Genomic DNA, 56,709 nt, shown 5'->3' with positions numbered 1-56,709 from the left:
GGTAGGTCGGCACGCCGAGCCGCTCGAAGCGGTCGCGCGGCGCGACGCCCTCGTTCGTGAACGAGTAGTCGAAGGTCGCGTAGACGAAGTCCGGCTCCGTCTTCAGCACGCGCTCGAACGAGGGGAAGTCTCTGCTGAGGACCGGCACCTTCGCGTTCGCGGCGGCGAGGCTCGGTAGCACGGGATCGCTCCACGAGGCGCTGCCGACCATGCGGTCCTGCAAGCCGAGCGTGAGCAGGATCTCGGTCGCCGGCTGATTGATCGAGACCGCTCGCTGCGGCGGCTGCGCGACGTGAACCTCGCGGCCGCAGTTTCTGAGGATCACGGGGTACGAGGTCGCCGCTGCGGTCGTAGTGGAGTGGCCGGTGGTCGCGGTCGTCGGCGCGGCCTGCGCGGCGCCGGTCGCGGACGGGCTCTCGTCGCTGGCGCCGCAGCCGGCGAGCGCGCCGACGGCGAGCATGGCTGCAGCGGACAGCAGGGGGACGGTGCGAACGCGTATGGGCACGCGTGGCCTTTCGATCTGGGACCCGTTTCGCGGGGCCCGTTGGACGATCCGGCCACCCGCTCGCTGGCGCGCGCGAAGGGCCGCAAGCCAGCAGGTCTTCGGACTCGGGATCGTCCGGGTGGAGCGCCTTCCCAGACCTGTGTGGTCCAGTGGCCGATGCTCCGCCCGTTCCCCATACCGCTGCGCGTCAGCTCCGGCTTCTCACCGGATTCCCTGACCCATTGCGTGGGTGCGACTGGCTCGCCGCGGACCCTACACGACGATGCGAGCGAATCCCGCCGGCGCCCGCCGCCTCAGCGCGCGCCGGCCCGCTCGGCCGCCGTCCGCGCGACGACCTTCAGCTGCGTGCGCAGGACCATCCCGATGAACGGTGAGAGCGGGCGCCAGTAGCGCAGGAACGCGCGCCGCGACTGCGGGTCGGTCGCCTGCGTGCGGCACTCGTAGGTGACCAGCGTGCGGCGCTCGCCGTACGGGGTGACCGTGAAGCTCGCGCCGATCCGCGCGAAGCCGGGCTCGTCGAAGCTTGCGAACTGGCCGGCGGCGATCGTCTCCCAGACGGTCTCGCCGGCCCAGAAGCGCCCGACCACGCCGAACGCGATCTGCTGCGGCGGGCGCTCGCCGAGGATCACCCACTCGCCGTCGGCGCCGAGGTCCGACAGCCGCATCGTCGCGATCGGCGCGGGGGTGGCAAGCGGGCGCCGGCGAACGGCGCTGACGACCCGTTCGCCGAGCTCGCGCAGCATGAACAGCGCGCGCACGAGCGGCTGCTCGCCGACCCGCATGAAGTCGGCCTCCCGCACGGCGGCGTAGACCGCGTCCGGCTTCCCGTCGATCACGCGCTGCTCGACGCGGACGGCGTCGGCGTGCGGGAGCAGCGCGTCGAGCAGATGGGGCGGGGCGTCGGTGGCGGACATCGTCGAGCGAGTCTCGCGCCGCCCGCCCGCGTGCGCATCCGGCGCCGCTACGCGACCGCGGCCGTAGTTCGCCGCGGCGGCACGTCGACCCAGGCGCCGCGGCCTGGGCGTCGGCGGCCGGCGTCAGGTCGTCGGCGGCCCGTCGACCCACGCGCCGCGGACGAGCACCGCGGCGAGCGCGAGGTCGTCGTCGAGCACGACGAGGTCTGCGTCGCGGCCCGGGGCGATCAAGCCCTTGGTCGCGCCGAGGCCGAGCAGCTCGGCCGGAGTCGTGGCGGCCATGCGGGCGGCGTCGGCGACGGACGCGCCGCCGAGCTCTACGGCGTTGCGGAGCGCCGCGTCCATCGTCAGCGTCGCGCCGGCGATCGTGTCGGCGGCCGCCAGCGTCGCGCGCCCGGCGCGGACGCAGACGGCGCGGTCGCCGAGGCGGTAGTCGCCGTCCGGCAGCCCGGTCGCCTCGATCGCGTCGGTCACCAGCATCGTGCGGTTCGGTCCCTTCAGGCGCAGCAGCAATCGCGCCGCGACCGGGTCGACGTGGACGCCGTCGCAGATCAGCTCGCAGGTCAGCTCGTCGCGCTCCAGCGCGGCGCCGAGCAGGCCGGGATCGCGGTGGTGCAGCGGTCGCATCGCGTTGAACGCGTGCGTGACGGCGCGGGCGCCGGCCTCGATCGCCGCGACCGCCTCCGCGTTGTCGGCATCGGTGTGCGCGAGCGAGACGAGCACCCCCTGCGCGACCGCCCGTCGCGTCAGCTCCAACGCCCCCGGCAGCTCCGGTGCGAGCGAGATCGAGCGGACCGCGGGGTGGGCGAGCAGGCGCAGGGCGTCGGCGGAGAGCGCGTGCGTCCCGCCAGGCTCACTCGTCGTCTCACCGACGTCCGGGTCGCGGAAGTGCGCGGGGTCCATCGCGCCGGGGCGCAAGCGGCTGAGGAACGGGCCTTCGAGGTGGGCGCCGAGCACCTGCGCCGCACCGGGCTGCGGCTGGCACACCGCGGTGCCGATCGCCCGCAGAGCTGTGAGCAGCTCGTCGACCGGCGCGCCGACGGTCGTCGCGAGCAGCGCGGTCGTGCCGTGGCCGGCATGGAAGCGCGCGGCGCGCTGGACCTCATCGGGATCGGCAGTGTTGAACTGCGCCCCGCCGCCGCCGTGCACGTGCACGTCGACGAACCCCGGCAGCAGCCAGCGCCCGTCGAGCGCGACCGCGTCACCGACCGGGTCTCCTGGACCCGGTTCCTGCAGGTCCACGACCTTCCCGCCGCGCACGACCACGTCGACCGATCGCACGCCGTCGGGGGTGACGACGCGGCCGCCGGTGAGGACCAGCTCCGACACGTCAGCCGCACCCGCGCCGAGCGCGTCGCCGGCGGCCGACCGCGGCCAGCTCGCCCTGAGCAGGTCGGCTCACGTCACCGTCACCTTGCGCAGCCCGGCCGGCGCGTCGGGGTCGCGGCTGCGCAGCAGCGCCAGCTCGCGCGCGAGCTGCTGGGCGCGCACGACGGCGAGGATCGGGGCGAGACCCTCGCCGCCCGACGACGGCAGCGGCAGGTCGGCGTCGCCGTCGGTCGAGACCGTCAGCACGCGCGCGCCGCGCTGGCGCAGGTCGGCGACCAGCTCCGCGACGTCCTCGTGCGCCGGTCCCGCGGCGGACAGCGCGAGCACCGGGAAGCCCTCCCCGACGATCGCGATCGGGCCGTGGCGCAGGTCGGCGGAGGAGAACGCGTCGGCCGCGATCGCCGCCGTCTCCTGCAGCTTCAGCGCGGACTCCAAGGCTGCGCCGTAGAGCAGCCCGCGCGCGGTCACGACCAGCCGCATGTCGCCGGCCAGCCTCACCGCCGCCGCGCGCGCGGGACCGGGATCGCCGAGCACGTCGCGCACCGCGCCGGGCAGCGCGGCAAGCTGGGCGTCGGTGAACGGGACCGCGCCATCGCCGCCGGCCGCCGCCGTGTCGCCTGCCGCCGCGTCGCCCGCCGCCGCACCGCCCGCTGTCGCGTCGCCCGCCGTCGCACCGCCGGCCACCGCGCCAGCGGTCTCCTGCGCTCCCAACCCCCGCGCCAGCAGCGCGAACGCCAGCAGCTGGGCGGTGACCGTCTTCGTCGCCGGCACCGCCAGCTCCTCGCCCGCCTCGAGCGCCAGCACGGCGTCAGCGGCGTCCGCCAGGTCGCTCGTGCCGTCGTTCGTGATCGCCAGCCCGCGCGCGCCCGCGGCGCGCAGCCGTCTGAGCGTCGTGACGATCTCCGGCGTGCGGCCGGACTGGCTGACGGCGATCGCGAGCTGGCCGGAGTAGTCGACGCGTGCGCCGTAGAGCATGTGCAGCGACGGGGCGGCGAGCGAGACCGGGCGCCCGCTCGCCAGCTCCAGCAGGTAGCGGCCGTAGACCGACGCATGGTCGGACGAGCCGCGCGCGACGATCGTCGTGCCGTGCAGCAGCGCCGGGGCGAGCGCGCGGACGGTCTGGGCGACCCGATCCGCCCGTCCGATCAGCCGCTGCAGCACCTCGGGCTGCTGCCCCATCTCGGCGGCCATGCGCGCACCCGCGGACATCGCGTCTAGCTGATTCCGGCCGCGTCGCACGCGGCTCTGTAGGCGTCGGTGCAGATCTGCGCCGCGGTCGCGAAGCCGTCTCTGACGACCGTGTCCTGGATGTTGTCTCTCGTGATCACGATCGTGTCCAGCAGCACCGACGGCACTCTTTTGGAGCCGCCATTGTCCACCGTCGTCGTCGTGATCGACGGGACGCCCTCGCCTCTCGCCAACGGCACCGCGAGCTGCGCGGCGGTCGAGGCGATCTCGTTGATCGGCTGGTAGACGGTCATCAACTGCTCGCCGGTGAGGATCCGCTGCAGCCCGGCGACCTCGGCGTCCTGCCCGGTCGTCGGCCGCGATCTGGGGTCGATCCCGTTCGCTCTCATCGCCGCGATCGCGCCGCCCGCCATCCCGTCGTTGGCGGAATAGACGCCGTCGAAGCCGTCCTTGCCGGCTGCGGCGATCGCCTGCTCCATCTCCGTCTGCGCTCTGTCCGGGCTCCAGTCGGGCGTGTCGTACTCCTTCACCACGTCGACGCCGGCTCTGTCGAGCACGTCGTGCGCGCCCGCCTTGTAGGGGGCCGAGTTGGAGTCCGTCGGGGCGCCGTTGATCATCACGACTCTGGCGCCCGAGCCACCGCTCGGGAGCGCTCTCAGCAGCGCCTCGCCCTGCTGCTGGCCGACTCTGAACGGATCGATCGAGACGTACGCGTCGACGTCGGCGCCGTCGATCAGGCGCGCGTAGCTGACGACCGGCACACCCTGAGATCTGGCGTTGTTGGCGATCGCCGCCGCCGATCTGACGTCGACCGCGTCGACCACGAGCACCTTCGCCCCGTTCGTGATCGCCTGCTCGGCCTGTTGCTGCTGCTGGGCGGCGTCCTGCTCGGCGTTGGCGTAGATCACCTCGCAGTCCGGGCACAGCTCTCTGACCTTCGCGACGAAGCTAGGACGGTCCTGGTTCTCGTAGCGCGCGGTCTTCGACTCCGGCAGCAGCAGCGCGATCTTCGGCGCGTCGCCGCCGCTCGCCGAACCGCCCGCGGTCGTGCTGCCGTCGTCGTCGCTGCTGCCGCAGGCGCTGGCGCCGAGTGCCAGCGCACCGGCCAGCACGACGGCGGTGCCCGTGCGAATGAACGACATACCCACTTCTCCCCGTCTGAGTTTGCAGACCGGCCGCCCGTGGGCGACCTCGTTTCGACCGTAGCGCCGCTGGTCTATACCAGTCAAGCGAGTGGGCGCGAGACTGTCCGAGTGGAGCCCTTCCCATCTGGCATTTCGGCCGTTTGGCTGGTATATACCATCGCCATGGAGGGAACCCGTCGCCCCGCTCGCACGGACGCCAGCGCGCTCGGGCCGCTGGTCGGCTCGCGGCCGAAGGGCGAGCAGCTGCGCCAGGCGCTGGAGCAGCTGATGGCGGGGCTCGGGCCCGGCGCGCTGCTGCCGTCGGAGCGGATCCTCGCCGAGCGCTTCGGAGTCGCCCGCATGACGGTCCGGCGCGAGCTCGACAGGCTCACGGCCGACGGCCTCGCGTACCGCGTCGAGCGTCAGGGCACGTTCGTCGCCGACCCGCGGATCGTGCAGACCGACGCGCTCTCGTCGTTCAGCGAGGACATCGTCGCGCGCGGCATGACGCCCGGCGGCTACGTGATCGAGCAGCGCCTGATCGAGGCCGGCGCGGCGCTCGCGGCGGCGCTCGAGCGCCCGCCCGGCGTGCCGGTCGTGCTGATCCACCGCGTCCGCACGGCAGACGACGAGCCGCTGGCGGTCGAGTGGGTCCACCTGCCGGCCGAGGACTTCCCGCGCCTGGAGCACGCGGCGCTCGAGGACCGCTCGCTCTACGGCCTGCTGCGCAGCAGATACGGCGTCACCTTCGGCGAGGCGAGCCAGCGCGCGAGCGCCGTCGCCCTCAGCGCGGAGGAGGCGGCGCTGCTGGCGACCGCCCCCGGCGCCCCCGCCTTCCTCTTCCGCCGCACCACCCGCCGCCAGAACGGCCGCGTGATCGAGTCGGCTCGCTCCCTGTATCGGGGCGACCGCTACGAGATCGACATGCACCAGCGCCCGCGCGGCTGAGAACGTCGCCTCGCGAGTGTCCCGGCCTCCTCCTTGAAGTCGACCCAGTCGTTCTCGCCCGTGCTCGCTGCTGCCCCCGCCCGGATCAGAGCGATCGCGTCTGGCGGCTCCGCTCCTGCCCGCGTTCGACGAGGGCTGCGCTGCTCACGACGCAGCGTGTTCGTGCCTCGAACGTGCTGAGCCGGCTCTACAACGAGGACGGTCGGATCGAGCCGGTCAAGAACGCCCGTGGACGAGGGGTCCGCTATCGGCTCACGAGATGACGCCCGCCGCGCGGGTACGCTCGCCCGCATGGACCACTTCGACGTGATCGTGATCGGGACCGGGCCGGGTGGGCGGGCGGTGGCGCCGGCGCTGGCGGCGGCGGGGAGACGGGTCGCGGTCGTCGAGGCCGAGTTGGTCGGCGGCGAGTGCCCGTTCTGGGCGTGCATCCCGTCGAAGACGCTGCTGCGGCCCGGGCAGCTGCGCGAGGAGGCGCGGCACGTCGCGGGCGTCGGCGAGCCGGCGCAGGACTGGCTCGCGATCCGCGACTACCGCGACTACATGAACTCCGGGCTCGACGACGCGCACAAGGCGCAGTGGCTGGAGTCGACCGGCGTGACGCTGCTGCGCGGCGAGGCGCAGGTGCCGGAGCGCGGGACCGTGCTCGTCGGCGAGTGCGAGCTGCGGGCGCCGGAGATCGTGCTGGCGAGCGGCTCGCGGGCGGTCGTGCCGGAGATCCCAGGGCTGCAGCGCGAGCACGTCTGGACCAACCGTGAAGTCACCTCCCTGCGCGAGGTGCCGCGCTCGGCGGTCGTGCTCGGCTCCGGCCCCGTCGGGCTGGAGAGCGCGCAGTACCTCTCGCAGCTCGGCTGCGTGGTGACGCTGCTGGAGCGCGCCGAGCGGCCGTTGTCGCGCGAGGACCCGGAGGTCTCCGAGCATGTCTGGGATGTGCTCAGAGCCCACGGCGTCGACGTTCGCACGCACGCCGAGGTCACGCATGTGCAGCACGACGAAACCGGCGTCCAGGTCCACACCGCCGATGGCGGGCTGCACCACGTCGAGCGGCTCGTCGTCGCGACCGGCCGCGCGCCGCGCGTCGAGGGGCTCGTTCCGAACGGCGTCTCGCTGCGCGACGGTCGCGTCGAGGTCGACGCGCGCTGCCACGCCGCGGAGGGCTTCTGGGCGGTCGGCGACGTCACGGGCGTCGCGCCGTTCACGCACGTCGCCGGCTACCAGGGCCGCGTCGTCGTCGACAACCTGCTCGGCCGCGACGCGCGCGCCGACTACCGCGCCGTGCCGCGCGTCGTCTTCGGCGAGCCGGAGGTCGCGGCCGTCGGGATGACCGCGGCGCAGGCTGCCGAGGCCGGGCTGAGGATCCGCAGCGCGCACGTCGCGCTCGCCGAGGTCGACCGCACCGAGACGTACGGCCGCGAGCTGTTCGGCGGCGTCGGCGTGCTGCTCGACGCGGCGCGCGGGGTGCTCGTCGGGGCGTGGGCCGTCGGACCCGAGGCGGGCGAATGGATCCACACGCCGGCGCTCGCGATCAAGGCCGCGGTCCCGCTCGCGGTGCTGCGCGACTTCGTGCCCCAGTTCCCGACGTTCAACGAGCTGTGGGGCGAGGCTGCGCGCAAGCTGTGAAGCGCATACGAGCCGGACGCTCGCTTGGGCGAAGGCTTGCAGCGCTACAGCTTCGCGCTCGCATGCCGACCACCTAGCGGGCGCTTGGTTGCAGCTGCAGTGCGCCATCTGAGTCCGGGTGTCCGCCTCCCGGGCCAGCTTGCGCACGATTCGCTAAAGCTTTCTCGCGAGATGCCGAGGTTCGTGTAGAGCCACGTCTCGGCAACTCATGGACGAACGCCTTCCCATCCTCGTGCCCCGCCCTCGCTCCGCCGCCCTGCGGCGTCGACTGTGCGCTGGGTTCGTCGGCTTGGCGGCGCTCGCCGCATTCGGTGGAGCACCCGCCGCCGGAGCGTTCGCCGCCGACGTGACCGAGCCGCCGGCGCAGCACGCCGCCGCTCCGGCCGCAGCGGCGCCGCCCGCCGCTCAGCCCGTAGCGCAGGCTGCGGCTCCGGCCGCACAGCCGGCACCGGAGGCGGCGGCCCCCGCTGCGCAGCCGGCTCCCGCGCCGGCAGCTCAGCCGGCTCCCGCACCGGCCGCTCAGCCGGCTCCCGCGCCGGCCGCCCAGCCGGCTCCCGCGCCCGCCGCTCAGCCGGTCGCGCCGGTCCAGGCCGCCCCGAGAGCGCCGGCGCCGAGCAGTTCTGGCGCGGGCGACTCCGCGCCGGCCGAGCCCGCACCTTCGAGAGATCCCGCTCCGGTCGATCCGGCCCCGCAGGACCCGGCGCCGGCCGATCAGGGCTCCGATCATCCGACTCCCGCCGATCCCGGCTCTGACGATCCCGCGCCCGCCGATCCGGGCTCCGACGATCCGACGCCGGCTGAGCCGGGCTCCGACGATCCGACGCCCGCTGATCCGGGCTCCGACAACCCGACTCCGGTCGATCCCGGCACGGACGACCCGACCCCGGTCGATCCCGATCCCACGCCGGTCGATCCCAACCCGGGTCCCGTCGATCCGGCTCCCGCCGATCCCGCCCCGGCCGCCCCGGCGCCGGTCGACCCGCAGCCCGTCGTCGAGACGCCGGTCGACACGCCGCCGGTGCCGGACGTGCCCGAGGAGCGGCCCACGCCGCGGCCGACGCCGGTCGAGGCCGACGTGCCCGCGCCGCAGCCCAAGCCCGCGACCGGGTCCGGCGTGCTGCGCCCGGTCACCGCGGTCGACACGCCGGCGCAGGCGCAGGCGCCCGCGACGCAGGCGACCGGCAACGGCGCGAACTCCCAGACTCCGAACCAGGGCACGCAGGCGCAGGCACTCGCCCAGGCGCCCGTCGTGCACACGCAGCCACCGCTTCAGCGCGTCGCGCTGGCGCCCGTGCTCGACCCCGTCGTGTCGGTGCCGATAGCGCCGACCACGCCGGCCGGCGGCGCGACGGCAGAGCGCGCTCAGCGTGAGGCCGCGCGTGAGGCCGCCGTCAAACGGATCGTGCACACGACGCTCGTCAACCTCGGCATCGTGCCGGCGGACCCCGTCGCCGCCCAGGTGAAGGAGTCGCCCTCGAGCGCCCGCAGCGGCGACGGCGTCGTCTGCGCCCCGACCCCCGTCGCGTCCGCGTCGCCGACGCCGATGACCGGCACGATCCCCGCACCGATCGCCGAGCAGGTCGAGCGCAAGCAGCGCCTCGGCGACGAGCCGGCGACCGTTCGCGGCCCGCCCGTCAGCCCGCTCGACTCGCCCTCGTCGCCGCTCAACGCGACCAGCGCCGCCGCAGCCGGCACCAGCTCCGCGGCGGGCATCAGCTTCTTCGCAGTCATCGTCGGATCGTTCAGCGCGCAGCTGGCCGAGGCCGAGTCCGCAGCGCCGCCCTGCACGTTCGCGAGCAACGCGGCGACGCCGACCTCGGACCTCTCTGCGCGCGGACCACCCGTTTCCTGAGACCACCACACGAGCCGCCGTCCGCGATCGGACGGGGTTCCTCTCCGTGAATCTCAAGGAACGAAAGGGAGCACCATGATGGTCGCTACCAACGACCGCATCCAGCGCATCACCACCGCTCGCCGGGACCGCATCACCCGCTCGTCGCGCCTGCGTCTGCTCGCGAAGCAGATCGCGTCCGGCGAGTACCACGTCGATGCCGACAGGCTCGCCGAGGTTCTGATCGAGCGCGCGCAGTTCCATCGCCAGGTCCAGCGCGAGCTGCTCACGCACAGCTCCGCCGGGCTCTGACACCTGGCCGGCCGGCGGCGAGCATTCGGCTCGCCGCGCTCGGCCGGCTGGGACCTTCCTCAGCTCACCGCGAACGGCGGCGTGGCGCCGGGGCGCTGGCGAGCGGCCGCGCGCGCGAGCGGCACGGCAGCGGTGGCTCGAGCGTCAGTCCCGCTCCAGCGTGCGGACGCTGCCGCCCTGCTTCCACGACGTGATCACGATCGCTCTGCCGTCCTCGCGCAGGCTCACGACGGACGCCTCGCGGATGTCGAGGCGGAAGAGGTGGCTCGGACCGCCCGCGGCGGCCTCGCCGTTCATCTCCTCGACCAGCGCCGGATCGGTGAGCTCCTCGGCGATCCCCGCGAGCTTCGCGTCGCCGCTCCACGCGGGCGGGTCGTCGGAGCCGCTGTGCAGCGCGTAGCGCGGGTCGCGCAAGAGGTCGAGCGCCTTGCGCGCCTGCCACATCGAGCCGATCCACAGCTCACCGTGGGCGATTCTCGTCTCGGTGCCGCTGATGCGCGGCGCGCCGTCGCGGCGCAGCGTCGCGAGCGTCTTGTGGACGTGCGCGTCGAGCCGTTCCTGCACCTGCGCGGCGAGCGCGGGCGCGGCGGCGGTGAAGTCCGACCAACTGGGCATGCGAGCGATCGTGCCGCGCCGGGGCGGCGGCGTCGAGCAGGAGGTCGAAAACGATCAAGCGGTGCGCGAGGATGTCGCGATGGCCGACCGTCTGCGTGAGCTGATCGACCTCGTCCTCGGCTCGCTCGACGAGCCGGCCGCGAGCGGGCGCGAGCTGGCCGAGCGCGCCCACTTCTCGCGCGACCATCTCGACCGCCTGCTGGCCGCGGCGACGGGCGAGTCGCCGGTCGGGTTGCGGCGGCGGCTGCTGCTGGAGCGCGCGGCGTGGCAGCTGCGGGTCGCGGGCGAAGTACCGTCGGCGGTCGCGCCGGCCGCCGGCTACGGGTCGCTCGCCGCCTTCTCGCGCGCGTTCTCGCGCGCCTATGACGTGGCGCCGAGCGCGTTCGCGGCGTCGGCTGCGCCGGTCGCGCTGGAGGCGCCGAACGGGATCCACTTCCATCCGCCGGCGGGGTTGCTGATCCCGGGCGCCCCGCTCGCGCCTCGCGGCGCCATGGCCGGCGCGGCCGCGGGGTCCGGCGCGGCCGCCGGGTTCGGTGCAGCCGCGCGGCAGCCGCTCGCACCGCTCCCGCTCCCGCTCGCCCGCGACCTGACCGACCGCCTGGTCGCACACCACCTCGACCGCGTCCGCGAGCTGCTGCGCGCGGCTGCGACGGTGCCGCCCGAGGAGCTCGCGCGAGCGCTGCGGCCCGGCCTCGTGATCCTCGCGTTCGAGGGCGAGGAGGCGAGTGCCGGGGTGATGGCGCAGCGGCTCGTCTTCACGCTGGAGGTGTGGGTCGCGGCGATGGCGGGCGAGGTGGTGCCGGAGCCGTTCGGCGAGCCGGCGGCGGCGAGCGAGCCAGCCGGCCGCGGCGAACCGCGCGCGGTCGTCGACCTGCTCGACCGCTTCGAGCGCGCCGCGCGCACGTTCACGCGGATCGTGCGCGCGATCCGCGACCGCGGTGCATGGGACGACGCGTTCGTCGACGCGCTCTGCGAGCCGCCGCAGTCGTTCACCTACGGGGGCGTCGTCGCGCACGTGCTGAGTTACGGCGCGATCCGCCGCGAGACGCTCGCCGGCGTGCTGCGCGAGCTGGGGATCGCAGGGCTCGCCAGCGGCGATCCGATCGAGTGGGAGCAGGACAGGCAGGCGACACGCCGCTGAAGCGGACGCGCGCGGCGGCGGGCGAGCCGGTTGGCGCGGCGCCCGGTCATCTAACGTCCGGCGCCATGTCCAGCCAGGCTGACGAAACGACCGCGGTGCTGTGCGCACCGGACAAACTGCGCGGTGCGCTGGATGCGCGTGCGGCGGCCGCGGCGCTGGCGCGAGGGGTGCGGGCGGCGGGCGCGCAGGCGCGCGAGCTGCCGATCGCCGACGGCGGCGAGGGGACGCTCGAGGTCTTCCTCGCACAGGCGACCGTGCACGAGCTCGACGCGCCCGACGCGCTCGGTCGACCCGCCCGCGCGCGGATCGCGGAGCTGCCCCACCACGTGTTCGTGGTCGAGGCCGCCGAGGCGATCGCGCTCGGGACGCTGAGCGACGTCGAGCGCGACGTCGAGCGCGCCTCCTCGGCCGGTGTCGGCGTCCTGATCCGCGCGGCGCTGGACCGCGGCGCGCAGCGGATCCTCGTCGCCGTCGGCGGCGTCGCGACGGTCGACGGCGGCGCCGGCATGCTGCACGAGCTGGGCGCACGCTGCGCCCGCGACGGCGGCGAATTGCTCGCCGATCAGTCGCTGGACCTGAGCGGTCTCGATCCGCGATTGCGCGCAGGGGTCGAACTGGAGCTGCTCGTCGACGTCGCCGCGCCGCTGACCGGGCCCGACGGCGCCGCCCGTCGCTTCGGTCCGCAGAAGGGCGCGAGCGCGCGGCAGGTGGAGGCGCTCGACGCTGCGCTCGGCCGCTGGGCGAGATCGCTCGGGGTCCCGGCCGAGACGCCCGGCGCGGGCGCCGCCGGCGGGCTCGGGGCGGCGCTGCAGGCGCTCGGCGCGCGCACGCGGGCCGGTGCGGAGGCGGTGTTGGAGCTGACCGGCTTCGACGCGCTGCTGGACGGCGCGGCGCTGTGTCTGACGGCGGAGGGATCGGTCGACGCCTCGACGCTGCAGGGCAAGGCGGTCGCGGCGGTCGTCGCCCGCTGCACGGCAGCGGGCGTACCGGTCGTCGTGCTCGGCGGCCGGGTCGAGCAGGCGGCCGCGGACGAGCTGCGCCGTCGCGGCGCTCGCGCCGTCAGCGCGCTCGGCCCGTCCGACCGCCCGCTCGCCGAGGCGCTCGCCGCGGCCGGCGCGGAGTTGGAGGCGGCCGCACGCGCGGCCGTCGCCGGTCGCTGAAGCGGCTCGCGTGAGGCCGTCTGCGCGGTTCGGGCCGCGCCGCGCCCCGGTGTGCGCGGTCGCCGGATGCCCGCAGGTGGCCGCCTTTCCAGGATTGTCCCACTAGTCGAAACACAGGTTGCATTAAGCGGCACGCGTCGCTAGGTTCCCCGCAGTCCGATGAGAGCTGGACGACGGCCGGCGGGTGGGTCCCGCCGGGCCGCTTCCCCGTGCCCGGGAGACAGGAGGCCGACGTGGAGCGCGACGTGCAGTCAGGCGACCGCAGCAGCAGCCGCAGTCGATTCAACCGACGGGACTTTCTCGCCGGGGGCGCCGCGGGAGCCGGCGCGCTCGTGCTGGCGTCCGCCTTCCCGTCGCTGGTGCGAGCGGGATCGGGAGCGGCGCCCGCCGGGGCACTCGACGACCTGCTCGCGGCGCCCCCCTTCTCGTTCACCTACGGCGGCGTCGGCTCGGCCGGCCTGCTCGCCAGATGGCCGCAGAGAACGACGACGCAGACGCTCGCCAACGGGGCCGAGCAGACGACCGTCACGTGGACCGACGCGACGAGCGGGCTGATCGTACGCTGGACGGCGACCGAGTACCCGGGCTATCCGAACCTGAGCTGGATCGTCGAGTTCGAGAACGGTGGCAGATCCAACAGCTCGACGCTCGCCGACGTGCTCGCGGTCGACCTCGACGTCGCCGAGGCGGTCGCCGGTCCGGCCGGCTCGGACTGGACGATCCACACCGGCATCGGCAGCAACCAGAGCGTGCACGACTTCCGCCCGATCGACGTGCCGCTCGCGTCGAGAGCCCACCGCCTCTTCACGACCGCCGGCGGGCGCCCCTCGAGCTTTCGCGACGAGCCGGACACGAGCGGCAGCTACATCCCCAACGGCTGGCCGTACTACAACGTCGAGTGGGGCGGTCAGGGGATCGTGCTCGCGATCGGGTGGCCCGGTCAGTGGGGCGTCGAGGTCAACCGCACCGACAGACAGGCGCTGACGCTGCGCGGCGGCATGTGCACGCTCGACGACGCCGACGACGGCGACCACATCGCCGCGCTGAACCTGACGCAGCTGTGGCTGGCGCCCGGCGAGTCGATCCGGACGCCGATGATCGTGCTGCAGCCGTGGAGCGAGGACGGCTGGCTCGACGCCCAGAACACGTGGCGGCGCTGGATGGTCGACTACCACCTGCAACGCGACCAGGGCCGACCGCCGCAGCCGCACCTGTCGGCGACTCACTACAGCTTCGGAGCGACGCAGGCGGACCACTTCAGATGGCTCGACGGCTACGCCGACCACGGGCAGACGCTCGTGACCGGCGGGCGCTACGACCATTACTGGATCGACGCGGGCTGGTACCAGTCGGCGTCCGCGACCGACTGGCAGCCGACCGGCACGTGGGAGGTCAACACGACGCGCTTCCCCAACGGCCTCGCTCCGGTCACCGACCGCGCCCGCGAACTCGGCCTGTCGACGATCCTCTGGTTCGAGCCCGAGCGCGTCCGGCTCGGCACGTGGCTGGCGAGCAGCCATCCCGAGTGGCTGATCCAGCCGCCCGCCGGCTATGTCGGCTTCCTCGGCTCCAGAGACGACCGCCTGTTCGACTTCGGTGACCCTGACGCGCTCGCGTGGGCGATCGCCACGTTCAACGGCCTGCTCGAAGACCAGCACGTCAACGACACCTACAGAGACGTCTCCGGCTTCTACCGCGAGGACTCGAACATCGAGCCGCTGCCGTACTGGAACGAGGCCGACCTGTCGGGCCGCCGCGGGCTGACGCAGGCGCGCTACGTCGAGGGTCACCTCGCCTACTGGGCGGCGATCCTGGCAGCCAACCCGACGCTGCAGATCGACACCTGCGCCAGCGGTGGGCGGCGCGTCGACGTGCAGTCGCTGCAGTACGCGATCCCGCTGCTGCGCAGCGACCTCGTGCGCCCGCCCGTCGCCGCGCAGTGCCAGAACTACGGCCTCTCGCTGTGGCTGCCGGTCAGCGGCAACCAGGCGCCGGCCAACAGCGACCCGGGCAATGGCTACGTCCAGCGCAGCGCGATGACGGCGTGCTTCGACATGCCCGTCAACGTCGACGACCCGGCGACCAACTGGACCGCGCTCACCCCGCTGACGGCGGAGTGGGCGGCGATCGCGGACTCCTACCTCGGCGACTACCACCCGCTGACCGCGTACAGCGACGCCGACGACGCGTGGATGGCGTGGCAGTACAACGCGCGCGACGCCGACAGCGGCTTCGTGCAGGCGTTCCGCCGGCCTGGCTCGGGGACGGCCAGCCAGAGACTGCTGCTGCGCGGGCTCGACCGCGCGGCGACCTACGCGCTCACCTCCTACGCCGCGACGACGCAGAGCTGGACCGCCTCGTCGGGCTTCAGCGCCAGACAGGGCGACAACCAGTGGCGCTACCTGATGCGCAACAAGAGCACGGGCGCGTTCACCGACAACACCTACAGAGACAACGCCTGGTATGGCCCGCTGCTGACCTCCGGCGGCTACGTCGCAGCCAGCAGCCAGCATCCCGACGACAGCTACGACGCCGTCCGTCGCTGGGTCGCGCCGGTCGCGGGCGTCGTGTGCGTCACCGGGCGGGCCTACAAGCAGGACGTCTCCGGCGGCAACGGCGTGATCGCGAGCGTGCTGCACAACGGCACGACGCTGTGGACGCGCACGATCGCCTACGACGACGCGACCGGCTACACGACGGACGTCGAGCTGAGCGACGTGCCGGTCAGCGCCGGCGACACGCTCTCGTTCGTCGTCGCCAACAACGGCGGCTACGCCAACGACGCGACGATCTGGGATCCGACGGTCACGCTCGTGCAGGAGGAGAGCTGGAGCGCGTCGACCGGCTTCAGCGCCAGACAGGGCGACAACCAGTGGCGCTACGAGGCACGTGCCAAGAGCGGCGGCGCCTACAGCGACGCCACGTACAGAAGCGGGGCCTGGTACACGCCCGGCAACGGCTACGTCAACGCTGGCAGCATGCACCCGGACAACAGCTACGACGCGGTCCGCACGTGGGTATCGCCGCTGACCGGCGTCGTGCGGATCGGCGGGCGCGCGTACAAGCAGGACGTCAGCGGCGGCAACGGCGTGATCGTGAGCGTGCTGCGCAACGGCACGACGCTGTGGACGCGCACGCTCAGATACGACGACGCGACCGGTCACACCACCAACGTGGAGCTGGACAAGGTCGTGGTCTCGGCCGGGGACAGCATCCGCTTCGTGATCTCCAACAACGGCGACTGGTCCAACGACGCGACCTACTGGGACCCGACGATCTCGGTCGTGACCGAGCCGAGCTGGACCGCCTCCGCCGACTTCAGCGACACGCAGGGCGCCGACCAGTGGCGCTATCAGGCGCGTGCGAAGAGCGGCGGCGCCTACACCGACGGCAGCTACAGAGCCGGCGCCTGGTACGGGCCGTTGTCGACGGCCGGCGCATACGTCGCGGCGGGCAGCATGCATCCCGACAACAGCTACGACGCGGTGCGCGCGTGGGTCGCGCCGTGCGCCGGCAACGTCCGCATCAGCGGCCGCGTGCGCAAGCAGGACACGGGCGGCGGCAACGGCGTGATCGCCAGCGTCCTGCTCAACGGCACGACGCTGTGGACCAGAACGGTCAGATTCGACGACGCCGGCGGCTACACGACGAGCGCCGACCTGCAGAGCGTCGCCGTCAGCGCCGGCGACACGCTCCGCTTCGTCGTCGCCAACAACGGCGACTACGCCTACGACGCGACCTACTGGGATCCGACGATCACGCTGCTGGCGGATCCCGACCCGGTCACGACGAGCAGCAGACAGACCGGCGCCCAGCTCGAGGACAGCGGCCTGGCCGTGTCACTCGGCAGCGGCACCGCCGTGACTGTCACCTACGAACGCCAGTAACTCGCATTTCCCGGCTCGACGGGTGATTACGCCCGCGGAGTCACTGAAAAACAGCCTCAAGATCCTTGACGCGTGTTCACAGTGAATGCTATTCTGTGGCACACGCGTCCCTCCTAGTGGAACCGGAGACATTTCGGGATGACTGAAGACCGCAACCCTGAAACCGGCGTCGGAGAGGTGCTCTCCCGGCCGGTCTCGCGCCGAGGCGCGTTGAAGCTGTTCGCCCACACGGGTGTCGCGGTGGGTGGTGGCACAGCCCTGATGTCGGTGCTCGCCGGCTGCGGCGACAGCAGCACCGGCGGCGGCAGCACCACGACGGCCGGTGGCGGCGGCGCGAAGGTCGCGGCCAACACCAGCGCGACCCAGCGCGGCGCGGTCGCCGTCGCGTTCGACCCGCTCGACCCCGCGGTCTCCAGCAACGGCGTCTCGATCAACGTGATGTTCTACGTCTACGAGACGCTCTACCGCGCGGAGGTCTCCGACCCGACCTCATTCGTGGCGGAGCTGGCGGCGGGCGATCCGGAGAAGGTCGACGAGACCACCTACCGCATAACGATCCGCAGAGGCGCGACGTTCCACAACGGCGATCCCGTCACGGCCGACGACGTCGTCTTCTCCTACGACCGCCTGAAGAAGTTCGGCGACGCGTCGTTCCTCGGCAAGTACATGGTGAATTTCGAGGCCATGAGAGCGATCTCCCCCGAGGTCGTCGAGGTCAAGCTGAAGGCGCCGACCTCGCTGCTGGAGCAGCGCATCGCGGTCTTGCGGGTGCTGTCCAGAAGAGCCGTCGCGGCCGACAGAGCGAACGCGCTCAGATACAAGCCGGTCGGCAGCGGCCCGTACAGCGTCACCAGAGCGGCGCCGTCCTCGGGCGTCTCGATGGTCAAGTTCGAGAGCTACAACGGCCCGCTCGCGAGAAGCTTCCCCGCCAGACAGATCGACCTCTCGATCGTGACCGACCCCAGCGCCCAGCTGAGTGGCCTCGAGAGCAACCGCTTCGACGCGATCGCGCAAGTCCTGCTGTCGTCGGTCGACTCGATCAGAAACCGCGGCACGCTCGCGGTGGAGTCGCCGATCGGCCACGCGATCCACGGCTTCCTCTTCAACGCCGGCAAGGCGCCGTTCGACGATCCGCGCGTGCGCCAGGCGATCATGTACGGGATCGACCGCGACGCGATCCTGCAGGCGGCGTACTTCGACAACGGCGCCGTCGCCGACGCGCTCGTGCCGAGATCGAACAACGACTACACGCAGCCGGCGACGACCTACGCGCACGATCCCGAGAAGGCGAGAGCGCTGCTGGCGCAGGCCGGGCTCGGCAGCGGCTTCTCCTACGAGCTGATGGTCGGCAACAACATCTCCGGCATGCCGGCGGCGGCGCAGCTGATGCAGCAGCAGCTGTCGGAGGCCGGCGTCGACCTGAAGCTGAAGACCGGCGACCTCGGCGCGCTCTACGAGGACGTCACCAACGGCAAGTACGAGTCGCTCTACGCGCCCAGCTCGCCGGCGATCCTCGGCTCCGCCGACGCGGAGTTCATCTACCGCTGGCTGTACTACGGCAGCTTCGCGACCGAGTACCTGTTCTGGAGAGCCCCCGAGCAGAAGCAGGTCGAGGCGCTGCTGGACAGAGCGGTGACTCAGCCGACCTCCGAGGGGTACAAGAGCACGATGGCGACGGTGATCGAGATGATCGCGAGAGCCGGCGGCCCGTTCGCGCCGGTGATCCTCGTCAACAACCCGGTCGCCTGGAATCCCAGAACGTGCAGCGCGATCACGCCGAGCCAGATCGGCAACCTGTTCCTCGGCAACGACCTCTAGCTCGTTGACCGGTCTCACCACCACCGATCTCGCTGCCGCGACGCAGCCAGGGCGCCCGCCGGCGGCATCGCGGCGACGCGCCCTGCTGCGCCAGATCGCGCTGCGGCTGCTGATGGTCGTGCCCGTCGTGCTCGGCGTGATCACGCTGATCTTCCTCGTCGGCGCGCTCTCCAAGCGCGATCCCGCGCGCGCCGCGGTCGGCCCGACGGCGTCGGCGGCGCAGCGCGAGGCGTTCGCGAAGGCGCACGGCCTCGACGACCCGCTGCCGGTCCGCTACGTCCGCTACCTCGGCGATCTCGCGCGCGGCGACCTCAGCGTCACGCTCGTGACGCAGGAGCCGATCGGGGGCCTCGTCAAGAGAGCGGCGCCGGTGACCGTCTCGCTGACGCTGCTGGCGAGCGCGCTGGCGCTCCTGCTCGGGCTCGTGATGGGAGTGCTGTCGGCGCTGCACCGCGGCTCGCCCTTCGACCGCGCGGCGCTCGTCGTCGCGTCGGTCGGTCACGCCGTGCCGGCGTTCCTCGTCGGGCTGGTCGCGATCCAGCTGTTCGCGGTCAACTGGCACGTGATCCCGTCCGGCGGCTACTCGCCCCTGGCCGACGGCGTCGGCGAGTGGCTGCGCTCGCTGATCGCTCCCGCGCTCGTCCTCGCGCTTCCGTTCGGGGCGGTGATGGCACGCGTGATCCGCGGCACGATGGTGCAGGAGCTGGACAAGGAGTACGTGCGCACCGCCGAGGGCCTCGGCCTGCCGGTGCGCACGATCGTGCTGCGCAACGTCCTGCGCAACGCGCTGTCGGCGCCGCTGACGCAGTTCGGCGTCGGCATGGGGGTGCTGTTCTCCGGCGCGATCCTGATCGAGTCGCTGTTCCAGCTGCCCGGCCTCGGGATGCTGACGGTGCAGGGGATCCAGAACGGCGACTTCGGCCTCGTCAGCGCCGTCGGCATCTTCGGCGGGATCGCGTTCGTGCTCGTCAACGCGGTGATCGACGTGATCTGTGCGCTGCTGGACCCGAAGGGCTCGGTGTCGAGCGCATGAGCGCCGTCCCAACGGTGCAGGCGCCGGTCGTGGAGCGGGCGGCCGGTCCGCTCGCGCGCCTCTGGCGCTCCGGCTCCGGCCGCATGGTCGTGGTCGCCGCCTTCGTCGCGCTCGTCGTGCTGCTGCTGCCGCTGGTGCTGCCGTCGCCGACCACCGGCGTCGTCGCCGACCGCCTGCGGTCGCCCTCCTTCGCGCACCCGTTCGGCACCGACGCGTTCGGGCGCGACGTCTTCAGCCGCGTGATCACCGGCGCACGCGCGACCTGGACAGTCGGCCTCGCGGCAGCGGTCCTGTCGCTGCTGGTCGGCGGCGCGATCGGCGCCGCGGCGGCCGTCAGCGGCCGCTTCGGCGACAGCGTCCTGATGCGCCTGATGGACGTCGTGCTGGCCTTCCCCGCGACGCTGCTGGCGCTCGTGCTGGCGATCGCGATCGGTCCCGGCGTGTGGACCGTCGTGATCGTCGTCGCGTTCGTCTACTCGGCGCAGGTCGCGCGCTTCGTGCGCAGCCTCGTGCGGCGCGAGACGACGCAGGAGTACGTTGAGGCGGCGAGACTGGTCGGCTCCAGCCGGCGGCGCGTGCTCGGCTACCACGTCGGCATCAACGTGCTGCCGACGCTGCTCGTCTACCAGATGACGATCGCCGCCGACGCGATCCTGGTGGAGGCCGGACTGTCCTACCTCGGCGCCGGCGTGCGCCCTCCGACCCCGTCGTGGGGCGGCATGATCCAGGAGGGGCAGGAGCTGATCTTCTCCGGCGTCTGGTGGACCTCGCTGTTCCCCGGCATCGCGATCGCGATCACCGCGCTCGTGCTCAACGCGATCGCCGACCGCATGATCGCCGACATCAGCCTGGACCGATGACGATGACCGACCACGTTCTCAGCGTTCGCGACCTGACGCTGACGTTCCCGCAGCAGTACGGAGAGACGCAGCTGCTGCGCGACGTCAGCCTCGACCTCGTCCCCGGCGAGACGGTCGGGATCGTCGGCGAGTCCGGCAGCGGCAAGACGCTGCTGGGCCTGACGATGCTCGGGCTGGAGCCGAAGACCGCCTACGTCGGCGGCCAGGTGCTGTTCGGCGGGCGCGACATGCACGCGATGAGCAACGCGCAGAAGCGCGCGCTGCGCGGCAGCGGGATCGCGATGATCTACCAGGACGCGCTCGTCAGCCTGAACCCGAGCATGAAGGTGAAGGCGCAGCTGAAGCAGGCGCTCGGCGACGACGCCGAGCGCTCCGCGGAGGAGCTGCTGCGGGCGGTCCAGCTCGACGAGACCGACCGCTTCCTGGAGGCGTTCCCGCACCAGCTGTCGGGCGGCCAGCGCCAGCGCGTGCTGATCGCGATGGCGATCGCGCGCAAGCCCAGAGTCGTGATCGCCGACGAGCCGACGACCGCGCTCGACGTGACGGTGCAGGCCGGGATCATGCGGCTGCTGAGACGGCTGCGCGACGAGCTGCAGTTCGCGCTCGTGCTGGTCTCGCACGACCTCGGCCTCGTCGCCGGCGTCGCCGACCGCGTCGCCGTGATGTATGCCGGCGACCTCGTCGAGCTGGGGCCGACGCAGGACGTGCTGGCGCGCTCCGCGCATCCGTATACGGCGGGCCTGATCGAGGCGAGCCGCTCGCTGGAGGAGGGCCGTGCACGGCTGGCGCAGATCGTCGGCGTCGTGCCGGCGCCGGCCGACTTCGCGACCGCCTGCCGCTTCCAGGACCGCTGCCCGCGGGCGGCGGAGCAGTGTCGTGTCGCGCGCCCGCCCGCGGTCGCGCCGATCGGAGGAGGCCGCACGGTGCTGTGCCATTTCCCGCTCGTCGAGACGGCGCCGGGCGCCGTCGGCGTCGAGCCGGTCGCGGGGTCGAGCCGATGAGCGCCGAACCCACCGCGTCCGGCGCGCCCGCCGCCGCCCCGACCGCCGAAGACGCCGCCACCACGCTGCGCTGCGAGCAGCTGTGCGTCTCCTTCACCGTCACGACGCCGCTCGGGCAGCAGACCGTCGACGCCGTCCGCGGCGTCTCGGTCGCGGTGCGGCGCGGCCGCGTGCTCGGGATCGTCGGCGAGTCCGGCTCGGGCAAGTCGACGCTGGCGCGCTCGCTCGTCGGACTGCAGCGGCCGACCAGCGGCACGGTCCGCTGCGGCGAGCTGGACGTCGCCGACCGCTCGCTGGAGATGCGCCGCCAGCTCGGCCGCCGCGTCGCGATGGTCTTTCAGGATCCGCGCAGCTCGCTGAACCCGCGCCTGTCGGTCCGCGCCGTCGTGTCCGACCCGCTGAAGGTCCACGGGATCGGCACGCGCGAGACGCGCGCCGCCCGCGTCGAGCAGCTGCTGAGCGACGTCGGCCTGCCGGCGCGGCTCGCCGGGCGCCGCGTGCGCACGCTCTCGGGCGGGCAGCTGCAGCGTGTGGCGATCGCGCGCGCGCTGGCGCTGGAGCCCGACTTCATCGTCGCCGACGAGCCGACCTCCGCGCTCGACGTGTCGGTGCAGGCGCAGATCCTCAACCTGCTGGCCGAGCTGCGGCGCGAGCACCAGTTCGGGATGTTGGTGATCTCGCACGACATGCGCGTGATGCGCTTCCTCTGCGACGACCTCGTCGTGATGCTCGCCGGCGCCGTCGTCGAGCGCGGCCCGGCCGCGGACATCTACGCCGCGCCCGAGCACGAGTACACCCGCGAGCTGATCGGCGCGACCCCCCTGCTGGGGTCCGCGGCGGCGACCGGCTAGCTGTCCCCCCACTTCAGAACCGCGAAAGGCCACTGATGTCGAAGAGTTCCGAACAGCTCGCCGAGCGAGCCCTCGCCCGCGTTCCAGGCGGGGTCAACTCGAACGTCCGCCTCAGCGCGGCGGAGTACTTCTTCGCGCGCGGAGAGGGCGCGCGGATCTGGGACGTCGACGGCAAGGAGTACATCGACTACGCGCTCGGCCAGGGGCCGATGCTGCTCGGCCACTCGCACGCCGGGATCAACGGCGCCGTCGCGATGGCATGCGCCGACGGAATGGTCTACGGCGCGCAGCACCCGCTCGAGGTGCTCGCCGCCGAGCGCTTCTGCGAGGCGGTCGGATGGGCCGAGCGCGTGCGCTTCGGGATGACCGGCAGCGAGGTCGTGCACGCCGCGCTGCGGCTGGCGCGCGCGGTCACCGGTCGCGAGCAGATCGTGCGCGTGACCGGCCACTACCACGGCTGGGGCGACACGGTCCTGCTCGACCTCGCCGCGACCGAGCCCGTGCCCGCGAGCGTCGGGCAGCCGGCGGCCGCGCTCGACGGCACCCGGCTGGTGCCGTGGAGCGACGTCGACGCGCTGCGCCGCGCGCTCGCCGACGGCGACGTGGCGGCGGTGATCATGGAGCCGGTGATGTTCAACAGCGGCGCCTTCCCGCCCGCCGCCGGCTACCTGCAGGAGGTGCGGCGCGCGTGCGACGAGCACGGCACGATCCTGATCTTCGACGAGGTCATCACCGGCTTCCGGCTCGCGCTCGGCGGCGCCGTCGAGCACTTCGGCGTGACGCCGGACCTCGCGACCTACGGCAAGGCGATGGCGGGCGGCTGGCCGGTCGCCGCGTTCGCCGGCCGTGCGGACCTGATGGACCGCCTCGGCGACGGCACGATCAATCACGCCGGCACGTTCAACGCGTCGGTGATGGCATCGGCCGCGGTCGTCGCGACGCTCGCGGTGCTGGAGGCCGATCCGCCGTACGAGCGGCTCAACGCCTACGGCGTCGAGCTGATGGCGCAGCTCGGCGAGCTGGCGCAGCGACGCCGCGTGCCGCTGCGGATCGAGGGGCTGCCGGTCGCCTTCACGGTCGCGCTGGAGCCGGCGGTGGGCGGCGGCGCGTTGCAGCTGCACCGCGCGCTTGCGGACGCCGGCATCTGGACGACGGGCCGCGGGCTCTGGTTCGTCTCCGACGCGCACCGCACGGACGAGCTGCGCGACACGGTCGCGCGTGTCGACGCGGCGCTCGCGCGGCTGGGCTCGGCGAGCGAGCACGGGGACGTCGCGCTCGCATGAGCCGGCGCGTCGCCGTGCTCAGCATGTGGCACGAGACCAACACCTACGCGGTCGGGCACACGCGGCTGGCGGACTTCGAGGCGTTCGAGCTGCTGGAGGGCGAGGCCGTCTTCGCGCACAACCGCGACACCGGTTCTGTGCTCGGCGGCTTCCTCGACGAGACCGAGCTGGAGCTGGTGCCGTGCTTCGCGGCCGGTGCCTGGCCCGGCCCGATCGTCGCGCAGGAGGCGCTCGATCACATCCTCGAGCGCGCGCTGGCGACGGTCGAGCAGGCCGGTGAGCTCGACGGGATCCTGCTCAACCTGCACGGCGCGATGGTCGCCGAGGAGGACGAGGATCCGGAGCGCACGCTCGTGGAGGCGCTCGCGCACGCGCGGCCCGGGGTCCCGCTGGTCGTCGTGCTCGACCTGCACGCCAATCCGTCGCGCGCGTTCGTCGAACGCTGCGACGTCGTGATCGCGTACGACACGTATCCGCACGTCGACATGCGCGAGCGCGGCCGCGAGGCGGCGGCGTTGATGCGCGAGCTGCTCGGCGGGCGCAGGCTCAAGACGCTCGTCGCGAAGGTCCCGATCCTCGCGTCGCTGCTGAAGCAGGGGACCGCCCAGGAGCCGATGCGCGGGCTGCAGCAGCGGCTGCGCGGGCATGCCAACCGCGCCGGCATCGCGCGCGTCTCGATCGCGGCCGGCTTCGCCTTCAGCGACGTCGAGCGCGCCGGCGTCAGCGCGCTCGTCGTGCACGAGCCGGGCCGCCGGCACATCGCGACGGCGATCCTCGAGGAGACCGAGCGCGACATCCGCGCGCACCGCCAGGACTTCCACACGACCCGTCCCGCTCCGGCGCAGGCGGTCGCGCGCGCGATCGCCGCGCCGCTGCGGCCGGTCGTGCTCGCCGACGTCGGCGACAACGTCGGCGGCGGCTGTCCGGGCGACGGCACCGCGCTGCTGCACGAGCTGCTGCGGCAGGGCGCGAGCGGCGCGGTCGTGATCATCGCCGACGCGGTCGCCGCGCTGGCGGCGGCGCAGCTGGGCGAGGGCGCGGCCTTCAGCGGCATGGTCGGCGGGCGCACCGATGCGATGCACGGCGCGCCGGTGCAGATCGACGGCACGGTCGTGCGCGTCACCGACGGCCGCTACAGGACGGCGGGCACGTGGATGTCGGGGCAGACGTTCTCGATGGGCACGACCGCCGTCGTCGACTGCGGCGGCACCGAGGTCGTGCTGACGCAGGAGCGCGTGCCGCCGTTTCACCGCGAGCAGCTGACGAGCGTCGGGATCGACCCCGCCCAGCGCGAGATCATCGTCGCGAAGGGCGCGATCGCCTGGCGCGCGGCGTTCGGGACGCTGGCGCGCACGGTGATCGAGGTCGACACGCCGGGCATCTGCCCCGTCGAGCCCGACGTGCTGCCGCGCCGGACTGTTCCGGTCGGCTCGTGAGCGGCCCCGGAATCTTCCGCCACGGCGCGCGCCTGCCGGTGCAGGCGCCGGCAGCGGCGATCTCGCTGGCCGAGGGCGACACGCCGCTGGTGGCGCTGAGCGCCGACTCGCGGATCGCGACCGGCGGCGCCGCGGTCGCGGTCAAGTGCGAGTTCCTCAACCCGACCGGCTCGTTCAAGGACCGCATCGCGGCGGTCGCGGCGACACGGGCGCGCGAGCACGGCCGCAACGGCGTGGTCGGGATGTCGTCCGGCAACGGCGGCGCCGCGATCGCCGCCTACGCCGCGCGCGCCGGGCTTCCGCTGACGCTCTTCACGGTCCCCGGCGCGCCCGCCGCGAAGCTCGACCAGGTGCGCGCCCACGGGGCGCACGTGATCGAGTTGCGCGGCCTCGGCCACGATGCCGCGGCGACCGCGCGCGCAGCCGCCGAGCTGGTGCGCGCCGCGCAGGTGCACGGCCGCGAGCCGTTCGTCACCGCGCGCAGCTACTGCCCCGACGCGATGGCGGGCGCGAGGACGATCGCCTACGAGCTGGCCGAGCAGGCGCCTGACGCGACCGCCGTCTACGCGCCGATCGGCGGCGGCGGGCTGTTCGCGTCGATCTGGCACGGCTACCGCGAGCTGGCGGCGCAGCTGCCAGGCCCGCTGCCGCGGCTGGTCGCCGTGCAGCCGCGCGGCTGTCCGACCGTGCGCCGCACGCTGGAGGGCGCCGGCGCGCAGCTGGAGCAGCCGGCGACGACGGCGATCTCCGGGCTGCAGGTCGCGGTCCTGTTCGACGACGCCGACGTCGTCGCAGCGCTCGACCGCACCGGCGGGCACCTCGTCGAGGTCGACGACGACGTCGTCTGGGACGTGCAGGCGCGGCTGGCGCGGCGCGACGGGATGCTCGTCGAGCCGGCCGGTGCGGTCGCGCTGGCGGGGCTGGAGGCCGACGTGCGCGCCGGCCGCGTCGGCCCCGGCGACCGCGTCGTGACGATCGCGACCGGCGCCGGCTTCAAGGACGCGGCGGCGATCCGGCGGCTCGGCGGCGAGGCGCCGCTCGACGCGGTCGAGCTGAACGACGTGGAACGAATTCTCGAGACGACTGGGAGCATGCTGTGACGGACGCGACGACCCGCTTCAGCCTCGACGGACGCGTCTGCGTCGTCACCGGCGGGGCGGGCCTGTACGGGCGCTGGATCGCGCAGGGGTTGGCGGAGCACGGCGCCACCGTCGTGCTCGCCGCGCGCAACGCCGAGGCGTGCGAGGCGGTCGCGGCGGAGCTGGCGTCGCACGGCCTGCGCGCCTGGGCGCAGCGGCTCGACCTCGCCGACGAGGACTCGATCCGCGAGCTGCGCGATGAGCTGATGCGCCGTCACGGCCGCATCGACGTGCTCGTCAACAACGCCGTCCACCGCGCCGGCGGCGACTTCTTCGCGACCGAGCCGTCGGACTTCGCCGCGACCCACCGCGTCAACGGCGAGGGCCTGTTCCTGATCACGCAGCTGTGCGCGGAGCAGATGATCCACCGCCGCGCCGGCTCGATCGTCAACATCGCGTCGATCTACGGCGTCGTCGGACCCGACTTCGGCGTCTACGGCGACAGCGGCATGACCACGCCGGTGCCGTACGCGTACGACAAGGGCGGGATGCTCGCGTTCACGCGCTACCTCGCGACCTACCTCGGCAGATGGGGCGTGCGCGCAAACGCGATCAGCCCCGGGGGCCTGCAGACCGACCAGGATCCGGCGTTCGTCGAGGCGTACGCGCAGCGCACGCCGCTGGCGCGGATGGCCGGGCCGGAGGACATCAAGGGCCCGATCGTATTCCTCGCCTCCGACGCCTCCGCCTACGTGACGGGCACGAACCTGGCGGTCGACGGTGGCTGGACCGCGCGCTGACGACGGCGCGCCGTCGGTCGCGGCGAGCGGTGCGCCGGAGCCGGACGAACCCGACTCCAGACCGAGGCCGCCGGGCGCGCGCGACGCCCGGTGGCTCGCACTGCTGGTGCTGTGCGTCCCGGTCGTGCTGCTCAACGTCGAGTCGACGGTCGTCAACGTCGCGATCCCGACGCTCGTGCGCGACCTGCGTGCGTCGGCCTCGCAGCTGCTGTGGATCGTCGACGGCTACGGGCTCGCGTTCGCCTGCCTCGTCCTGACCGCGGGCGCGTTCGCCGACCGCCTCGGCCGGCGCCGCGTGTTGATCGCCGGGCTCGCGTGGTTCGGCGCCAGCTCCGCGCTGGCAGCGTTCGCGCCGACTCCCGAGCTGCTGATCGCGGCGCGCTGCGCGATGGGCGCGGGCGCCGCGCTGCTGTACCCGACGAGCCTCGCGATCATCGTCCAGCTGTTCGACGAGCCGGGCGAACGGGCGCGCGCGATCTCGGTCTGGGCGGCGGTCGGCACGGTCGGGATCGTGCTCGGGCCGCTGGTCGGCGGCGCGCTCGTGGACAGCTTCGGCTGGGGCGCGCCGTTCCTCATCAACGTGCCGATCTGCGCCGCGCTGCTGGTCGCGACCCCGCTGCTGGTGCGGGTCCCGCGCAGACGGCAGTGCACGCCGATCGACCTGCCCGGCCTCCTCGTCTCCGTGCTCGGCCTCGTGCTGCTGCTGTACGGCGTGATCTCGGGGCCTGAGCACGGTTGGGGCTCAGCTGAGGTGCTCGTGCCGATCGCGCTCGGCTTCGCGACGTGCGCCGGCTTCCTCTGGTGGGAGTCGCGCTGCGCGCACCCGATGGTCGACCTGCGGCTGTTCGCCGCGCGCGAGTACGCGGCCGCCTCGACGACGATCGCGGTCGTCTACTTCGCGCTCGTCGGCTGGTCGCTGCTGCTGACGCAGTACCTGCAGTACGTGCTGGGGGTCGACGCGTTCGTGGCGGGGCTGTGCCTTGTCCCGATGGCGCTCGGCCAGCTCGGCGGCGCGTTCGCGGCGCCGCGGCTGGTGCGCCGGCTGGGACGCAACGTCGTCGTGACGGCCGGCGTCGCGCTGCTGGGGCTTGCGACGCTCGCGTTCGCATTCGAGCCGCTCGTCGCGACGCTGCCGCTGATCGTCCTCAACCGCGTGCTGGAGGGGATCGGGATCGGTCTCGTCGTCGTGCCGACGACCGACTCGGTGATGCGCAGCGTCAGCCCCGAGCGCAGCAGCGTCGGCTCGGCCGTCAACGACACGACGCGGATGACGGGGGCGATCCTCGGCGTCGGCGTGCTCGGCAGCGTCTTCGCCGCGGGCTACGCCGCCTCCGTCGGCCCGCTGCCGTTCGTGCCGCAGGCGCTGCGCGAGCACGCCGCCAGCTCGGTCGGGTCGTCGTTCGCTGTCGCCGACGGGCTGGCGCCCGACGCGGCGGCGCAGCTGCTCGACAGCGCGCGCGACGCGTTCATGGCGTCGCTGCGGCTGACGACGCTCGCGAGCGTCGCGCTGATCGCGCTCGCGGGGGTGATCGCATGGCGGCGGCTGCCGCGCCGCGAGGTGGCGTTGACAGCGCCGGAGGGCGAGAATAGTGTGCCGTTCTATGAAATCAACGATCCATTTGTCGAAACGGCTGTGCGTGGGGAGCGCGGCGACGGGGGTGCTCGGACGGCCCGTGGCGGGAGCGGCTCCGTGGCTGCCGGGCGTGCGCGGCACGGGAGCGACGACGTGAGCGCGATCCATGCCGCGGCGACCGCCGACGCGCCGGCGCCGACCGGTCGCTACTCGCAGGCCGTCGTCGCGGGCGAGCTGTGCTTCCTCGCCGGCCAGGCCCCGTTCACGCCCGCGGGCGAGCTGGTGCCGGGCGACCTGGAGGCGCAGATCCGCCAGTGCTTCAACAACCTCGAGGCGGTCGCAACGGCGGCCGGCACGAGCCTCCAGCGGGCGGTGCGGATCGGCGTCTTCCTCAGCCCCCGCGTCGACATCGCCGAGTACAACCGCGTCTACGCGGAGCTGATCGCGCAGGACCCGCCGCCCGCGCGCACGACGGTCTTCTCCGACTTCCCCGGCTTCGACGTCGAGATCGACGCGGTCTGCCTGCGGGCCTGACCCCGCTCAGCCCGTGGCCGAAAGGCCACGGGCGACGCCGCGCAGGATGTCGCGCGTGAAGGTCAGCGCGGGGGCGGGGACGTCGTGGCGCTCGGCCCGCGCGACGAGGTCGCCGAAGACCTCCTCGACCTCCAGCGGACGGCCCGCGAGACGGTCCTGCAGCATCGACGGGTAGCTGCGCGGCCCGTCCTCGCGCGGCGGCGCGGGCAGCTCGGCGAGCAGCTCCTCCAGCGGGCGCTGCACCCAGGCGCGGACCGGCGGCAGCCCGTCGTGGTCGGCGACCTCGACGCCCTCTGCCCGCGCGATCGCCGCGGTCTCGCGCACGAGCGTGAGGAACGCGCGCATCAGGTCTGGGTCGTAGCCGACCAGCGGCGCGTCCGGCCCGGCCAGCATCCACGTCCCGAACGCGCCGGTCGCGTTGCACGCCTTCGACCAGATCACGCTGGCGACGTCGCCGGCCGCGCGCGCCGGGATCCCCGCGCCGGTGAGCGCGTCGACGAGCGCGTCGACGCGAGGCGAGGGTCCCCGGCCGAACTCGCCGAGGAACGTCATCCCCGGCGCCGTCACGCGGATGCGCCCGTTCGCGATGCGCGCTGCGCCCATGATCGTCACGGCGCCGATCACGCGCCCGGCGCCGTAGGCGGCGTGCAGGACGTCGTCCTTCACGACGCCGTTCTGCACGCCCGCGGCCCACGCGACCCGCTCCGGCGGCAGCCCGAGCTGGGTGACTGCCGGCACGAGCTGATGCGCCTTCGTCGTGAAGAGGAGGCCGAGCGGCTCGCCGTCGGCGGGCAGAGCCGTCGTGATGTTCAACGAGCCTGGTTCGATCGCCGCATCGAGGTCGAACGATCCCTCCAGATGGATCCGCCCGCTCTCGCTCAGCTCCGCCGCCGTGCGCGGTGTCGCGACGAGCGTCACGTCGTGGCCGGCGTGGGCGAGCAGGGTCGCGAACGCCTGGCCCAGCGAGCCCGCTCCGACGATCGCGAGCGGCGGGAGCGCCGCGTCCGCACCGCTCGTCTCACCGGATCCGCTCACCGCGCCGGCTCCGCCACGCACGGGTTCAGCAGCGCGCCGATGCCCTCGATCGACGAGGCGACCGACTGGCCCGGCTCCAGTCGCAGCGGCGGCGTGTGGCCGATGCCGGTGCCGGCCGGGGTACCGGTGAAGACGAGGTCGCCGGGGTGCAGACGCACGATCGCGCTGATGTAGGAGATCAGCTCCGCGGGGCCGCGCAGCAGGTCGGAGGTGCGCGAGCGCTGACGCAGCTCGCCGTCGACCTCGCAGCGGATCTCCAGGTCGGGGAAGGTGCCGATCTCGTCGGTCGTCACGACGCACGGGCCGACCGGCGTCGTCGAGTCGAACGTCTTGCCCTGCAGCCACTGGGTCGTCCGTCCCTGCCAGTCGCGCACCGAGATGTCGTTGCCCACGGTGAAGCCGGCGATCCCGGCCGCCGCCGCGTCGGCGTCGGCGTGACGCAGCTCGCGCCCGACGACGGCGACCAGCTCGACCTCCCAGTCGACGCGCTCGCTGTCGCGCGGCAGCACGATCTCGTCGGAGGCGCCGATCAGCGCGTCGGCGAACTTCGCGAACAGCGTCGGGTACTCCGGCTCGGGCTCGCCCGTCTCCTCGATGTGCCCGCGGTAGTTCATGCCGACGCAGACGACCTTCGTGGGCGCCGTCACCGGCGGCGCATAGCGCGCCGTCGCGGCCGGGATCTCGCCGACCACGCGCGCGGCCGCGGCCGCGCCGTCGCCGCGCGCCAGCAGCTCCCCGAGGTCGCGCGCGTCCAGCAGCGCCGCCGTCTCTCCCTCGATGCGCGCTGCGCATGTCCCTCCCTGGTGCCGCACCGTTGCAAGCCGCACGTGAACGCTCCTTCCGAGCAGGATCTTCAAGCCACTATCTGTCTCGGCTGATGATTAGACCATACTGCTAGATGGAACGCACGGAAGGCGGGTCAGGGCGTCCAGACAAGGTCGGGGAAGCGCTCGTCGACGAGCCGCTGCCACGCCCGCACCCGCTCCGGGGGCACGGGCAGGTACGGCCGGCGAACCGTCGGCCGGTCGATCAGGAAGTCCGACGCGGAGCACAGCGCCTTCGCGATCACGGCATGTTCGTTTCCGCCCTCCACGAGGATCGCGGAGGCCTCGATCAGCTCGAGCATCCGGCGTTGCTTGCGTACCACCTCGGCCCAGCGCTCGCAGCGTGCGTCCTCGTACCACGCGAGCATGAAGCGCGGGTTGAAGTTGACGAACCAGGAGTAGAGTCCCGTCGCGCCGTACGGCGCGAGGAAGCCGAACGCCTGCTCGCCGCAGAAGTGCGCCAGGCGAGGGGCGTGCCGGACGAGCGCGGCGAACTCGACGACGTCGGAGCCGACGTACTTGGTCCCGGTCAGCTGCGGGATTCGCGCCGCGAGCTGCGCGTACTGCGGGCCCGTCAGATGGTTGGGCATCTTCGGCGTGTTGTAGTGGATCAGCGCGAACGAGTCGGGGACCGCCGCGGCGACGTCGTCCCAGTAGCGCAGCCACGATTCGGTCGTCATCTGCATGTAGATCGGATGGCCGACGTGCGCTCCCTGCACTCCGCGCGAGACGCAGTGGGCGAGGCGGCGCGTCACCCCCGCGGTGCTCGACCAGCTCACGCCCACCTGACACGCGACTCCGGCCCGGGCGGTCTCGTCTGCGAGCGCGTCGACGACGCGGGCGAAGTCGTCGAGCTCGAGCGCGTAGAACTCGCCGTCGGCGTCGGTGGAGTAGATCCCGTGCACGCCGGCGGCGGCGAGGCGCCGCACGTTCTCTCGCAGCACGCCCTCGTCGAAGCGCTCGCGCTCGTCGAACGGCGTTGCGACGGCTGCCCAGACGCCGTGCGGCGCAACGGGCGCCGTCAAATCTCTCTGTTCCATCTAGTGGTTATACTATCTTGCCAGGAGGAACAGACATCATGGGATCGGCACGGCGGATCAGCATCCTGGAGCACCCGCGCTGCCAGCTCGGCGAGGCACCCGTGTGGTGTCCCGACGACGGCGGCGCGCTGTATTGGGCCGACATCTTCGGCTGCACGATTCACCGTCTCGCGATGGACGGAGCGCATCGCGCGTGGGCAACGCCCACGCGCGTGGGAGCGCTCGCGCTGCACGCCGACGGCGGCCTGGTCGCGGGCCTCAAGAACGGGATCCACCTGTTGGACGCGGACGCGGATGTCGGCGGCGGCGAGCCGTCCGGTGGCGCCGCCGGCGGCGCCACCGCCGCCGCTGCGCTGCGCCTGCTCGTCGACCCGGAGGCCGAGCTGCCGGACAACCGCTACAACGACTGCGCGGTCGACGCGGCCGGGCGGCTGTGGATCGGCTCGCTCGACGACACCGGCGTGCCGGGCAACGGCGCCCTGCACCGGCTCGACGCCGACGGGACCGCCACGACCATGGTCAGCGGCGTCGGCCTCGCCAACGGGCTCGGCTTCAGCCCCGACGGCACCCGCCTCTACTTCACCGACACGAGCGCGCGAGCGATCCACGTCTACGACCACGATCCCGACACCGGCCGCCTCGGCGCGCGGCGTCTGTTCGCGCGCGACGCGGACGGCGACGGCCTGCCGGACGGTCTCGCGGTCGACGCCGAGGGCCACGTCTGGAGCGCGAAGTTCGGCGGCGGGACGGTCGTGCGCTACCGCCCCGACGGCGCGATCGAGCGGGTGCAGGAGCTGCCCGTCTCCAACCCCACCAGCGTCGCGTTCGGCGGTGCCGCGCTCGACCGCCTCTACATCACGACCGCGAGCATCGACCTCGACGACCCGGACGAGCTGCGGCGCGGCGCGGGCCAGCTGCTCGTCCACGACGACCCCGGCGCGGCCGGGCTGCCGGCGCGGCGCTGCGAGCTGCGTCCGGCACCCGTCGCGCCATCGCCTCAGAGCGGAGACCTGCATGCAGCCTGACGAGACCGTCAACCTTCCGATCGAGCGGCTCACCGAGACCGTCGAGCGCGTCTTCGAGGCGGTCGGCTCGCCGCCGCAGGAGGCCGCGGTGATCGCCGAGGAGCTGGTCGGTGCCGACCGCATGGGCCTGCACTCGCACGGCTGCGCACGCGTCGGCGAGTACGTCGCGGCGGCGCAGTCCGGACGCGTCGTCCCCGGCGGCCCCTGCACGGTCGCGCACGACACTCCCTCCGCGGCGCTGGTCGACGGTGCCAGCAACTACGGCCAGGTCGTCGGGCGCTTCGCGCTCGACGTCGCCGCGCGCAAGGCCGCCGAGACGGGCGTCGCCTGCGTCGTGACCAGACGCTCGCACCACGTCGGCCGCGTCGGGTCGCTGATGGAGCGCGCCACCGGCCGCGACCTGATCTCGATCGCGACGGTCGCAGTCGGGCTGCCCGGCCTGGTCGCGCCGTGGGGCGCGGCGGAAGGCGTGCTCGGCACCAACCCGTTCGCGTACGGCGTCCCGTACGCCGAGGGCGAGGTCGTCACCGACTTCGCCACCAGCACCTCCGCGGAGGGTGCCGTGCGGCTGGCCCACGAGCGCGGGCAGCGGCTGCCTGAGGGGATCCTGGTCGACGCGGACGGCGAGCCGACGACCGACCCGGGCGCGCTGTTCGTCGACCCGCCTGGCGCGCTGCTGCCCTTCGGCGGCGTGCTCGGGCACAAGGGGTACGCGCTCAACATCCTGCCGGAGCTGGTCGCGGCCGCGCTCGCAGGCTACGGTGCGAAGGACCCCGAGCGGCCGAGCAACTGCCTGCTGCTGGTCGTGATCGATCCGGCTGCGTTCCTGCCGGTCGCGCAGTTCAAGGCGCTCGCCGGCGAGTCGGTCGAGCTGATCAAGGGCGCGCGCCCGCGGCACGGACAGCGCGTGATGCTGCCGGGCGAGCGCGAGACCGAGCACGCCGCCGCCGGCGGCGCGACGGCGACGCTCGCGCGCACGACGGTCGAGCAGATCGAGGCGGCCGCCGCACAGCTCGGCGTCGCCGGGCTGATCGCGGCATGACCCGCATCGGCATCGCCGGCCTCGGCTCGATCGGCCGCCGCCACGCCGCGGCGGCCGTGCGCGCCGGCCACGAGGTCGTCGCGTTCGACCCGGCACCGGCCGGCGGCGGCGACCCGTGGGTCGCGGTGGCGAGCTTCGGCGCGCTGCTCGACAGCGCGCCGACCGCGCTCGTCGTCGCGACGCCGGACGCACTGCACGCGCAGCAGGCCGTCGCCGCGCTGGAGCGCGGGATCCCGGTCCTGGTCGAGAAGCCGCTCGCCGCCTCGCTCGACGAAGCGCTCGCGATCGCCGCGGCGGCGCGGCGCAGCGGCACGCCCGCGCTGGTCGGCTACGTGCTGCGCTACAACGCGGCGCTGAGCGCCGCCGCGCGTGTGCTCGCCCGCGGCGAGCTGGGCGAGCTGGTCTCGTTCCACGTCCAGCTCGGCGCCTACGAGACGCTCGTGCGCGCGCACAGCCGCTTCGACGGTCCCGCCGTGCGCGGCGGGCTCTACGGCGACTACAGCCACGAGTGGGACTACGTCCGCTGGCTGCTCGGCCCGATCGTGCGCGGCCTCGCCGCCGAGCGGACGGTCAGGGGGCTGGAACGGGTGCAGGCGCCCAACGTCGTCAGCGGCCTGCTCGAGCTGGCCGGCGGCCTCGTCGGCACCTACCACCTCGACTACGTGACCGACCCGCCGCAGCGCGCGCTGACAGTGCTCGGCGCGGCGGCGCGGCTGGAGGTCGACGTGCCCGCCGCGACGCTGCGCCTGTTCCCGCGCGGCATCCCCGAGGCCGACGCGCGCGTGACGCGCTTCGCGCAGCCGCGCGACGACACCTTCGACGCGCAGCTGGCGCACATGCTGGACGTCGCGCGCGGGGAAGCGCAGCCGCGCGCGAGCGTCGCCGACGGCGTGCGCGCGCTGGCCGTCGCGATCGGGCTGCGCGACGCCGCCGCGAGCCGCGCCTGGGTCGACTTCGAAGACGACGAACGGAACCACCAGATGAAATCAAGGTTGCAGCACACGGAACGCTCCGTGTAGACTGCGGACCCTGCCAGCCGCACGATTGACCACGAGCCCGAGGAAGTGTTGATGCCGGTGCAGATCGCAGTTTCGGTCGACTCGATCGGAGACGAGGAGGCGCTCCAGCAGCTCGTCGGCGAGCGTGCCGAGATCCGCGTCGTCGACCTCTCGACGCCGGAGCGCGTCGCCGAAGCGACCGCCTCCGCAGCGGCCGTCGTCGTCGCGCTGCAGCCGATGTCGGCCGACCGCATCGCCGCGTTCGGCGACAGCGTCGAGGTGATCGGACGCGCGGGCGTCGGGCTCGACACGGTCGACCTCGACGCGGCCGCGGCGCGCGCCGTCACGGTCGTGCACGAGCCCGGCTACTCGACCGGCGAGGTCGCTGACCACGCCGCCGCGCTGCTGCTCGCCTGCACCCGCCAGGTCGCCGCCGGCGACCGCGCGATGCGCGCCGACGGCTGGGTGATGGCCGATCGGCTCGGCCGCATGCCCGACCTCGGCGCCGCCACGCTCGGCGTGCTCGGGATCGGTCGCATCGGCAGCGCGCTGATCGCGCGGATGCGGCCGTTCGTGCGGCGGATCGTCGCGTTCGACCCCGCGCCGGCGCAGGTCCCGGACGGCGTCGAGCTGCTCGACAGCCTCGACGACGTCCTGCGCGCGGCCGACCTCGTCAGCCTCCACCTGCCGCTGACCGACGCCACGCGCGGCCTGATCGGGGAGCGCGAGCTGGCGCTGGCGCGCGACGGCGCGGTGCTCGTCAACGTCGCCCGCGGCGCGCTCGTCGACGAGTCGGCGCTGGTCGCCGCGCTTGCCGCCGGACAGCTCGCCGGCGCCGGCCTCGACGCCTTCGTCGGCGAGCCGCTCGGCGCCGACTCGCCGCTGCTGACGCTCCCCAACGTCGTCCTGACCCCGCATCTCGGCGGCCACTCGGAGGGCGCCGCGGCGCGCCTCGCGAGCTGGATGCTCGACGACGTGATCGCGCACCTGCAGCGGCGCGAGCTTCCGCACGGCCGCTACGCGGCCGGCCCGTTCGTGCGCGCATGACCGCTCCCGTCCAGACCCGCAACCGACGCAGCACGCAGCAGAGGACATAGGACCATGGAAGAGATCTTCATTCCGGCGCTCGGGATGGCGATGGAGGAGGCGACGCTCGTCGAGTGGCTCAGACAGCCCGGCGACGCCGTCGCCAGCGGCGATCCCGTCGCCGTCGTCGACACCGACAAGTCGACGATCGACATCGAGGCCGAAGCCGACGGCGTCCTCGGGCCGCACCTCTACGAGGCCGGCTCGACCGTCCCCGTCGGCGTCGCGATCGGGCACATCCTCACCGCGGCCGAGGCACAGGAGCAGCGATGACGACGAGCACCGACGTGGACGCGCAGCGCGCCGCCCGCGCGCGCAGGGCCATCGCCGCTGCGGTCACGGAGTCGTGGACGACGATCCCCCACTTCGCGGTCAGTCGCGAGATCGCCGCCGACGCGCTGCTGGCGCGGCGCGAGCAGGGGCGCGCCGAGGCGCCCGGCCTGACCGTCACCGACCTGCTGCTGCAGGCCGCCGCGCACGCCGGCGAGACCGACGTCGTCGGCCTCTCGGTCGCGACCGAGCGGGGCGTGATGAACGTGTCGCTGGCCGGGATCAGGGAGGCGACGCCGGCCGAGCTGGCCGAGCGCCGCGCGGCGCTCGTCGCGCGCGCACGCGGGTTCGCGCTGCGCAGAGGCGACCTCGACCCGGCGCCGGTGACGCTGTCGAACCTCGGCACGCACGGCGTCGACTGGTTCACCGGCATCATCCCGACGGGCACGGAGCTGCTGCTGACGACGGGCGCGATCCGCGACGCCTGGACGCCGGACGGCGGCGAGCGGCGCTTCTGGGCGACCGCCAACGCCGACCACCGCGCCGTCGACGGCGCCGACGCCGCGCGCTTCCTCGGCCGCTTCGACAGCGGGTGCCGGGCATGAGCGCGACGACGAACGAGCTGCAGCGGCGCGAGCTGCTGGGCACGATGCTGCTGATCCGTCGCTTCGAGGAGACCGGCGAGAGACTGTCGCTGCGTGGGCAGATCCCCGCCGGCATCCATCCGGCCAGCGGCCACGAGGCGGTCGCGGTCGGCACGATGAGCGCGCTGCAGGCCAGCGACGTCGTCTGCGGGACGCACCGCTCGCACCACCTCGCGCTCGCGCGCGGGCTCGACCCGTCGCGCACGATGGCGGAGCTGTACGGCAAGGCGCCCGGCCTGCTCGGCGGCCGCGGCGGCTCGATGCACCTCGCCGACTTCGGCCACGGCTTCTACGGCAGCAACGGGATCGTCGGCGCCGGCATCGGCATCGCGATGGGCGTCGCGCTCGGGATGCACATGCGCCAGGACGCGTCGGTCGCGGTCGGCTTCGTCGGTGACGGCGGCATGAACATCGGCCGCGTGTGGGAAGCGATCAACCTCGCCGTCATCTGGGGGCTGCCGCTGATCGTGCTGGTGGAGAACAACCTCTATGCGGTCGAGACGACCTCGGCCGAGGTCACCGGCGGCGGCTCGATCGTAGACCGCGCGAAGGGCTTCGGCATCCACGCCGAGCCGGTCGACGGCCAGCAGGTCGACGCCGTGCACGCGGCCGTCGCGGCGGCGCGCGAGCGGGCGGTCGCGGGCGGCGGCCCGTCGCTGATCGAGGCTGAGACGTACCGCTTCAGCGGCCACGGCTCGGGCGAGAAGGCGAGCTACCGCACGAGAGAGGAGATCGATCACCAGCGCGCGCACCGCGACCCGATCGCGCTTCTGCGCGAGCAGCTGATCGACGACGGCGAGCTGTCGCCGGAGACGTTCGACGAACTGGACACGGCGGCCCAGGCGCGCGTGGCGGAGGCGGTCGCCTTCGCCAGAGACGCGCCGTGGCCCGACACCGCGACCGCGGTCGGAGGAGTTGGCTGGGATGAGTGACGCGACCGAAGTGCGTCAGCTGACGTACGCCGCCGCCTTCCGCGAGGGGGTGCAGGAGGAGATGGAGCGCGACGAGCGCGTCTTCGTGCTCGGCACCGACCTCGTCGAGCGCGGCGGCCACTTCGCGCAGGTGCTCGGCCTCGGCGCCGAGTTCGGCACCGACCGCATCCGCGACACGCCGATCTCGGAGGCGGCGATGGTCGCTGCCGGCGTCGGCGCGGCGCTGTACGGGATGCGTCCGCTGGTCGACCTCAACTTCATGGAGTTCGCCTTCGGCGCGATGGACGAGATCGTCAACCAGGCGGCGAAGATGAGCTATATGTTCGGCCGCAAGGTGCCGCTCGTGATCCGCGGCACCTCGGGCGTCGCGCTCTCCGGCGCCCAGCACAACAACACCCTCGAGATGATGTTCGCGCAGATCCCCGGGCTCGCCGTCGCGGTGCCGTCGGCGCCGGCCGACGCGAAGGGCCTGATCAAGACCGCGCTGCGTGGCGAGGATCCCGTCATCTTCATGATGCACAAGCGCCTGTCGGGCGTGAGAGGGCCGGTCGACGGCGACGCCGACGCGCTCGTGCCGTTCGGCCAGCTCGCGGTCGTGCGCGAGGGCGGCGACTGCACGGTCGTCGCGTACGGGGCGAACGTGTTGCGCGCGCTGAGAGCCGCCGACGAGCTGGCGGCGCAGGGCGTCGAGCTGGAGGTGCTGGACCTGCGCACGCTGTGGCCGCTGGACCGCGCGGGCGTGCTCGCGTCGGTCGCCAGGACCGGCCGCGCCGTCGTCGTCGACGAGGCGCCGCTGTTCGGCTCGATCGCCTCCGAGATCGCGGCGCTGGTGCAGGAGCAGGCGTTCGACCGGCTCTCCGCGCCGGTGCAGCGCGTCTGCGGCGCCCGCGCGCCGACGCCGTTCAGCCCGCCGCTGATCGAGGCGAACCTGCCGCAGCCGCAGCAGATCGTCGCGGCCGTGCAGCGGACGCTGGCGTGAGTGGGTTCGACCTCAGCGGTCGCGTCGCACTGGTGACCGGCGCCTGCGGCGGGATCGGGCGCGCGCTCTGCCACGGACTCGCGCGCCACGGCGCCGCGGTCGTGGCGGTCGACCACCCGTCGCAGGATCCCGCGGCGCTCGCGGCCGCGCTGGCCGACGCCGGTCATCGCGCGGTCGCGCTGACCGGCGACCTGGCCGATCCGCAGGTGCCCGACCGGCTCGTGCGCGCGGCGCTCGACGCGTTCGGCCGCGTCGACGTGCTGGTCAACAACGCCGGCGTCAACAACAAGGCGCCGCTCGGCGAGAACGTGCCGGAGGCGTGGCACGAGATGCTCGCGGTCAACGTGCTCGCGGCGTTCCTGCTCGCGCGCGCCGCCGCGGCGGCGCAGCGCGCGGCCGGGCTCGGCCTCAGCGTCGTCAACGTCAGCTCGGTCGCCGGCAGTTCGGCGCTCGGCCGCGGCAACGCCGGCTTCGGCGTCAGCAAAGCCGGCCTGCAGGAGCTGACGCGCGAGCTGGCGGTCGAGTGGGCGAGCAGCGGCGTGCGCGTCAACGCGGTGCAGCCGTGCCAGGTCGATGGCCCGGCGTTTGAGCGGCTCGCCGAGACCGAGGACGGCAGACGGCTGATCGCCGAGATGCTGCGCGGGATCCCGATCGGCCGCTTCGCGGCGCCCGAGGAGCTGGTCGGCCCGGTCGTCTTCCTCGCCTCCGACGCGTCGAGCATGGTGACGGGCACCGTGATCCCGGTCGACGGCGGCAACCTCGCGCTGAACCCCGGCGGGACGATCGGCTAGACGAGCGGCGGCGGCAGCGTCTGGCGCCGGAAGGCGTCGGATGCGACCGCGAGGTGCGCGGCCGCGTCGCGCATGACCGGCTCGCCGTGGCCGCTGAAGAGCATGTCGGGCGCCAGCGCCGCGAGCCGCTCGACGCTCGCGGCCAGCGCGACGACGTCCGTGTCCGGCGTCGCCAGCACGGCGACGCGGCCGCGCGCGAAGACGGCGTCGCCGCTGAACAGGACGCGGCCGCGCGCGTGGTGCGCGAGGAAGGCGAGATGGCCGGCGGCGTGGCCGGGCGTCTCGATCGCGTCGAGCCGCAGGCCGCCGACGTCGAGCGTCCCACCGCCGATGACGCGTGCGACCGGCGTCGGCCGCAGCACGACACTCGGCGGATAGACGCCGGCCGCGATCGCGGCGGTCAGCCCGGCGGCCTCGGCGTCGCCGGCTTCGAGCACCGCGGCCGCGGCCCGCGACGCCCACACGTCCGCGCCGAGCCGCTCGGCAACCGCGCAGGCGCCGGCCGCATGGTCGGCGTGGGCGTGCGTGACGAGCACGCGCGAGACGTCCGGCGCGCCCGCGCGCCGGAGCAGCGCGAGCGTGTGCTCGATCCCGAGCCCGCAGCCGGCGTCGACGAGCACGCTGTCGCCGTCACCCACGAGCAGGTAGGCGTTGCAGTCGCGCGGGTCGCTGAGCGAGAGGCCGAGATAGCCGCTGGCGACGAGGTGGATGCCGTCGAGAAGTTTCACGATCTGTTCCGAAACGCTAGCAGCCGGTCCCGCTCAATGGTACGATCGTTTCACTGCAAGGCACACACGAATTGAGGAGCAGCGTGCCAGTAGACCCGTCCGTCCAACCGCTTTTGGACGTCACCTCGTACGTGCCGACGGCACCGGTCACGTCCGTGGCCGCGCAACGTCGCGCCTCCGACGAGCGCTCGAAGATCCTGATCGCCAGCTACTACGACACGCCGCCGGAGCCGGCCGAGGTGTTCGAGCGCAGCGTCCCCGTCGAGGGCGGCGAGATCGTCGTGCGCGTCTATCGCCCGCACGGCGAGGGACCCTTTCCGGGCCACCTGTACATCCACGGCGGCGGCTTCTGGCTCGGCAGCCTCGAGTCGTGCGACAACCCCTGTCGCGAGATTTGCGTCGGCGCGGGCGCGGTCGTCGTGTCGGTCGCCTATCGGCTCGCGCCGGAGCATCCGTTCCCGACCCCGCCCGAGGACTGCTACGCCGCCCTGCTGTGGCTGCACGAGCACGCCGACGAGCTCGGCGTCGACCCGCGCGCGCTGTCGGTCGGCGGGGAGTCGGCCGGCGGCAACCTCGCGGCCGTCGTCGCGCTGATGGCGCGCGACCGCAGCGGCCCGTCGCTCGCGCTGCAGGTGCTCGGGATCCCGGTCTGCGATCTGACGATGAGCCAGCCGTCGGTGCAGGAGTTCGGCGAGGGCTACCTGCTGCGACGCGCCGGAATGGCGGACTACGCCGACCACTACCTGTCCGAGCCCGAGGACGCGCAGCATCCGTACGCCTCGCCCCTGTTCGCGCAGGACCTCTCGGAGCTGCCGCCCGCGCTCGTGATGACGATGGAGTTCGACCCGCTGCGCGACGAGGGCGAGGCGTACGCGCGCCGGCTCGTCGAGGCCGGCGTGCCGACGAGGCACATGCGCTGGAGCGGTCACGTGCACGGCTCGGCGCTGTTCAGCAAGCTGCCGGGGTCGGCGCGCGAGTACCACGGGATCGTGTCCGCGGCGCTGACCGACGCGTACGCGCGCCTCGGCGAGGAGGTGGCGGCGAGATGACGGATTCGACGCAGGACGACGACCGCACCGGCGGTGTGGCGGCCGCCGCGCCGGCGCCGAGCGGCGGCGCGACACCCGCGGCCGGCGCCGCGCCGGCCGGCGGCGCGCGCGTGCCGCTGCCGCAGTCGGGTGTGATCGTGCCGCTCGTGACGCCGCTGCTGCCGGACCGCTCGGTCGACGCGGCCTCGGCCGCGACGCTCGTCGAGCACGTGCTGAGCGCGGGCGTCGATGGCGTGCTCGCGCTCGGCTCGACCGGCGAGAGCGGCGCGCTGTCGGCCGCCGACCGCGAGGCATCGGTCGCCGCGACCGTCGCCGCCGTCGGCCGCCGCGCGCACGTGATGGCCGGCCTGCCGGCGATGGGGACCGCGGACGCGGTCGCCGACGCGCGTCGCTGGGAGGCGCTCGGCGCCGACTCGCTGCTGCTGGCCGCGCCGTTCGTCTTCCCGCCGTCGCAGACGGAGCTGGTCGAGCACTTCGGCGCGGTCGCCGACGCCGTCGGGATCCCGCTGGTCGCCTACGACGTGCCCGGTCGCGCGCACGTCGCGCTCTCGCCGGGGCTGCTCGCGCAGCTCGCCGCCGACGGCGCGATCGCCGGCGTGAAGGACTCGACCAACGTGCTCTCCAACGCCCAGGGCGTGCTCGCGGCGACGGCGCAGGTGCCGGGCTTCGTCCGCGCGACCGGCTCGGAGGAGTCGATCGACGGACTGCTGCTGAGCGGCTACGACATCGCGGTTCCGGGCCTCGCCAACGTGCTGCCCGGGCTCCACGTCGCGCTCGCGCGCCACGCCCGCGCGGGCGAGTGGGAGCAGGCGGCGGCACGCCAGCGCGAGATCGCCGGCCTGCTCGGCCTCTACGCCGCGCCGCTCGCCGGAGCGACGCCGACGACGGCGTTCTTCGCCGCCGTCAAGGAGGCGCTGCGACAGCGCGGCGTGATCGAGCACGCGACCCTCTCGGCCCCGTTCGCGCAGCCGGACGAGGCGGTCGCCGAGCACGTCCGCGCATGGCTGGCGCGGGTCGGATGAGCGGCGCGACGACGGCGACCGCGGTCCGCTCGACGATGCTCGGCGCGGCCGGGCTGACCGCGCCCGTCGAGCTGCTGGAGCTGACCGGCGCGCCCGGGCCGGCGACGCTCGCCGTGCTCGCGGGCGTCCATGGCGACGAGCCCGAAGGCGTGCTCGCGGTCCGGCGCCTCGTGCGGCGGCTGGAGCAGCTGGGGCTGACCGGCGGCGTGCTGGCGGTCCCGGTCGCGAACCCGACCGCGTGGGCGGTCTCCTCTCGCACGTCGCCGGTCGACGGCGGCAACCTCGCGCGCTGCTTTCCCGGCGACGCCGGCGGCGGCGAGAGCGAACGGCTCGCGCGTGTGCTGACCGATGCGGTGCTCGCGCGCGCGACGTTCCTCGTCGACCTGCACGCCGCGGGCGCGGCCTACGAGATGCCGTTCTTTGCCGGCGCGCTCGCGAGCGGTCCGCAGGGCGCGGAGTCGGTCGCGGCGGCTGCGGCATTCGGCGCGCCGCTGGTGTGGGAGCACTCCGCGATCGGTCCCGGTCGCAGCATCAGCGCCGCGGCGGCGCTCGGGATCGGCGCGATCTACGTCGAGGCGGGCGGCGGCGGGAACCTGCGCGGCAGCGACCTCGACGGCTACGTCGACGGTGTGCTGCGGGTGATGGCGCGGCTGGGGATGGTCGAGGCAGCGCAGGCCGGCGTCGAGGCGCCCCTGCCGCCGGCGCTGACGATCCGCGGCGGCGACGGCGACATCGACGCGGGCGCGCTGGCGCCCGTCGACGGCTGGTGCGTCGCGCGCGCCGCGGTCGGCCAGACGGTGGCGGCCGGTGACGCGATCGCCGAGCTGCTGGAGCCGGACGGCAGCCATCGCTCGGTCATCCGCGCGCGGCGGCCCGGCACGGTCGCGATGCTGCGCCACAGCGCCGCAATCAGAGCCGGCGACCTCGTCTGCGTGCTCGCGCCGGTGGCGTCGTGAGCGGTACGGGCGCTCGGGCGCGGCCGTTCGCGGGGCGCGTCGCGCTCGTGACCGGCGGAGGGACCGGGATCGGCGCGGCGATCAGCTCGCTGCTGGCCGAGCGCGGCGCGAGTGTCGTGATCTGCCAGCCGGACCAGCCGATGGCCGACCGGCTCGCGGCCGAGCTGAGCCGCGACGGCGCGCCGATCGCCGGCATCGGCGCCGACCTCGCGCGCGCGACGGAGTGCGCGCGGCTCGTCGCCACCTGCGTCGCCGAGCACGGTCGCGTCGACGTGCTCGTCAACTGCGCGGCGGTCGTCGGCCGGGCGGCGCTCGGCGATCTGCTCGCGTTCGACGACGACCAGCTCGACGCGATCGTCGACGTCAATCTCAAGGGCGCGTTTCGCTGCAGTCGCGAGGTCGCCCGCCACCTCGTCGAGCGAGGCAGCAGCGACGGGGTGATCGTCAACATCGCCTCGGTCGGCGCGTTCGCGGCACAGGACCGCGCGAGCGCGTACGTGGCCAGCAAGGCCGGGATCGTCGGGATGACGCGCGGAATGGCCTTCGAGCTGGCGCCGCACGGGATCCGCGTCGTCGCGGTCGCGCCGGGCGACGTCGAGCTGAGCCAGACGAGCACGGCGGTCGGCGACGAGGATCCGTACGACGTGCTGCCGGCGGAGTGGTGGTCGCGCCGCGCGCCGTTGCGCCGCCGCGGCAGCCCGCTCGACATCGCGCGGGCGGTCGCCTTCGTCGCCTCCGACGAGGCGAGCTACGTGACCGGCGAGACGATCGTGGTGGACGGCGGCTGGCTGTCGTACTGACGAGCCTCGCAGGATTGGCGCCAACCGCGGGCGTCGATCCTGCGCTGCTGCCGGGGGTCGGCCGTGCTGAGGCGTTCCTACGGCGCCGGCAGCAGCGCGCTCGCGTTGCCGCCCGCGATCTCGCGGTACTGCTGCGACAGCCGCGCGGCGCTGGCGTGCAGCAGCTCGGCGAACTCCGGCACGAGCTTCTTCGGGAAGCGACTGACCGGCGCGCTGATGCTGAGCCCGGCGAGCACCGGCAGGCCCTCGACCGCGACGGCGATGCAGCGCCCGCCGTCCTGGTTCTCGCAGTCGTCGAGGCCGTAGCCGACGCGTCTGACGCGTGCCAGCTCGGCGAAGTAGTCGTCGGGATCGGTGATCGTCTTGCTGGTGACCGCCGGCATGCCCTCCGACTTGAGGATCGTGCGCACGATCTCGGGGTCCATCCGCGCGGCGATCACCTTGCCGATCGCGGTCGAGTGCAGCATCCCGTGCTCCCCGATGCGCGCGGCGAGGCGCATCATCTGCTCGCTCTCGACGACGATCGCGTGCGTGTGGTGGCCGCCGTCGAGCAGGCCGAGGTTGACCGTCTCGCCCGTCTCGTCGCGCAGCGTCACCAACTGCGGGCGCACGACCGCGAGGAAGTGCTCGATGTCGCGCGTGGAGCGCGGCCGGAACGCGAACCCCAGCCGCATCATGTTGTCGTCGCGGTCGATGTAGTTGCGGCGCTCGAGCGCGATCAGATACCGGTAGGCGGTGCTCTTCGGCAGGCCGGTGCGCTCGGCGATGTCGGTCAGCGAGAGCCCGTCGGGCGCCTCTTGCAGCAGGTCGAGGATGTCGCAGACGCGTTCGACCGCTCGCAGCGAGGGAGAGTCTGCCGTGTGCTCAGCATCGGTCGTCATCGCGCGTTCTTCGCTCCTGAGAGGGACCCCGTCGGTGGCTTCGTAGGTCGCTCCTAACGAAAAGAGCGTTCCAGCCACTGGAAACAACATACCAGATGAGCATGCCGGAATGAGGCGGGCGCGCCACCTGCGGGGCCGCCGGATCGCCCGCCGAATGGCGCCTCGGCGCTACGACAGGTATCTCTCGACGACGCTCGCCGGCCGCTCCTGCGCCTCGTCCGGATTGCGGCCGACGTTGCGCAGTGCGCGACGACGGCGCAGGAGGTCCCAGAGTTGGTCGAGTTCGACGCTGATCTCGGCGACCCGCGTACGGTCCTCGGCGAGCGTGGGGTCTGTGCCCGCCTCGTGCTCGCGCAGTCTCAGGCGCTCCTGTTCGAGCGCGTCGATCTTCTGCTGGATCTGCTCGTCGGATGGCATGCGGCCAACTCTCTCAGATCCGGAGGTGCTCGCGCAGGGGGTACGGTAATCGCGTGTGCAATCGGGTGCAGCGCTTCACGAGGGCCGTCCGATGACCCGCAACGGGAGTGTCTCGTTTTGGTACGCGAGCACTGCGCTGCCGGCCCGGCGTGCGCCGCTGGACGGCGACCGCGGCGCCGACGTCTGCATCGTCGGCGCCGGCTTCACCGGCCTCTGGACGGCCTACTACCTGAAGCGCGCGCAGCCGGACCTCGACGTCGTCGTGCTCGAGCGCGAGTTCGCCGGCTTCGGCGCGTCTGGTCGCAACGGCGGCTGGCTGTCGGACCACTTCACCTCGCCGCGCGAGCAGCTCGCGCAGCAGCACGGCCGCGACGCAGTGATCGCGCTGCAGCACGCGATGCGGGCGACGATCGACGAGGTGCTGGCGGTCTGCGCGCGCGAGCGGATCGACGCCGACCAGGTCCACCACGGTGTCGTCCAGGTCGCGCGCGGGCGGGCGCAGGAGGCGCGCCTGCGCGCGTACGTCGAGCACGAGCGCACGTGGGGCTACGGCGGAGACGGCGACATGGTGGCGCTGGCGTCCGACGAGATGGCCGCGCGGATCCGCGTCGCGGGCGGCTCGACCGGCGCGTGGAGCCCGCACTGCGCGCGCGTGCAGCCGGCGAAGCTCGTGCAGGGACTGGCTGACGCGGTGCAGCGGCTCGGGGTCACGATCCACGAGTCGACGACCGTGCGCGAGGTCGTGCCGGGGCAGGCGCGCAGCGACCGCGGCGTCGTGCGCGCGCCGATCGTGCTGACGTGCCTGGAGGGGTTCACCCCCTCGCTGAGAGGCCAGCGCCGCAGCTGGCTCCCGCTCAACTCCGCGATGGTCGTGACGGCGCCGCTGCCCGACGCGGTCTGGGAGCAGATCGGCTGGGGCGGCGAGGAGCTGCTCGGGGACATGGCGCACGCGTACATGTACGCCCAGCGGACCGCCGACGGCCGCATTGCGCTCGGCGGTCGCGGCGTGCCGTACCGCTTCGGCTCGCGCACGGACCGCTTCGGCCAGACCCAGCGCGCGACGATCGCGCAGCTGACCGAGCTGCTGCACGCGTTCTTCCCCGCGACGCGCGCGGTCGCGGTCGAGCACGCCTGGTGCGGCGTGCTGGGCGTCCCGCGCGACTGGTCCCCGGCGGTGCGGCTGGACCGCGCCAGCGGCCTCGGGATCGCCGGCGGCTACGTCGGCAACGGCCTCTCGACGACGAACCTCGTCGGCCGCACGCTGACCGACCTCGTGCTCGGCCGCGACAGCGAGCTGACCCGCCTCCCGTGGGTCGGCCACACCGCCCGCCGCTGGGAGCCCGAGCCGCTGCGCTGGCTCGGCGCCAACCTCGTCTACGCCCTCTACCGCACGGCAGACCGCCGCGAAGCGTCCAGCGACAGCCCGCGCACGAGCGTGCTCGCGAAGGCGGCGCAGAAGCTGTCGGGGATGTGAGCGGTCGAACACCTTTCAGCGAACAGTCTCCGTAAAGCGACCCTTACCGCGTATCCGCTACGCTGCCGCGCACTGCCCTCTTAGGGCACCCTAATTTCTGCGCGAAGGACGAGTGCGATGGACGGACGGTCGGTGGAGTCGCCACGATGGCGGCGGACGGTGGCGGCGGTCGTGGCGGCGGTGGGGCTGCTGGTGGCCGGATGGGGCGGGACGGCGGTCGCGGCGACGACGCCGATCACGACGGGGGCGGGGCTCGACTGGGGCGTCAAGGAGTCGTGGCGCAACTACATCGGCGTCGGGGGCACGACGCTCAGCGACGGGGTCACGCGCAACGCGGACGGGACGTTCCACTTCCCCGTCACCGGCGGCTCCTACGACGACGCGACCAGAACGACGACCGTGCAGTTCGGCGGCACCGTCGTCTTCCTCGGCCACTGCGACAGACCCGACTACGGCCGGCCGTGCGCGCTCGACATGACGATGGTCTCGCCGCGCGTCGAGATCACCGAGGACGGTGCGTTCCTCTACGCGCGAATGGCCAGCCGGCCGATCGAGGGCGGCGAGATCAGAGACCTCCCGGACGTCAGAGTCGCCTCGCTCGACACCGAGGACGCGACGCCGGTCCTGGCCGGCGGGACGACCAGCTGGAGCGACCTGCCCGCGCGCATGACGCTCGAGGGCAGCGAGGTCTTCACCTACACCGTCGGCACGGTGATCGACCCCGTCTCGTTCGGCTACGACGGTCCCGGCGGCAGGCCTGCCGGCGAGAGCTGGGCCAATCCGGCCGAGCCCGTCTACCACTTCGACGCGCTCACGGAGGCCGCGGCGGCCGAGAGACCGCGCTTCACGCATCCGGGCCGCAACGCCGACGAGCTGGTCGGCGTCCACCTCGGCCCGGTCGCCATCTCCGTGGTCGACCGCCGAACGTTCGCGGTCGTCCCGGGCAGCTACGACGACAGCTTCAAGGGCGCCTTCGGGTCGGTCGCGACCGACCCCGCCACCGGCACCGTCTTCTACGGTCAGTCCGGCACGAACATGTCGCTCAGCGTCCGCACCTGGAACGGGACCGCGTGGACGGTCACGACCGTCCCCGGCACGGCGATCGCGGCTGACAGCAGCATCGGCGGCGGTGCCTGGGACCAGGCCGGCCGACGCTATCTCGTCTCGCGCGTGGTCGGCGGCGACTCGCAGCTGTGGTCGGTGCGGCAGGAGGGCGGCGCGTGGGTCGGCAGCAGCCTCGGCTCCGTGCGGCTGGCCAACAGCCTTCCGGCGCCGCTGATCCAGACGCTCGTGACCACGCCCAACGGCGACCCCAACAGCTCGCCGTCGGTGATCATGGGCGCCTGGTTCGGCCAGGTGCAGCGGCTCTCGATCGCCGCCAACGGCATCGTCGCCGAACCGCTCGCGCAGGCGCCGGGCGTCACCGCGACGCAGCTCGTGCGCGTGCAGAACGGCGTCTACGCCGTCGGCGCCGACACGGTCCGCTACATCCCGATCAACGGCTCGTTCGGCTGGTTCACGCTCGGCAACGCCGGCCCGGCGATCCCGGTTCCGGCGGCGTCCGGACTCAGCACGCTGGACCCAGGCCTGGTCACGTCCGATCGCGCGCGCGACACGTTGTTCGTGCCGTCGCACGGGCTTACGAAGGTGATGCGGATCGAGGCCGGCACGCTGCGGCACACATTCCCGCTTCCGGGCGGCGAGAGACTGCTGTACGGCGACAGCTTCCTGCCCGGGACGACCTCCGACGGGCGCCTCGTGCGCACCTCCGACAGCGGCCCGCGGCCGGCCGACGCGCTCGCCTACGACGCGACGACGCCGTCGTTCACGACGCAGCCGCACGACACGGCGGTCGCGCTGCCGGCCGGCACGCCGAGCGCCGACGCGACGCTCAGCGCCGCCGTCGCGGGCGACCCGGCGCCGGCCGTGCGCTGGCAGTCGCGCGTCCCGGGTCAGACGAACTGGGCCGACCTGAGCGCCGCCGACGGCGTCGCCGGGCAGGACACGACGACGCTGACGATCCACGCGGGCGCCGGCCACAGCGGCCGCCAGTACCGGGCGATCGCCTCCAGCAGCGCCGGCGAGGTGGCGAGCGAGCGCGTGCTGCTCGACGTCAAGACGCCGCCGGCGATCTCCGTGCAGCCGGACAGCGTCTCGCTGGTCGAGAGCGCGGGCGCGGCGCTGTTCAAGGTCTTCCCGACGGCAAACCCGGATCCGACCGTCCACTGGCAGCAGCGGATCGGCGGCTTCTGGCGTGAGATCGACGCCGACTCGGGCGACTTCGAGGTCGACGGCGGCTTCCTGACCGTGACCGATCCGACGGCCGCGATGTCCGGCACGCAGTTCCGCGCGCGGATCGTCAACGAGGTCGGCACGACGTTCAGCCGCGTCGTCACGCTGACGGTCGCGCCCGCGCTCACCGAGCCGGTCACGTTCGGCGGCGGCTACGTCGACTGGGGCTTCGCCGAGCGCTGGCGCTGCTACGTCGTCGGCAACATCGCGCGCGGCGCGATCGAGCCGTCGGGCGGCGTCACGCGCAACCCCGGCACGCTCGCGACAGGCGGGCTCTGCAACGGCCGCAACGCCGGCTCCGAGACGCTGCGCTTCCCGGTCCGCGGCGGCTCCTACGACCCGGCGTCCGGCCGGCTCGAGGTGTCGCTGAACGGCGCCGTGCGGTTCTGGGGCCACGACTACCACGTCCCGGGCGACACGACGCCGCAGCTGGACACGCGCTTCTCCGGGCTGCGCATGGTGGTCGAGAACGGCGTCGGCACGCTCTACACCGACGCGGTCGGCGCGACGATGGACAGCCCGACGCCGAGAACGTACTCGCAGGTCGCGCTCGTCAGCGCCGACTTCGGCGGCGTGAGCCCGGCGCGGACGGCCAACGGCCTCGCCTGGGCCGGCGTGCCGACGGCGCTGACCGAGGAGGGTGCGGCCGTCTTCGGCAGCTACGCGAGAGGCGAGGCGTTCGACCCGATCTCGTTCGACCTGGCGTTCGGCGAGCCGGGCAGAGATCCCGAGCCGGAGGAGCCGCAGGAGCCGCAGGAGCCACAGCAGCCGCAGCCGCCCGCGCCGCAGCCGAGCCCCGACCCGGCGCCGCCGCAGCCGAGCCCGGACCCGGCGCCGCAGCCGAGACCCGCGCCCACGGTCGGACGCGCGACGTTCGCGGTCCCGAAGGCGGTCCAGCGCGTCGGCGCGAAGCGGATCGCGACGGTCGCCACCGTCGCCTGCCCGGCCGGCGCCGCGTGCTCGCTGAAGGCGCCCAAGGTCGTCGGCGTGCGGATCGGCGGCAAGCGCTACAGCGCGCGCGTGGTCGCGCCGCAGCGGATCGCGGCCGGCAAGCGCGCCGCGCTGCGCGTGCGGCTGACGAAGGCGGCCGTGAAGCGGCTCGCCGGCCGCCGCGCGACCGTCCGCGTCGTCGTCACCGTGACGAGCGGCAGCGTCGCGACCAAGCGTACGGTCAGCGTGACGCTGAGAGGTGCGCCGGCTCGCACCTAGGGCCGGCGCAGGCCGGCCGACCAGCGCTCCTCGATGCGCCCGTAGCGCCAGACGGCGATCGCGATCGCCCAGGTCGCGACGAACAGGCCGACGACGACGTACCCGAGCAGGTTGAGGTCGAGACCGGCGGCGAGATCCCACACGCCGCCGGTCAGGCCGAGCTTCTCGGCCAGCACCGCGAGCAGCTCGACGGTCCCGATCAGCAGCGCGACCGCGACCGACAGGCCCGTCACGGTGATGTTGTAGAAGACCTTGCGGACCGGCTTGGAGAACGCCCACCCGTACGCGAAGTTCATGAACGCGCCGTCGATCGTGTCGAGCAGCGACATCCCGGCCGCGAACAGGATCGGCAGGCAGACGATCGCGTAGAACGGCAGCCCGCCGGCCGCCGCGCCGCCTGCCAGCACCAGCAGCGCGACCTCCGTCGCGGTGTCGAAGCCGAGGCCGAACAGCAGGCCGAGCGGGTACATCTGCCACGGCTTGCGGACCGCGCGCGTCGCGCGCCCGTAGAAGCGGTTCATGAAGCCGCGCGAGGTCAGCTGCCGCTCCAGTTCGGCCTCGTCGAACTCGCCGTGGCGCATCCGCCGGAAGATCCTCACGACGCTGACGAGGATGATCAGGTTGAGGATCCCGATCAGGAACAGGAACGAGCCGGACACGACGGGCCCGACGAGCCCGGTCGCCTGGTGCAGCGCCGAGTCGTCGTCCTGGACCGCGCCGCTGAGGCCGCGCACGCCGAGGAACACCAGCACGCCGAGCAGGAAGACGATCGTCGAGTGGCCGAGCGAGAAGAAGAAGCCGACGCTGAGCGGGCGCTGGCCCTCGCTCATCAGCTTGCGCGTCGTGTTGTCGATCGCGCCGATGTGGTCCGCGTCGAACGCGTGGCGCAGCCCGAGCGTGTACGCCGTGATGCCGACGCCGAGCCCGAAGACGCCGCCCGCGCCGAGGCTGTAGTCGTGCGGCACGACCAGCACGAGCAGGATGAAGAAGCCGACGACGTGCAGGCCCAGCACGACGGCGGCGAGCGCCGCGGCGCGGCGCCACTCCTGCGGCGTGAGCCCTGCTCGGATGCGCTCGCAGCGGTGGCGTGCGGCGGCCGGGATCGACGCGATCGTCATCTCTTCGCCTTCATCGAAGAGCCGGATCCCAATGGGGCGCAGCCGCCGGCGAGCGCGGCCGCGGCGACCGCCGCCTGGCCGTAGGCGATCCCGCCGTCGCCCGGCGGCATGCGCTCGGGCGCCAGTGCGCGCAGGCCGAGCGTGCGCAGGTGGGCCGTCGTGCGCTCCAGCAGCAGGACGTTCTGGAAGACTCCGCCGGAGAGCACCGCCAGCTCCGTGCCGGCGGCGCGCGCAGCGGCGGCGCAGGCGTGCGCGGTGGCGGTCGCGACCGCGTTGTGGAAGCGGGCCGAGACGAGGCTCGCCGGGACGCCCGCGCGCATGTCGGCGGCGACCGCTCGGATCGCCGGCCGCGCGTCGAGGCGGCCGGCGGGGTCGAGCGGCAGCGGATAGGCCGTGCGCTCGCTGCGGTCGGCGAGCGCCTCCAGTTCGATCGCCGCCTGGCCCTCGTAGGTGGCGTGGGTGCGCATGCCGCAGAGCGCCGCGACGGCGTCGAACAGGCGGCCCATGCTCGTCGTCGTGGGCGCGGCGAGCCCGGTCGCGGCCATCCGCGCGACCGCGCTCCACGCGTGCGGGTCGACCCGGCCGGCGAGCGCGGCGGGGAGGGGAGGGGGAGCGAAGTGCGCGACGTCGCCCGGCGCGCCCGGCGGCGATTCGTGCGCGGCGCCCCGATGGACGTGCGAGGGCGGCGGCGCGTCGTCGTCGTCGCTCGCGGCCGCTGCCACCAGCCACGCGCACGCCATCCGCCACGGCTCGCGCGCTGCGCGGTCGCCGCCTGGGAGGCGCACGGGCCACAGGGAGCCGGCGCGCGTGAAGCCGCGCGCGTCGCCGACGAGGATCTCGCCGCCCCAGACGGTGCCGTCGGCGCCGAAGCCGGCGCCGTCGTAGATCGCGCCGACGGCGGTTGCGGTCTCGCCGTGCTCCGCGAGGCAGGCGGCGAGGTGGGCGTGGTGATGCTGGACGGCGAGCAGGTCGACCCCGTCGCACGCGAGCGCGTAGGAGGTCGAGAGGTAGTCGGGATGCAGGTCGTGGACGACCAGTTCCGGCCGCACCGCGAACAGCCGCTGGAAGTGGTCGACCCCGTCGCGGAAGGCCGCCAGCGTCTCGGCGTTGCGCAGGTCGCCGACGTGGTGGGAGACCCATGCGCGCTCGCCGCGGGCGACGCAGAACGTGTTCTTCAGCTCGGCGCCGCAGGCCAGCAGCGGCCGTGCGGTCGCGAGCGGCAGGGCCAGCGCCGCGGGCACGTACCCGCGTGAGCGCCGCAGCGTCAGCGGCCGCCCGCCGACGGCGCGCACGACCGAGTCGTCGGTGCGCGTCTGGATCGGGCGGTCGTGGACGAGGAACGCGTCGGCGATCGGCGCCAGGCGCCTGCGCGCGTCGTCGTCGCGGTACGCGATCGGCTCGTCGGAGAGGTTGCCGCTGGTGAGGACGAGCGGCGACGACGACGCGGGCCCGTCGCTGCCCGCCAGCTCAGCGATGGCGACCGCAGCGAGGTCGGCGAGCAGCAGGTGATGCAGCGGTGTGTACGGCAGCATCACGCCCAGCTCGCGCATGCCAGGCGCGACCGCGTCCGTCACATTCGCGCTGACGCGACGGGGCGCGAGCACGATCGGGCGCGTGGACGAGCCCAGCAACTCCTGGGCTGCGCCGTCCAGCTGGACGAGCCGGTGCGCCGCTGCGAGATCGGCCGCCATCAGCGCGAACGGCCGGTCCTCACGATGCTTGCGTCTGCGCAGCGCGTCGACGGCGTCGTCGTCGTCGGCGCGGCAGGCGAGGTGATACCCGCCGAGCCCCTTGATCGCGACGATCGCGCCGTCGGCGAGCAGACGGGCAGCAGCCGCGACGGCGTCGCGATCGGCTTCGCCCAGCTCCCGCCCGCCCGCGTCGAGCAGGCGCACGCGCGGGCCGCAGACGGGGCAGGCGTTCGGCTGGGCGTGGAAGCGGCGGTCGGCGGGGTCGTCGTACTCGGCCTGGCAGGCGGGGCACATCGCGAAGGCGGCCATCGTCGTGCGGGGGCGGTCGTACGGGACATCGCGCACGATCGTGAAGCGCGGGCCGCAGTTGGTGCAGTTGACGAACGGGTAGCGGTGGCGGCGGTCGGCCGGGTCGCGCAGCTCGGCGAGGCAGTCGTCGCAGGTCGCGGCGTCGGCTGCCACGAGCGCGCCGGCCGGACCGTGGCGCTCGCTCGCGACGATCGCGAACGTGCGTGCGCCGGTCGGCGGGAGCGGATCCGCGTCGACCCGTTCGACGTGCGCGAGCGGGGGCGCCTCCGCTGCCAGCCGCGCGAGGAAGTCGCCGACGCCAGCGGCGTCGCCCTCGACCTCGATCACGACCCCGCGCTCGTCGTTGCCGACCGCGCCGCCGAGCTCCAGCTCACGCGCGAGGCGGTGCACGTAGGGGCGGAACCCGACCCCCTGGACGGTGCCCTCGACGCGGATGCGGAGGCGGCGCGCCGCGGGGGAGCGCGGGCGTGTCGCGGTCACAGGTCGGCCTCGATCAGCTCGCGCAGCACGTGCCATGCGCTCGCCTGCGCCTCCTGGATACGCGGGATGTGCTCCGAGCGGGTGACGATCACGTGGTCGGCGAGCCGTTCGGCGGCGACGCGGCCGCCGTCGTAGCCGACCAGCGCGATCGTCGCGAGTCTGCGCCGGCGCGCCTCCTGCAGCGCGAGGATCACGTTCGGCGAGCCGCCGCTGGTCGAGAACGCGAGCAGTGTGTCGCCGGGTCTGCCGTAGGCGATCACCTGCCGTGCGAACAGCGCCTCGGTCCCGACGTCGTTCGCGATCGCTGTCAGGATCGCCGGGTCGGCGGTGAGGTCGAGTGCGCGGCGGGCGGGCCAGGGCGGCGGCTCGCGCAGGTCCGCCACCGCGTCCATCGCATCGGTCGCCGAGCCGCCGTTGCCGAGCGCCAGCAGCGTGCCGCCCGTGTCGAAGCTCGCTCGCAGCGCGGCCGCCGCGGCGAGCAGCGTCACGCGGCCCTCGCGCAGCGTCTGGGCGCGCAGCTCGCCGATCTCGCGCGACTTCGTCAGCGCGGAGGCGCGCACGTCGGCGAGCACGGCGCCGAGGTCGTCCTCGCGCTCGGCGAGGAACGGGTAGAGGAAGCTCGACGCGCCGCTGTCGTGGACGGGCCCGGCGGTCCGGCCGGCGAGCAGGCCGCGATGCTCGAAGAAGACGTGGACCAGCTCCCACAGCACGTGGTAGGCGGTCTCCGCCAGTTCCTGCGCGACGAACGCGTCGGCGGTCGGCGGGATCAGCTCCCACTCGGCGCCCACGCGGGTGAACGCGAGCGTCAGGCAGCCGCCCCGCGCGGCGTCGCGCACGGCCGCCTCGACGGCCGCGCCGGACCGCTTCGACGGCGCGCCGGCCGCGCCGCCGCCGAACGCGATCGCGATGTCGTCGGCGCGCGCCAGCAGTGCGACCTCGGCCGGGCTGAGCGCGAGCGCCGGCAGCGCCCGCTTGCCGACGATCACGGGGTGGACGAACTCGACCGCGACGTGGCGCGCGTCGGACACGTCGACCGTGCTCGCCCCGAACGCCAGCAGCCGCCCGCCGCGCGCGAACCGCTCGGCCATCGCGTGGCAGAGGCGCGCGAGCCGCTCCGACTCCGCGCCGAAGAAGCGCTCGCCCGCCGCGACGCGCGCGGCCAGCAGCGCGTCGACGCGATCGGCACCGGTCGCGGCCGCGGGGCTCACACGGGCGCTCCGCTCGGCGCGCTGGTGGCCGCGTCCGCCGTGCCCACATCCCGCTCCGCCGCGACGCGCGCGGGCAGCGCCGCCAGCCACTCCCGCACCTGCTCGACGCCCTCGCCCGTACGGGCGCTGACCTGGATCGTGGCGACGCCGGGGTGGACCGTGTCGAGGTGGTGCAGGTAGCGGTCCAGCTCGAAGTCGACGTGGTCGAGCAGGTCGACCTTGTTGACGACGACCAGCTCGCAGGCGCGGAACATCAGCGGGTACTTCAGCGGCTTGTCGTCGCCCTCGGCGACGGAGGAGACCATGATCCGCGCGTCCTCGCCGACGCGGAACTCGGCCGGGCAGACGAGGTTGCCGACGTTCTCGATCACGAGCAGGTCGAGCGCGTCGAGGTCGAGCGCCGGCAGCGCGGAGCGGACCATGTTCGCGTCGAGGTGGCACTCGCCGCCGAAGCCGCCGTCGGTGTTCAGCTGCACGACCGGCACGTGCAGCTGGGCGAGGCGGTCGGCGTCGAGCGAACCCTGCACGTCGCCCTCCAGCACGCCCGCGCGGACGCCGTCCAGGCCCGGCCCGAGCACGCGCTCCAGCAGCGTCGTCTTGCCCGCGCCCGGCGCGCTCATCAGGTTCACGACCGTCACGCCGGCGCGGTCGAAGTCGTCGCGGTTGGCCCGCGCGATCGTGTTGTTGGCGTCGAGCGCGTCCTCGACGATCCTCACCTTCACGCGATGCATGACGCCTCCGTCTTCGTCTCGACCTCGATCGACTCCACTTCCAGCTCCTCGCCGCTCAGCACCGCGACCGCCGCGCCACCGCACGACGGGCAGCGGAACGCGAGCGCGTCCGCGGCCCATTCGCGCGCGCACGCGAGACAGCGCAGCCGCGCGCCCACAAGCTCCTGCTCCAGCGTCGCCCCCTCGCAGACCGTCTCGCGCGCGACCAGTCCGAAGTAGAAGGCGAGCGAGCCGGGCACGACCTGGCGCAGCGCGCCGACGCGCAGGTGGACGTTGCGCACGCGCCGGCCGGCCGCGTGCCGCACCGCCGTGTCGACGACCGCGGCGCCGATCGACAGCTCGTGCATCGCAACTCGCCTAGCCCGCGTAGGCCGCGTCGCTGCGCAGCCCCTCGATCGTCTCGCGCACGAGTGCGAGCGCGCGCTCCACCGCCGCCTCGACGGGCGGCGTCAGCCCGAGCCCGACGTCGTCGACCGCGCCCGGCTCGCAGCCGATCACGAGCACCTTGCCGGGCCAGCCGCCGGTCGCGCTGACGAAACGCAGAACCGTGTGCGGATCCATCCCGTGCGGGTCGATGCTCTCGCCGTCCTCGATCGCGCCGGCGTACTGCTCGCGCTGCGGCTCGATCACGAACAGCGTGCCGGGCGGCTCGCCCTGGCGGCTGGCGTCGAGCAGCACGAGCGCGTCGTAGCCGCGCATCACCTCGTAGGCGAGGTCGAGGCCGTTGGTGCCGAAGTCCATCACGGTCACGCCCGACGGCACGCCGCCCTGCTCCAGCCGGCGCGCGACCTCGCCGCCGAAGGCGTCGTCCCGCAACCAGGCGTTGCCGACGCCGG

50 protein-coding genes and 1 riboswitch (2 of these 51 only partly in view) are annotated in these 56,709 nt (G+C 73.7%); of the genes, 32 read left to right on the top strand and 18 right to left on the bottom strand.

Annotation, left to right across the window (positions count from 1 at the left end):
• From Q7L65_RS08075 to Q7L65_RS08055, 5 genes are all read right to left on the bottom strand, one after another.
• Positions 1-460: the 5' portion of an ABC transporter substrate-binding protein gene (locus Q7L65_RS08075; RefSeq protein ID WP_304720169.1), read on the bottom strand. 569 nt of this gene lie to the left of the window's left edge; the window shows 460 of its 1,029 coding nt (coding positions 1-460); it begins with the start codon at positions 458-460; the stop codon falls past the left edge of the window.
• A gap of 116 nt (positions 461-576) precedes the next feature.
• A riboswitch (cobalamin riboswitch) is annotated at positions 577-760 on the bottom strand.
• A gap of 38 nt (positions 761-798) precedes the next feature.
• Complete coding sequence (locus tag Q7L65_RS08070; protein ID WP_304720168.1) at positions 799-1,419, bottom strand: hypothetical protein; 621 nt, start codon at positions 1,417-1,419, stop codon at positions 799-801.
• A gap of 123 nt (positions 1,420-1,542) precedes the next feature.
• Complete coding sequence (gene nagA / locus Q7L65_RS08065; protein ID WP_304720167.1) at positions 1,543-2,748, bottom strand: N-acetylglucosamine-6-phosphate deacetylase; 1,206 nt, start codon at positions 2,746-2,748, stop codon at positions 1,543-1,545.
• A 69-nt stretch (positions 2,749-2,817) separates the two neighbouring features.
• Positions 2,818-3,957: an SIS domain-containing protein gene (locus Q7L65_RS08060; RefSeq protein WP_304720165.1), complete on the bottom strand. Its 1,140-nt coding sequence runs from the start codon at positions 3,955-3,957 to the stop codon at positions 2,818-2,820.
• A gap of 5 nt (positions 3,958-3,962) precedes the next feature.
• Positions 3,963-5,078, bottom strand: coding sequence for a sugar ABC transporter substrate-binding protein (locus Q7L65_RS08055; RefSeq protein WP_304720163.1), 1,116 nt, complete (start codon positions 5,076-5,078; stop codon positions 3,963-3,965).
• A gap of 165 nt (positions 5,079-5,243) precedes the next feature.
• On the opposite strand from Q7L65_RS08055, the gene Q7L65_RS08050 reads away from it, so the two are divergent.
• From Q7L65_RS08050 to Q7L65_RS08035, 4 genes are all read left to right on the top strand, one after another.
• The gene (locus Q7L65_RS08050) at positions 5,244-6,008 is read left to right on the top strand and encodes a GntR family transcriptional regulator (RefSeq protein ID WP_304720161.1); all 765 of its coding nucleotides are present in this window, start codon (positions 5,244-5,246) and stop codon (positions 6,006-6,008) included.
• A 291-nt stretch (positions 6,009-6,299) separates the two neighbouring features.
• Positions 6,300-7,628 (top strand): NAD(P)/FAD-dependent oxidoreductase, encoded by a 1,329-nt coding sequence (locus Q7L65_RS08045; protein WP_304720160.1) that lies wholly within the window; start codon positions 6,300-6,302, stop codon positions 7,626-7,628.
• Positions 7,629-7,917: 289 nt separating this feature from the next.
• Positions 7,918-9,480 carry a hypothetical protein gene (locus Q7L65_RS08040; RefSeq protein WP_304720158.1) on the top strand — a complete coding sequence of 521 codons (1,563 nt, stop codon included), beginning with the start codon at positions 7,918-7,920 and terminating at the stop codon, positions 9,478-9,480.
• A 78-nt stretch (positions 9,481-9,558) separates the two neighbouring features.
• Entirely contained in the window at positions 9,559-9,771 is a 213-nt protein-coding gene (locus Q7L65_RS08035; RefSeq protein WP_304720157.1) for a flagellar biosynthesis anti-sigma factor FlgM, read from the top strand.
• 144 nt (positions 9,772-9,915) lie between these two features.
• On the opposite strand, the gene Q7L65_RS08030 is transcribed toward Q7L65_RS08035, so the two are convergent.
• Positions 9,916-10,386 carry a pyridoxamine 5'-phosphate oxidase family protein gene (locus tag Q7L65_RS08030; protein ID WP_304720156.1) on the bottom strand — a complete coding sequence of 157 codons (471 nt, stop codon included), beginning with the start codon at positions 10,384-10,386 and terminating at the stop codon, positions 9,916-9,918.
• A 79-nt stretch (positions 10,387-10,465) separates the two neighbouring features.
• Between Q7L65_RS08030 and Q7L65_RS08025 the strand changes: the two genes are divergently transcribed.
• The 13 genes from Q7L65_RS08025 (at position 10,466) to Q7L65_RS07965 (ending at position 28,842) form a co-directional block, all read left to right on the top strand.
• Entirely contained in the window at positions 10,466-11,527 is a 1,062-nt protein-coding gene (locus Q7L65_RS08025) for a helix-turn-helix domain-containing protein (RefSeq protein ID WP_304720155.1), read from the top strand.
• A gap of 65 nt (positions 11,528-11,592) precedes the next feature.
• Positions 11,593-12,687, top strand: a complete 1,095-nt coding sequence (locus tag Q7L65_RS08020; RefSeq protein WP_304720153.1) for a glycerate kinase — start codon at positions 11,593-11,595, stop codon at positions 12,685-12,687.
• A 233-nt stretch (positions 12,688-12,920) separates the two neighbouring features.
• A complete protein-coding gene (locus Q7L65_RS08015; protein ID WP_304720152.1) occupies positions 12,921-16,574 on the top strand; it encodes an alpha-galactosidase in 3,654 nt (1,217 codons plus the stop codon).
• A gap of 138 nt (positions 16,575-16,712) precedes the next feature.
• The gene (locus Q7L65_RS08010; protein ID WP_304720151.1) at positions 16,713-18,392 is read left to right on the top strand and encodes an ABC transporter substrate-binding protein; all 1,680 of its coding nucleotides are present in this window, start codon (positions 16,713-16,715) and stop codon (positions 18,390-18,392) included.
• A 4-nt stretch (positions 18,393-18,396) separates the two neighbouring features.
• Positions 18,397-19,425: an ABC transporter permease gene (locus tag Q7L65_RS08005; protein WP_304720150.1), complete on the top strand. Its 1,029-nt coding sequence runs from the start codon at positions 18,397-18,399 to the stop codon at positions 19,423-19,425.
• Positions 19,422-20,285, top strand: a complete 864-nt coding sequence (locus Q7L65_RS08000; RefSeq protein ID WP_304720148.1) for an ABC transporter permease — start codon at positions 19,422-19,424, stop codon at positions 20,283-20,285. Before Q7L65_RS08005 ends, Q7L65_RS08000 begins: the two co-directional genes overlap by 4 nt.
• Positions 20,282-21,286, top strand: a complete 1,005-nt coding sequence (locus tag Q7L65_RS07995; RefSeq protein WP_304720144.1) for an ABC transporter ATP-binding protein — start codon at positions 20,282-20,284, stop codon at positions 21,284-21,286. Before Q7L65_RS08000 ends, Q7L65_RS07995 begins: the two co-directional genes overlap by 4 nt.
• Entirely contained in the window at positions 21,283-22,137 is an 855-nt protein-coding gene (locus Q7L65_RS07990) for an ABC transporter ATP-binding protein (RefSeq protein WP_304720143.1), read from the top strand. The genes Q7L65_RS07995 and Q7L65_RS07990 overlap by 4 nt, the downstream gene beginning before the upstream one ends.
• A 35-nt stretch (positions 22,138-22,172) precedes the next feature.
• Entirely contained in the window at positions 22,173-23,420 is a 1,248-nt protein-coding gene (locus tag Q7L65_RS07985; RefSeq protein ID WP_304720141.1) for an aspartate aminotransferase family protein, read from the top strand.
• Positions 23,417-24,856 carry a M81 family metallopeptidase gene (locus Q7L65_RS07980; protein WP_304720140.1) on the top strand — a complete coding sequence of 480 codons (1,440 nt, stop codon included), beginning with the start codon at positions 23,417-23,419 and terminating at the stop codon, positions 24,854-24,856. Before Q7L65_RS07985 ends, Q7L65_RS07980 begins: the two co-directional genes overlap by 4 nt.
• Positions 24,853-25,956, top strand: a complete 1,104-nt coding sequence (locus Q7L65_RS07975; protein WP_304720138.1) for a pyridoxal-phosphate dependent enzyme — start codon at positions 24,853-24,855, stop codon at positions 25,954-25,956. The genes Q7L65_RS07980 and Q7L65_RS07975 overlap by 4 nt, the downstream gene beginning before the upstream one ends.
• Positions 25,953-26,735 (top strand): SDR family oxidoreductase, encoded by a 783-nt coding sequence (locus tag Q7L65_RS07970; protein WP_304720136.1) that lies wholly within the window; start codon positions 25,953-25,955, stop codon positions 26,733-26,735. The genes Q7L65_RS07975 and Q7L65_RS07970 overlap by 4 nt, the downstream gene beginning before the upstream one ends.
• The gene (locus Q7L65_RS07965) at positions 26,716-28,842 is read left to right on the top strand and encodes an MFS transporter (RefSeq protein ID WP_304720135.1); all 2,127 of its coding nucleotides are present in this window, start codon (positions 26,716-26,718) and stop codon (positions 28,840-28,842) included. The genes Q7L65_RS07970 and Q7L65_RS07965 overlap by 20 nt, the downstream gene beginning before the upstream one ends.
• A gap of 6 nt (positions 28,843-28,848) precedes the next feature.
• Here the strand turns inward: Q7L65_RS07965 and Q7L65_RS07960 are convergent, their stop codons facing one another.
• The 3 genes from Q7L65_RS07960 to Q7L65_RS07950 all read right to left on the bottom strand — a co-directional run bounded on the left by Q7L65_RS07960 (position 28,849) and on the right by Q7L65_RS07950 (position 31,741).
• The gene (locus Q7L65_RS07960; RefSeq protein ID WP_304720133.1) at positions 28,849-29,877 is read right to left on the bottom strand and encodes a ketopantoate reductase family protein; all 1,029 of its coding nucleotides are present in this window, start codon (positions 29,875-29,877) and stop codon (positions 28,849-28,851) included.
• Positions 29,874-30,704 (bottom strand): fumarylacetoacetate hydrolase family protein, encoded by an 831-nt coding sequence (locus tag Q7L65_RS07955; RefSeq protein WP_304720132.1) that lies wholly within the window; start codon positions 30,702-30,704, stop codon positions 29,874-29,876. Before Q7L65_RS07955 ends, Q7L65_RS07960 begins: the two co-directional genes overlap by 4 nt.
• 92 nt (positions 30,705-30,796) lie before the next feature.
• On the bottom strand, positions 30,797-31,741 hold the full coding sequence (locus Q7L65_RS07950) for a dihydrodipicolinate synthase family protein (RefSeq protein WP_304720131.1): 945 nt from the start codon (positions 31,739-31,741) through the stop codon (positions 30,797-30,799).
• 38 nt (positions 31,742-31,779) lie between these two features.
• Here Q7L65_RS07950 and Q7L65_RS07945 point away from each other — a divergent pair, with 38 nt between their 5' ends.
• The 9 genes from Q7L65_RS07945 to Q7L65_RS07905 are packed head-to-tail and all read left to right on the top strand — an operon-like array spanning position 31,780 to position 39,508.
• Complete coding sequence (locus Q7L65_RS07945; protein ID WP_304720130.1) at positions 31,780-32,766, top strand: SMP-30/gluconolactonase/LRE family protein; 987 nt, start codon at positions 31,780-31,782, stop codon at positions 32,764-32,766.
• Positions 32,756-33,808, top strand: a complete 1,053-nt coding sequence (locus Q7L65_RS07940; RefSeq protein ID WP_304720128.1) for an Ldh family oxidoreductase — start codon at positions 32,756-32,758, stop codon at positions 33,806-33,808. Before Q7L65_RS07945 ends, Q7L65_RS07940 begins: the two co-directional genes overlap by 11 nt.
• Entirely contained in the window at positions 33,805-34,827 is a 1,023-nt protein-coding gene (locus tag Q7L65_RS07935; RefSeq protein ID WP_304720126.1) for a Gfo/Idh/MocA family protein, read from the top strand. The genes Q7L65_RS07940 and Q7L65_RS07935 overlap by 4 nt, the downstream gene beginning before the upstream one ends.
• A gap of 51 nt (positions 34,828-34,878) precedes the next feature.
• Positions 34,879-35,853, top strand: coding sequence for an NAD(P)-dependent oxidoreductase (locus tag Q7L65_RS07930; RefSeq protein ID WP_304720125.1), 975 nt, complete (start codon positions 34,879-34,881; stop codon positions 35,851-35,853).
• A 54-nt stretch (positions 35,854-35,907) separates the two neighbouring features.
• Positions 35,908-36,165: a biotin/lipoyl-containing protein gene (locus Q7L65_RS07925; RefSeq protein WP_304720124.1), complete on the top strand. Its 258-nt coding sequence runs from the start codon at positions 35,908-35,910 to the stop codon at positions 36,163-36,165.
• Positions 36,162-36,767: a 2-oxo acid dehydrogenase subunit E2 gene (locus Q7L65_RS07920; RefSeq protein ID WP_304720123.1), complete on the top strand. Its 606-nt coding sequence runs from the start codon at positions 36,162-36,164 to the stop codon at positions 36,765-36,767. Before Q7L65_RS07925 ends, Q7L65_RS07920 begins: the two co-directional genes overlap by 4 nt.
• Positions 36,764-37,738 (top strand): thiamine pyrophosphate-dependent dehydrogenase E1 component subunit alpha, encoded by a 975-nt coding sequence (locus Q7L65_RS07915; protein WP_304720122.1) that lies wholly within the window; start codon positions 36,764-36,766, stop codon positions 37,736-37,738. The genes Q7L65_RS07920 and Q7L65_RS07915 overlap by 4 nt, the downstream gene beginning before the upstream one ends.
• On the top strand, positions 37,731-38,717 hold the full coding sequence (locus Q7L65_RS07910; protein WP_304720121.1) for an alpha-ketoacid dehydrogenase subunit beta: 987 nt from the start codon (positions 37,731-37,733) through the stop codon (positions 38,715-38,717). The genes Q7L65_RS07915 and Q7L65_RS07910 overlap by 8 nt, the downstream gene beginning before the upstream one ends.
• Positions 38,714-39,508 (top strand): SDR family NAD(P)-dependent oxidoreductase, encoded by a 795-nt coding sequence (locus Q7L65_RS07905; RefSeq protein WP_304720115.1) that lies wholly within the window; start codon positions 38,714-38,716, stop codon positions 39,506-39,508. Before Q7L65_RS07910 ends, Q7L65_RS07905 begins: the two co-directional genes overlap by 4 nt.
• On the opposite strand, the gene Q7L65_RS07900 is transcribed toward Q7L65_RS07905, so the two are convergent.
• A complete protein-coding gene (locus tag Q7L65_RS07900; RefSeq protein ID WP_304720113.1) occupies positions 39,505-40,236 on the bottom strand; it encodes an MBL fold metallo-hydrolase in 732 nt (243 codons plus the stop codon). The genes Q7L65_RS07905 and Q7L65_RS07900 overlap by 4 nt on opposite strands.
• 155 nt (positions 40,237-40,391) lie before the next feature.
• On the opposite strand from Q7L65_RS07900, the gene Q7L65_RS07895 reads away from it, so the two are divergent.
• Genes Q7L65_RS07895 through Q7L65_RS07880 form a run of 4 tightly spaced genes read left to right on the top strand, consistent with a single transcriptional unit; the run spans position 40,392 to position 44,063 of the window.
• A complete protein-coding gene (locus tag Q7L65_RS07895) occupies positions 40,392-41,285 on the top strand; it encodes an alpha/beta hydrolase (protein WP_304720110.1) in 894 nt (297 codons plus the stop codon).
• Positions 41,282-42,307: a dihydrodipicolinate synthase family protein gene (locus Q7L65_RS07890; RefSeq protein ID WP_304720108.1), complete on the top strand. Its 1,026-nt coding sequence runs from the start codon at positions 41,282-41,284 to the stop codon at positions 42,305-42,307. Before Q7L65_RS07895 ends, Q7L65_RS07890 begins: the two co-directional genes overlap by 4 nt.
• Positions 42,304-43,263 (top strand): succinylglutamate desuccinylase/aspartoacylase family protein, encoded by a 960-nt coding sequence (locus Q7L65_RS07885; protein WP_304720105.1) that lies wholly within the window; start codon positions 42,304-42,306, stop codon positions 43,261-43,263. The genes Q7L65_RS07890 and Q7L65_RS07885 overlap by 4 nt, the downstream gene beginning before the upstream one ends.
• A complete protein-coding gene (locus tag Q7L65_RS07880; RefSeq protein WP_304720104.1) occupies positions 43,260-44,063 on the top strand; it encodes an SDR family NAD(P)-dependent oxidoreductase in 804 nt (267 codons plus the stop codon). Before Q7L65_RS07885 ends, Q7L65_RS07880 begins: the two co-directional genes overlap by 4 nt.
• 77 nt (positions 44,064-44,140) lie before the next feature.
• Here the strand turns inward: Q7L65_RS07880 and Q7L65_RS07875 are convergent, their stop codons facing one another.
• Both Q7L65_RS07875 and Q7L65_RS07870 read right to left on the bottom strand, forming a co-directional pair.
• A complete protein-coding gene (locus Q7L65_RS07875; protein ID WP_304720103.1) occupies positions 44,141-44,944 on the bottom strand; it encodes an IclR family transcriptional regulator in 804 nt (267 codons plus the stop codon).
• A 168-nt stretch (positions 44,945-45,112) separates the two neighbouring features.
• On the bottom strand, positions 45,113-45,361 hold the full coding sequence (locus Q7L65_RS07870; protein WP_304720102.1) for a DUF2630 family protein: 249 nt from the start codon (positions 45,359-45,361) through the stop codon (positions 45,113-45,115).
• A gap of 91 nt (positions 45,362-45,452) precedes the next feature.
• Here Q7L65_RS07870 and Q7L65_RS07865 point away from each other — a divergent pair, with 91 nt between their 5' ends.
• Positions 45,453-46,835 carry an FAD-dependent oxidoreductase gene (locus Q7L65_RS07865; RefSeq protein ID WP_304720100.1) on the top strand — a complete coding sequence of 461 codons (1,383 nt, stop codon included), beginning with the start codon at positions 45,453-45,455 and terminating at the stop codon, positions 46,833-46,835.
• A 159-nt stretch (positions 46,836-46,994) separates the two neighbouring features.
• The gene (locus tag Q7L65_RS07860; protein ID WP_304720099.1) at positions 46,995-50,336 is read left to right on the top strand and encodes an HtaA domain-containing protein; all 3,342 of its coding nucleotides are present in this window, start codon (positions 46,995-46,997) and stop codon (positions 50,334-50,336) included.
• Here the strand turns inward: Q7L65_RS07860 and Q7L65_RS07855 are convergent.
• The 6 genes in view from Q7L65_RS07855 to Q7L65_RS07830 are tightly spaced (at most 10 nt apart) and all read right to left on the bottom strand, a layout consistent with a single transcriptional unit that may run on beyond the window.
• A complete protein-coding gene (locus tag Q7L65_RS07855) occupies positions 50,333-51,454 on the bottom strand; it encodes a HoxN/HupN/NixA family nickel/cobalt transporter (RefSeq protein WP_304720097.1) in 1,122 nt (373 codons plus the stop codon). The genes Q7L65_RS07860 and Q7L65_RS07855 overlap by 4 nt on opposite strands.
• Complete coding sequence (gene hypF, locus Q7L65_RS07850; RefSeq protein ID WP_304720095.1) at positions 51,451-53,934, bottom strand: carbamoyltransferase HypF; 2,484 nt, start codon at positions 53,932-53,934, stop codon at positions 51,451-51,453. The genes Q7L65_RS07855 and hypF overlap by 4 nt, the downstream gene beginning before the upstream one ends.
• A complete protein-coding gene (locus Q7L65_RS07845; RefSeq protein WP_304720094.1) occupies positions 53,931-55,142 on the bottom strand; it encodes an SIS domain-containing protein in 1,212 nt (403 codons plus the stop codon). The genes hypF and Q7L65_RS07845 overlap by 4 nt, the downstream gene beginning before the upstream one ends.
• Positions 55,139-55,873, bottom strand: a complete 735-nt coding sequence (gene hypB / locus Q7L65_RS07840) for a hydrogenase nickel incorporation protein HypB (protein ID WP_304720091.1) — start codon at positions 55,871-55,873, stop codon at positions 55,139-55,141. Before hypB ends, Q7L65_RS07845 begins: the two co-directional genes overlap by 4 nt.
• A complete protein-coding gene (locus Q7L65_RS07835; RefSeq protein WP_304720088.1) occupies positions 55,861-56,220 on the bottom strand; it encodes a hydrogenase maturation nickel metallochaperone HypA in 360 nt (119 codons plus the stop codon). Before Q7L65_RS07835 ends, hypB begins: the two co-directional genes overlap by 13 nt.
• Positions 56,221-56,230: 10 nt before the next feature.
• Positions 56,231-56,709, bottom strand: the 3' portion of a protein-coding gene (locus tag Q7L65_RS07830; RefSeq protein WP_304720085.1) for a hydrogenase maturation protease. 34 nt of this gene lie beyond the right edge of the window; 479 of the gene's 513 nt are visible here — the last part of the coding sequence; its start codon lies beyond the right edge, outside the window; its stop codon occupies positions 56,231-56,233.

Source organism: Conexibacter sp. CPCC 206217, from assembly GCF_030646165.1.
In the GTDB taxonomy this organism is placed as follows: Bacteria; Actinomycetota; Thermoleophilia; order Solirubrobacterales; family Solirubrobacteraceae; genus Conexibacter.
Note: the sequence above shows the minus strand (reverse complement) of the source record. Positions and strands in the feature narration are given on the sequence as shown.

Coding starts and splice junctions, on each gene's coding strand:
- Q7L65_RS08070 (WP_304720168.1), bottom strand. CDS start 1,419: ATGTCCGCCACCGACGCCCCGCCCCATCTGCTCGACGCGCTGCTCCCG.
- Q7L65_RS08060 (WP_304720165.1), bottom strand. CDS start 3,957: ATGTCCGCGGGTGCGCGCATGGCCGCCGAGATGGGGCAGCAGCCCGAG.
- Q7L65_RS08055 (WP_304720163.1), bottom strand. CDS start 5,078: ATGTCGTTCATTCGCACGGGCACCGCCGTCGTGCTGGCCGGTGCGCTG.
- Q7L65_RS08050 (WP_304720161.1), top strand. CDS start 5,244: ATGGAGGGAACCCGTCGCCCCGCTCGCACGGACGCCAGCGCGCTCGGG.
- Q7L65_RS08045 (WP_304720160.1), top strand. CDS start 6,300: ATGGACCACTTCGACGTGATCGTGATCGGGACCGGGCCGGGTGGGCGG.
- Q7L65_RS08035 (WP_304720157.1), top strand. CDS start 9,559: ATGGTCGCTACCAACGACCGCATCCAGCGCATCACCACCGCTCGCCGG.
- Q7L65_RS08030 (WP_304720156.1), bottom strand. CDS start 10,386: ATGCCCAGTTGGTCGGACTTCACCGCCGCCGCGCCCGCGCTCGCCGCG.
- Q7L65_RS08025 (WP_304720155.1), top strand. CDS start 10,466: ATGGCCGACCGTCTGCGTGAGCTGATCGACCTCGTCCTCGGCTCGCTC.
- Q7L65_RS08020 (WP_304720153.1), top strand. CDS start 11,593: ATGTCCAGCCAGGCTGACGAAACGACCGCGGTGCTGTGCGCACCGGAC.
- Q7L65_RS08010 (WP_304720151.1), top strand. CDS start 16,713: ATGACTGAAGACCGCAACCCTGAAACCGGCGTCGGAGAGGTGCTCTCC.
- Q7L65_RS08000 (WP_304720148.1), top strand. CDS start 19,422: ATGAGCGCCGTCCCAACGGTGCAGGCGCCGGTCGTGGAGCGGGCGGCC.
- Q7L65_RS07995 (WP_304720144.1), top strand. CDS start 20,282: ATGACGATGACCGACCACGTTCTCAGCGTTCGCGACCTGACGCTGACG.
- Q7L65_RS07990 (WP_304720143.1), top strand. CDS start 21,283: ATGAGCGCCGAACCCACCGCGTCCGGCGCGCCCGCCGCCGCCCCGACC.
- Q7L65_RS07985 (WP_304720141.1), top strand. CDS start 22,173: ATGTCGAAGAGTTCCGAACAGCTCGCCGAGCGAGCCCTCGCCCGCGTT.
- Q7L65_RS07980 (WP_304720140.1), top strand. CDS start 23,417: ATGAGCCGGCGCGTCGCCGTGCTCAGCATGTGGCACGAGACCAACACC.
- Q7L65_RS07950 (WP_304720131.1), bottom strand. CDS start 31,741: ATGGAACAGAGAGATTTGACGGCGCCCGTTGCGCCGCACGGCGTCTGG.
- Q7L65_RS07945 (WP_304720130.1), top strand. CDS start 31,780: ATGGGATCGGCACGGCGGATCAGCATCCTGGAGCACCCGCGCTGCCAG.
- Q7L65_RS07940 (WP_304720128.1), top strand. CDS start 32,756: ATGCAGCCTGACGAGACCGTCAACCTTCCGATCGAGCGGCTCACCGAG.
- Q7L65_RS07935 (WP_304720126.1), top strand. CDS start 33,805: ATGACCCGCATCGGCATCGCCGGCCTCGGCTCGATCGGCCGCCGCCAC.
- Q7L65_RS07930 (WP_304720125.1), top strand. CDS start 34,879: ATGCCGGTGCAGATCGCAGTTTCGGTCGACTCGATCGGAGACGAGGAG.
- Q7L65_RS07925 (WP_304720124.1), top strand. CDS start 35,908: ATGGAAGAGATCTTCATTCCGGCGCTCGGGATGGCGATGGAGGAGGCG.
- Q7L65_RS07920 (WP_304720123.1), top strand. CDS start 36,162: ATGACGACGAGCACCGACGTGGACGCGCAGCGCGCCGCCCGCGCGCGC.
- Q7L65_RS07915 (WP_304720122.1), top strand. CDS start 36,764: ATGAGCGCGACGACGAACGAGCTGCAGCGGCGCGAGCTGCTGGGCACG.
- Q7L65_RS07910 (WP_304720121.1), top strand. CDS start 37,731: ATGAGTGACGCGACCGAAGTGCGTCAGCTGACGTACGCCGCCGCCTTC.
- Q7L65_RS07890 (WP_304720108.1), top strand. CDS start 41,282: ATGACGGATTCGACGCAGGACGACGACCGCACCGGCGGTGTGGCGGCC.
- Q7L65_RS07885 (WP_304720105.1), top strand. CDS start 42,304: ATGAGCGGCGCGACGACGGCGACCGCGGTCCGCTCGACGATGCTCGGC.
- Q7L65_RS07875 (WP_304720103.1), bottom strand. CDS start 44,944: ATGACGACCGATGCTGAGCACACGGCAGACTCTCCCTCGCTGCGAGCG.
- Q7L65_RS07870 (WP_304720102.1), bottom strand. CDS start 45,361: ATGCCATCCGACGAGCAGATCCAGCAGAAGATCGACGCGCTCGAACAG.
- Q7L65_RS07865 (WP_304720100.1), top strand. CDS start 45,453: ATGACCCGCAACGGGAGTGTCTCGTTTTGGTACGCGAGCACTGCGCTG.
- Q7L65_RS07855 (WP_304720097.1), bottom strand. CDS start 51,454: ATGACGATCGCGTCGATCCCGGCCGCCGCACGCCACCGCTGCGAGCGC.
- hypB (WP_304720091.1), bottom strand. CDS start 55,873: ATGCATCGCGTGAAGGTGAGGATCGTCGAGGACGCGCTCGACGCCAAC.
- Q7L65_RS07835 (WP_304720088.1), bottom strand. CDS start 56,220: ATGCACGAGCTGTCGATCGGCGCCGCGGTCGTCGACACGGCGGTGCGG.